Origin of the sequence: Chitinophaga sp. (assembly GCF_035538455.1) — a bacterium.
Taxonomy (GTDB): domain Bacteria; phylum Bacteroidota; class Bacteroidia; order Chitinophagales; family Chitinophagaceae; genus Chitinophaga.
Genome location: NZ_DATLKJ010000164.1, coordinates 1 through 44,694, shown reverse-complemented (window position 1 = coordinate 44,694; position 44,694 = coordinate 1). Strand labels below are relative to the sequence as shown.

37 protein-coding genes are annotated in these 44,694 nt (G+C 48.4%); 15 read left to right on the top strand and 22 right to left on the bottom strand.

All coding sequences use genetic code 11. The features are described 5' to 3' along the window. Positions 1-52: 52 nt before the first annotated feature. Positions 53-1,597 (bottom strand): alpha-N-arabinofuranosidase, encoded by a 1,545-nt coding sequence (locus VM802_RS20035; RefSeq protein ID WP_325533842.1) that lies wholly within the window; start codon positions 1,595-1,597, stop codon positions 53-55. A gap of 139 nt (positions 1,598-1,736) precedes the next feature. On the opposite strand from VM802_RS20035, the gene pepE reads away from it, so the two are divergent. Both pepE and VM802_RS20025 read left to right on the top strand, forming a co-directional pair. Continuing rightward, the gene (pepE, locus tag VM802_RS20030) at positions 1,737-2,444 is read left to right on the top strand and encodes a dipeptidase PepE (RefSeq protein ID WP_325533840.1); all 708 of its coding nucleotides are present in this window, start codon (positions 1,737-1,739) and stop codon (positions 2,442-2,444) included. A 41-nt stretch (positions 2,445-2,485) separates the two neighbouring features. Then, positions 2,486-3,073 carry a TetR/AcrR family transcriptional regulator gene (locus VM802_RS20025; protein WP_325533838.1) on the top strand — a complete coding sequence of 196 codons (588 nt, stop codon included), beginning with the start codon at positions 2,486-2,488 and terminating at the stop codon, positions 3,071-3,073. 137 nt (positions 3,074-3,210) lie between these two features. On the opposite strand, the gene VM802_RS20020 is transcribed toward VM802_RS20025, so the two are convergent. From VM802_RS20020 to VM802_RS20010, 3 genes are read right to left on the bottom strand one after another with little or no spacing between them, the layout of a single operon-like run. Next, entirely contained in the window at positions 3,211-4,542 is a 1,332-nt protein-coding gene (locus VM802_RS20020; RefSeq protein ID WP_325533836.1) for a DEAD/DEAH box helicase, read from the bottom strand. A gap of 48 nt (positions 4,543-4,590) precedes the next feature. Further along, positions 4,591-4,785, bottom strand: a complete 195-nt coding sequence (locus VM802_RS20015; protein WP_325533834.1) for a DUF8506 family protein — start codon at positions 4,783-4,785, stop codon at positions 4,591-4,593. Beyond that, on the bottom strand, positions 4,778-5,359 hold the full coding sequence (locus VM802_RS20010) for an ATPase (protein WP_325533832.1): 582 nt from the start codon (positions 5,357-5,359) through the stop codon (positions 4,778-4,780). Before VM802_RS20010 ends, VM802_RS20015 begins: the two co-directional genes overlap by 8 nt. Positions 5,360-5,506: 147 nt before the next feature. Between VM802_RS20010 and VM802_RS20005 the strand changes: the two genes are divergently transcribed. Continuing rightward, positions 5,507-6,466 (top strand): DUF6268 family outer membrane beta-barrel protein, encoded by a 960-nt coding sequence (locus tag VM802_RS20005; RefSeq protein ID WP_325533830.1) that lies wholly within the window; start codon positions 5,507-5,509, stop codon positions 6,464-6,466. A 112-nt stretch (positions 6,467-6,578) separates the two neighbouring features. Here VM802_RS20005 and VM802_RS20000 read toward each other — a convergent pair whose 3' ends face one another. After that, positions 6,579-8,930 carry a TonB-dependent siderophore receptor gene (locus VM802_RS20000; protein ID WP_325533828.1) on the bottom strand — a complete coding sequence of 784 codons (2,352 nt, stop codon included), beginning with the start codon at positions 8,928-8,930 and terminating at the stop codon, positions 6,579-6,581. A 365-nt stretch (positions 8,931-9,295) separates the two neighbouring features. Here VM802_RS20000 and VM802_RS19995 point away from each other — a divergent pair, with 365 nt between their 5' ends. Further along, positions 9,296-10,312, top strand: a complete 1,017-nt coding sequence (locus tag VM802_RS19995; RefSeq protein ID WP_325533826.1) for a serine hydrolase domain-containing protein — start codon at positions 9,296-9,298, stop codon at positions 10,310-10,312. 167 nt (positions 10,313-10,479) lie between these two features. Here the strand turns inward: VM802_RS19995 and VM802_RS19990 are convergent, their stop codons facing one another. The 4 genes from VM802_RS19990 to VM802_RS19975 form a co-directional block, all read right to left on the bottom strand. Next, complete coding sequence (locus VM802_RS19990; RefSeq protein ID WP_325533824.1) at positions 10,480-11,532, bottom strand: SO2930 family diheme c-type cytochrome; 1,053 nt, start codon at positions 11,530-11,532, stop codon at positions 10,480-10,482. A 138-nt stretch (positions 11,533-11,670) separates the two neighbouring features. After that, positions 11,671-12,960: a parallel beta-helix domain-containing protein gene (locus VM802_RS19985; protein WP_325533822.1), complete on the bottom strand. Its 1,290-nt coding sequence runs from the start codon at positions 12,958-12,960 to the stop codon at positions 11,671-11,673. A gap of 21 nt (positions 12,961-12,981) precedes the next feature. Then, the gene (locus VM802_RS19980) at positions 12,982-15,729 is read right to left on the bottom strand and encodes a TonB-dependent receptor (protein WP_325533820.1); all 2,748 of its coding nucleotides are present in this window, start codon (positions 15,727-15,729) and stop codon (positions 12,982-12,984) included. Positions 15,730-15,874: 145 nt separating this feature from the next. After that, positions 15,875-16,768, bottom strand: a complete 894-nt coding sequence (locus VM802_RS19975; protein ID WP_325533818.1) for a LytTR family DNA-binding domain-containing protein — start codon at positions 16,766-16,768, stop codon at positions 15,875-15,877. Between the two features lie 167 nt (positions 16,769-16,935). Between VM802_RS19975 and VM802_RS19970 the strand changes: the two genes are divergently transcribed. Continuing rightward, entirely contained in the window at positions 16,936-17,313 is a 378-nt protein-coding gene (locus VM802_RS19970) for a hypothetical protein (protein ID WP_325533816.1), read from the top strand. 5 nt (positions 17,314-17,318) lie between these two features. On the opposite strand, the gene VM802_RS19965 is transcribed toward VM802_RS19970, so the two are convergent. After that, complete coding sequence (locus tag VM802_RS19965; protein ID WP_325533814.1) at positions 17,319-17,810, bottom strand: hypothetical protein; 492 nt, start codon at positions 17,808-17,810, stop codon at positions 17,319-17,321. A 225-nt stretch (positions 17,811-18,035) separates the two neighbouring features. On the opposite strand from VM802_RS19965, the gene VM802_RS19960 reads away from it, so the two are divergent. Together VM802_RS19960 and VM802_RS19955 are read left to right on the top strand one after the other, a co-directional pair. Further along, positions 18,036-19,178 (top strand): radical SAM protein, encoded by a 1,143-nt coding sequence (locus VM802_RS19960; protein WP_325533812.1) that lies wholly within the window; start codon positions 18,036-18,038, stop codon positions 19,176-19,178. After that, the gene (locus tag VM802_RS19955) at positions 19,150-20,187 is read left to right on the top strand and encodes a Gfo/Idh/MocA family protein (protein ID WP_325533810.1); all 1,038 of its coding nucleotides are present in this window, start codon (positions 19,150-19,152) and stop codon (positions 20,185-20,187) included. Before VM802_RS19960 ends, VM802_RS19955 begins: the two co-directional genes overlap by 29 nt. Here VM802_RS19955 and VM802_RS19950 read toward each other — a convergent pair. From VM802_RS19950 to VM802_RS19930, 5 genes are all read right to left on the bottom strand, one after another. Continuing rightward, positions 20,184-21,443 (bottom strand): SecDF P1 head subdomain-containing protein, encoded by a 1,260-nt coding sequence (locus VM802_RS19950; RefSeq protein ID WP_325533808.1) that lies wholly within the window; start codon positions 21,441-21,443, stop codon positions 20,184-20,186. The genes VM802_RS19955 and VM802_RS19950 overlap by 4 nt on opposite strands. Positions 21,444-21,533: 90 nt before the next feature. Continuing rightward, positions 21,534-22,877 (bottom strand): putative outer membrane beta-barrel protein, encoded by a 1,344-nt coding sequence (locus VM802_RS19945; RefSeq protein ID WP_325533806.1) that lies wholly within the window; start codon positions 22,875-22,877, stop codon positions 21,534-21,536. After that, positions 22,864-23,862, bottom strand: a complete 999-nt coding sequence (locus VM802_RS19940) for a FecR family protein (protein WP_325533804.1) — start codon at positions 23,860-23,862, stop codon at positions 22,864-22,866. Before VM802_RS19940 ends, VM802_RS19945 begins: the two co-directional genes overlap by 14 nt. A gap of 27 nt (positions 23,863-23,889) precedes the next feature. Beyond that, on the bottom strand, positions 23,890-24,444 hold the full coding sequence (locus VM802_RS19935) for an RNA polymerase sigma-70 factor (protein ID WP_325533802.1): 555 nt from the start codon (positions 24,442-24,444) through the stop codon (positions 23,890-23,892). Between the two features lie 244 nt (positions 24,445-24,688). Then, positions 24,689-26,014 (bottom strand): DUF3472 domain-containing protein, encoded by a 1,326-nt coding sequence (locus tag VM802_RS19930; protein WP_325533800.1) that lies wholly within the window; start codon positions 26,012-26,014, stop codon positions 24,689-24,691. Between the two features lie 386 nt (positions 26,015-26,400). Here VM802_RS19930 and VM802_RS19925 point away from each other — a divergent pair, with 386 nt between their 5' ends. The 5 genes from VM802_RS19925 (at position 26,401) to VM802_RS19905 (ending at position 28,880) form a co-directional block, all read left to right on the top strand. Beyond that, positions 26,401-26,529, top strand: coding sequence for a hypothetical protein (locus VM802_RS19925; RefSeq protein WP_325533798.1), 129 nt, complete (start codon positions 26,401-26,403; stop codon positions 26,527-26,529). Positions 26,530-26,533: 4 nt separating this feature from the next. Further along, the gene (locus tag VM802_RS19920) at positions 26,534-26,920 is read left to right on the top strand and encodes a BrxA/BrxB family bacilliredoxin (RefSeq protein WP_325533796.1); all 387 of its coding nucleotides are present in this window, start codon (positions 26,534-26,536) and stop codon (positions 26,918-26,920) included. Positions 26,921-27,120: 200 nt separating this feature from the next. Further along, positions 27,121-27,648: an RNA polymerase sigma factor gene (locus VM802_RS19915; RefSeq protein ID WP_325533794.1), complete on the top strand. Its 528-nt coding sequence runs from the start codon at positions 27,121-27,123 to the stop codon at positions 27,646-27,648. 3 nt (positions 27,649-27,651) lie between these two features. Next, positions 27,652-28,293 (top strand): hypothetical protein, encoded by a 642-nt coding sequence (locus VM802_RS19910; RefSeq protein WP_325533792.1) that lies wholly within the window; start codon positions 27,652-27,654, stop codon positions 28,291-28,293. Positions 28,294-28,475: 182 nt separating this feature from the next. Next, on the top strand, positions 28,476-28,880 hold the full coding sequence (locus tag VM802_RS19905; protein ID WP_325533790.1) for an NUDIX hydrolase: 405 nt from the start codon (positions 28,476-28,478) through the stop codon (positions 28,878-28,880). Here VM802_RS19905 and VM802_RS19900 read toward each other — a convergent pair. Next, positions 28,877-30,481, bottom strand: a complete 1,605-nt coding sequence (locus VM802_RS19900; protein WP_325533788.1) for a GMC family oxidoreductase — start codon at positions 30,479-30,481, stop codon at positions 28,877-28,879. The genes VM802_RS19905 and VM802_RS19900 overlap by 4 nt on opposite strands. Before the next feature lie 193 nt (positions 30,482-30,674). Here VM802_RS19900 and VM802_RS19895 point away from each other — a divergent pair, with 193 nt between their 5' ends. Beyond that, positions 30,675-33,842, top strand: coding sequence for a TonB-dependent receptor (locus tag VM802_RS19895; RefSeq protein ID WP_325533786.1), 3,168 nt, complete (start codon positions 30,675-30,677; stop codon positions 33,840-33,842). Positions 33,843-34,110: 268 nt separating this feature from the next. Beyond that, positions 34,111-36,372 (top strand): CocE/NonD family hydrolase, encoded by a 2,262-nt coding sequence (locus tag VM802_RS19890; protein WP_325533784.1) that lies wholly within the window; start codon positions 34,111-34,113, stop codon positions 36,370-36,372. Positions 36,373-36,453: 81 nt separating this feature from the next. Here VM802_RS19890 and VM802_RS19885 read toward each other — a convergent pair whose 3' ends face one another. Next, the gene (locus tag VM802_RS19885; protein ID WP_325533782.1) at positions 36,454-37,404 is read right to left on the bottom strand and encodes a 3-keto-disaccharide hydrolase; all 951 of its coding nucleotides are present in this window, start codon (positions 37,402-37,404) and stop codon (positions 36,454-36,456) included. A gap of 243 nt (positions 37,405-37,647) precedes the next feature. Between VM802_RS19885 and lpdA the strand changes: the two genes are divergently transcribed. After that, on the top strand, positions 37,648-39,051 hold the full coding sequence (lpdA, locus tag VM802_RS19880) for a dihydrolipoyl dehydrogenase (protein WP_325533780.1): 1,404 nt from the start codon (positions 37,648-37,650) through the stop codon (positions 39,049-39,051). 83 nt (positions 39,052-39,134) lie between these two features. Here the strand turns inward: lpdA and VM802_RS19875 are convergent, their stop codons facing one another. From VM802_RS19875 to VM802_RS19855, 5 genes are all read right to left on the bottom strand, one after another. After that, positions 39,135-39,785 (bottom strand): methionine biosynthesis protein MetW, encoded by a 651-nt coding sequence (locus VM802_RS19875; protein ID WP_325533778.1) that lies wholly within the window; start codon positions 39,783-39,785, stop codon positions 39,135-39,137. Positions 39,786-39,831: 46 nt separating this feature from the next. Beyond that, entirely contained in the window at positions 39,832-40,605 is a 774-nt protein-coding gene (locus VM802_RS19870; RefSeq protein WP_325533776.1) for a PepSY domain-containing protein, read from the bottom strand. A gap of 137 nt (positions 40,606-40,742) precedes the next feature. Further along, positions 40,743-41,783, bottom strand: a complete 1,041-nt coding sequence (locus tag VM802_RS19865) for a flavin reductase family protein (RefSeq protein WP_325533774.1) — start codon at positions 41,781-41,783, stop codon at positions 40,743-40,745. A gap of 86 nt (positions 41,784-41,869) precedes the next feature. After that, positions 41,870-42,457 carry a helix-turn-helix domain-containing protein gene (locus tag VM802_RS19860; RefSeq protein WP_325533772.1) on the bottom strand — a complete coding sequence of 196 codons (588 nt, stop codon included), beginning with the start codon at positions 42,455-42,457 and terminating at the stop codon, positions 41,870-41,872. Positions 42,458-42,547: 90 nt separating this feature from the next. Beyond that, the gene (locus VM802_RS19855) at positions 42,548-44,497 is read right to left on the bottom strand and encodes a KUP/HAK/KT family potassium transporter (RefSeq protein ID WP_325533770.1); all 1,950 of its coding nucleotides are present in this window, start codon (positions 44,495-44,497) and stop codon (positions 42,548-42,550) included. Positions 44,498-44,694 lie beyond the last annotated feature (197 nt).

Sequence of the window (44,694 nt, the reverse complement as noted above, 5' to 3'; positions counted from 1 at the left end):
AGATCCTTAAATATCGTGATTATTGCCATATAGACAAAATTGAAATGAGTGATTATTGCAACTCCAGGACTACTACCGAAAATGGTGGGAGCTTCAATGTAATACTATTGTTCTTCAGCGAATACTCCCTGAATACGGCCGGTTTTATTTTGTCTGGCGAGGTGAAGGTATTACAGTCCTGTAAACGGGACGAGGTGAGGATACGGCCTGTTATATGACGATAGCCGGTTTCACCGGTTTGCAGCGTTATTTCCTGCGCCGCCGTGGCATGGATGTTAGCCAGGGAGATATGGGTAAGTCCGCTTTTATCCCTGGAAGCAGACACAGAAACGGCAGGCAGCTTTTCCTTCTCCAGCGTATAATCGTTACAGTGAATATCTATGGGTATCAGGGTTGCATCCTGGTGCACGTTGTACATCTCCATCACATGATAGGTAGGTGTCAGCAGCAGCTGGCTGCCTTTGGTAAGGACCACTGCCTGCAACACATTTACAGTCTGCGCGAGGTTGGCCATACGTACACGGTCTGCATGGTTATTGAAAATGTTCAGCGTAGCTGCGGCTATCATAGCATCGCGCATGGTGTTCTGCTGGTAAAGGAAACCAGGATTAGTACCCGTTTCCACATTATACCATCCTCCCCACTCATCTACAACCAGGGCTACACGTTTCCGGGGATCATACTTATCCATAATAGCAGCATGCCTGCTCACCAGCGTGTCCATCAGGAGAGCGCTCCTCATCGTCTGAAAATACTGCCGCTCTGTAAAGTCCACCGCATCGCTTTTCTGATTCCAGTTTATCACAGCATAGTGATGCAGCGCCACCCCTTCCAGGAGATGCTGCGGAATGTTCTTCATGAGCATTTCTGTCCAGTTGTAATCGCCGGAATTAGCGCCGGAAGCAATCCGGAAGAGATGATCATTCCCCCAATCGGCATGCATAAAGGTGGCATACTTACGGTAGAGGTCCACATAATACTCCGGACGCATGTTGCCGCCGCAGCCCCAGGCTTCGTTCCCTACGCCCCAGTAGCGCACTTTCCAGGGCGCTTTGCGGCCGTTCTGTTCACGCAGTTTCGACATCGGGCTGATGCCATCGAAATTAACATACTGCACCCAGTCCGACAGCTCCTGCACAGTGCCGCTACCCACGTTACCCGCCAGGTAAGGCATTGCCCCCAGCTCCTCGCACATGTCAAGAAAATCATGCGTCCCGAAGCTGTTATTCTCCGTTACATTTCCCCACCAGGTATTTACAATAGTCGGGCGTCTATCTTTCGGACCTATGCCGTCTTTCCAGTGATACGTGTCGGCAAAACATCCGCCAGGCCACCGCAACACCGGTACCTTCAGCCTCCGCAACGCATCAATAATGTCTTTTCTTACCCCCTTCGTATTGGGAATACGGGAACTGTCACCCACATAAAAACCATCATAGATACATCGCCCGAGGTGCTCTGCAAAATGTCCATAGATATTACGGCTGATCACCGGCGCGGATGGGTTGTTACGCAATGTAACAGTGTTCTGTGCTGCGGCCACAACGGTAAGCAGCAGGCATAGCATTAGCTGGCTGATAAAACGGATCTGATTCATAACAGGAATAATATTTCGTGCAACTAAGAAACAAAATAATTGTCAACAATACAATTATTATTTATAAATGATGCCAAAATAAAAATGCAGACGTCTATTAATCAATTAAATTTGTGCGCACCAAAAAATAAATATCATCATGAAACATGTTGTTCTGGCCAGCACTTCCACCCTGTATGGAGATACTTATCTGGCGTACCTGCAGCCCGTAATGAAGCACCTGTTTGCAGGCATACGCGAAATAGTTTTCATCCCCTATGCAAGGCCGGGCGGTATCTCCCATGATGATTACACCGCAAAAGCCGCAGCAGCCTTTGCTCCGCTGGGCATTACCGTACGCGGGCTGCACACTTTTGATGATCCCGCTGCAGCCATACGCAATGCGGAAGGATTCTTCACCGGCGGCGGCAACACCTTCCTGCTGGTGAAAGTATTATTGGAAAACAGTTTGATGAGTGTGCTGAAGGAAACCGTGGAAAGTGGCCGGCCTTACATGGGCTGCAGCGCCGGCAGCAATATCGGCGGTATATCCATGCAAACGACCAATGACATGCCGATTGTTTATCCCCCCGGATTCCAGACAATGGGACTGGTACCGTTTAACCTCAACCCTCATTACCTCGATCCTGTTCCTGACCTTCCCCATATGGGAGAAACCAGGGAAACGCGCATCCGTGAATTCCATACACAGCATACCACGCCTGTAGTAGGCCTGCGTGAAGGCAGCTGGATACACCTCAAAGGGGAAAACATAACGCTGGAAGGCCCGCTGACAGCCCGCATCTTCGAAGCCGGCAAGGAACCTTACGAAATACCCGCCGGCAGCAGCCTGGCACAGCTCGGCTAAAAAATTATTAAACGAACAGATATTCGTTTATATTTACGTATATGCGTTTAAGAGATGAACTAAAGGAGGCGGCTATCCGGGAGAAAGCCATTGAAATGATCGTTCACGAAGGCTTCGATGGACTTAGCATGCATAAGCTGGCGAAAGCAGCGAACATTTCTGTTTCCACCATCTACATCTATTTTAAAAACAGGGAAGACCTGCTGAATCAGCTGTATATCTTTGTGGCCGATCTCTTTGCGAGAGAGACATTAAAGGGTTTTGATCCGGAGATGGACCTGGAAGAAGGCCTGTGGCTGCAATGGAAAAACCGTTACCGCTACATACGTCAGTATCCCCTGCACTACCATTTCTCAGAGCAGTTCCGCAACTCCCCCCTGATACACCAGCAGGAGATAACGGAAGACCGCTTCCGCAGCGCCATGAACAAATTTGTGAAGCACGCCGTACAGAAAAAACAACTGGCGGATCTCCCCCCGGAAGTATTCTGGGCGCTGGCTTACGGCCCGTTCTATATACTCGTAAAATTTCATCTCGACAATACCACTATGTCGGGCAAACCCTTTTCAATGGGCGAGCAGAAGATGCGGCAAACATTTGAGCGCGTGATGCAATCCCTGAAGATGTAGGGATTTATTTAAGTAGCTATGTAGCTATTTAAAATGCAGCGAAGATCTGCCATTGTTTTGATAACAGTTAATCTTCGCTGCATTTTAAATAACTACATAACCAAATAGTTACATAACTAATAACTAATAACTAATTACTACTTCGCTATATCTATTTTTACTTTCTTGTTCTTGATACGCTGATCCTTGATGGCATGCAGCACATGACTTGCCTTCGATTTTACCACAGCCACGAATGAGAAGAAATCCTTCACTTCTATCAACCCGATATCTTCCTTCTTGAGCATTCCTCTGTTGGTGAGGAAACCCACAATATCCACCTTGTTCACTTTATCCTTCTTGCCCGCGGCAATGAAGAGGGTAGTCCATTTGGGCTTATCCGGCAGTTCAGCGGTAGCTGGCAGTGTGATGGTCTCTGTTTCCTCTGCGTTCACATAAGGCATCAGTTTCTCATCCGGCGCTATAATAATGATAGCTGTACCGCTGGCTTCCATCCTGGCAGTACGGCCATTGCGGTGCGTCCAGCTGTCTTCTGTATGCGGCAGGTGGTAATGCACGATGTACCGGATATTGGGAATGTCCAGCCCGCGTGCAGCCAGGTCTGTGGTAACCAGCACATTCACGGTCCCGTTACGGAACTTACAGAGCGCGTTATCACGCTGTTGCTGTTCCATAGCGCCATGATAGAAGGTATTGAGAATACCCTTTTCGGAAATCAGCTTGCTGGTGCGTTCCACGGCTTCACGGTGGTTACAGAACACAATAGTGGAGCGGTTACCCAGGAAACAGATCAGCCGGAACAAGGTATCGATCTTATCAGCTTCCGGAGACAATACCTGTTTTATAGCCAGTCTGGGTGCAATAACGCCGTCTTCCGGGAGGAAGTTAAGGCGCGCCGGGTTGTCCAGCTTCACGAAATCCGGTATCTCTACCGCTTCAGTAGCGGAAGTAAGGATATGTTTCTTTACCGCCGGTAACGACTCAACAATAAATGACACTTCTTCCTGGAAACCCAGTTCCAGCGTTTTATCAAATTCGTCCAGTATCAGTGTTTCAATGGCAGCGGTAGTAATGTTGCCTCTTCGTATATGATCGCCAATACGGCCGGGTGTGCCCACAATCACGGCTGGCGCCTGTATCAGGTTGTTTTCTTCCGTCTCACGCAGGTGGCCGCCATAACAGGCGGTGATCTTGTAGCCGGTGCCCATCTGTTTGAATACCTTCTCGATCTGCAAAGCCAGCTCACGCGACGGCACCACAATCATAGCCTGGGTACTTTTACTGGCAGGGTCCAGCAGCTCCAGCACAGGGAGCAGGAAGGCCAGCGTTTTACCGGAACCGGTAGCCGACAGCAGGATCACATCATTATGTTGCTTATTGGCATCCAGCGACGCCTGCTGCATTTCATTGAGTGTATCGATCTTCAGGGAGGAAAGAATATTTCCTAATGAGTACTTTCTTTTTTGCATCTGACCGCAAAAGTACGAAAATAAAATTTGGGGCTGGCGGAAGGGATATTAATCGGGGGAGCTTTCATTCATAGTCCTGAGGAGATCTTTGGCAGGTACAGTTTTAACATTACCATACATGTCACCTACAACAAGACCTTTGCCTTTTGCCGCGCGTTCCTCAGCAAGCTTACGAAAAGCCATACGCATTCCGCGTAAAACCTTTTCAGACAACTCTTTTATCTCTTTTTCCTTACTATCCATTGTAGTTACTTTGTTCTGAGATTACACCCCAAATATCGGGATTTAAAATTAATTTTTCATCATTCATTGCGCCACTGGCAATCACTTCAGGAATTCCATTCATATTGTCAACAACAGTCCATGCATCACATAAAGGAATATATATTTTTATTAGGTTAGGAAGTCCGCGATAATATCTGCGTTTGATGACTTCCGGTGGAATATTATGACCACCTTCCGCAACCCGGTCCGCAACCCTCTTTTTAGCAAAATCAGGAGAACTCAACCAAAAGAACAGCAATGTAACTTTATATCCATCCTCCTTCACCTTTTTGATCAACGATGCATAACTACGTGTTGATAACGTTGTTTCAAATGCGAAATCTACCTGCTCATCAATAAGATGATGGATACGCTGCAACATCATTCTTCCGGCTTCCACTGCCACACTTTCCGGATAAAATGGCGATAACCCCGCAGCAATGTTATCAGCATTCACAAACTCCCGGCAGTTCAGTATTTCAGGCAAAACGATGTAACTGGCGGTGGTTTTACCTGCCCCATTACAACCAGCTATGATATATAAATCTGGCATCTCTAAATTTAAGCAGAATTACCTTCCCCTTTCCTCTCTCAAAAAAAAATTCCATCAGAAAATAGGGTAAATGATAACAAGCGTGTCATTATCGAAACAATTTCAAAACACTGTATGCTGAGAATTTCATTTTGCCAACGGAAAACCATGTCAAACAAAAAACCTGCAACGAAACGGCGCCTTCTTCTGATCTCATTTACCTTATTGATGGCCAACAGCGCCAAAGCCCAACTGGGTGCAGCTTCGCTCAAAGGCCCGGGAATAGCTGTGAGTGCAGATTATCTGCCGGCCGTTCATTATATCAGGCCGGAAGACAGCGTTAAAACCGCCGCCACCAGCGTCCGCAAACGATACAATATCGGCGTGGGCTTCCTGCTCTCTTCCAGGATAGATACAGCTACCAAAAAAGTGCGCACCTGGAACTTAAATGCGTCTGCCTCTTACATGGAGTTTTCCAACAAGGATTATGAGAAAACCATCTTCCCGGAAAAACTGCTGGGTACACAAATAGGCCTGCAACATTACAGAACCCTGCGCGGACGCTGGAGTCTTTTCGTTGCCGTATCTGCCGGACTTTACAGCGATATGGAGAAGATTGACTACGACGATATTTTCCTCAATGGCGGTGTGCTCTTCATCAAACAAAAGAACGCTCATTTTTCATACGGTTTCGGCGTTGCATTGACCAATACATTCGGTGCCCCCATGATACTTCCTGCATTCATGATGCAATGGAAGAGCGGCAACCGCTTTAAAGTGGATATCAACATTCCTGAGAAGCTGTCTATATCCACCGCCCTAAGCCGGGCAGACGAACTGGCACTCGCACTGCGACTCAACGGTGCCGCCTATGATGTCGAAAAATCACCGGTTAAAAATGAAAGGCTGCTCGGATACCGCGAAGTCACTATCGGACTCGAAAACACCTGGCATGTTACAAAAAATCTGGACTTCACTGCTGCCGGTGGTTCTGTGCTGCTAGGCTCTGTCGACTTCCGGGAGAAAAGTTCATCCTTATTCAATTACGGAAATATATTTAAAGACAGGCCTGAACACAGACTTGCCACCGGGCTGTATCTCAGTGCCGGGTTGAGAATGAAATTCTGATCTTATGCTGATGCTTTTGCTGATACTGCTGATAAGAAAACTAAAACAGAAAACCCGCCAGGAGAAATTCTCCTGACGGGTCTTTTAATGCATATCAGACAATCTTCTGCTATCAGAATTTGTAGGAAACTGTTCCTACAAACTGGGTAGGCGGAATAGGATTGATGCTGTAGTTTTCGTGCACGTAATAGTTGTACGTATTTGTTATGTTAGACACTTTTGCAAGCACAGCGAAACGCTTGAAACTATATCCTGCGCTCAGGTCGAGGGTAGAGAACCCGGGAACGGAAATGAGCCTGTCTTTTGGTGTGATATTGCCTTTACTATCGGTAGTATTGTTCCATCCTGCATAACGCTGACCGAGGTAGTAGAAACTGGCGCCGAATTTCAGTCCTTTCAGCTTTGACTGCTGAATGGTATAGAAGGCACTGGCATTGGCAGTATGATTAGGATTACCAACCAGTCTTTCACCTGCTACAGAAGCATTCTTACCAGGTGTTTTTTCAATCGTCATGCTATTGTAGCTGTAACCAGCAATAACATCCAGACCTGGCAACGGATGACCGGCAATATCCAGTTCCACGCCCTGGCTGAGGGTTTCACCAATCAGCGCTTTAATGGTAGTGTTGTTGTTCGGTGTTACGCCGTCAGCCATGTAAGGAGCTGTCTGTGCGTAGTTGTTGTTGCGGATACGGTAAGCAGTAACATTTACAGACAATTGTCCTTTGAAGAAATCGTTCTTCACGCCCACTTCATACTGATTGATGATGGAGGGAGGCAGCGGGTTGCTGAAAACATCAAAGCCGGTATTCGGTGTAAAGGAATTGGAGTAGCTCGCAAAGATCGCTGTAGTGGGAATCGGCTTGTACACGATACCCAGACGAGGTGAAAATGCGTTATCGTATTTAGCAGGACTTGCTGTTTGGGTACCATTCAGGAAATTGTACACCACAGGCGCTTCGTTCTGCAGGTAAGAGAAACGGATGCCAGCCAGTACTTTCAGCTTCTCAGAGATGCTGATGAGATCCTGCACATAAATACCGAAACGGTTGATAGGTGTGTTGGTCCTGGTTTTCAGGGTATCTCCCACCGGCATATCTGTACGATATGGCAGCCTGTTTGGATCATACACATTGATAATATCGTAAATACCGGTTGTTTTGTTGATGGAAGGAACGCCGTAAGCATATACACCTGTCAGGTACCTGTCTGCATCTACCCCAGCCAGTACGGTATGCTCTACGCTACCCGTGCTGAATTTGCCGGTCAGGTCAATCTGTGCAGCATAATAGTCTTCATTGTTGGCATTCTTACCCAGCGGGCGGGCCCAGGTGCTGTCAGCCTTTGCCTGTATCCTTTCAACAGCGTAATAGTCACGCTGATATTTGGAGTATGCTACGGTACCACTCAGCGCCCAGTTAACATTGAACTTATGCTTGATGGTAGCGGATGCTGTACTCTGCTGCGTGTGGGCATACTGCCATGGTGCACCGTAGAATGTATTGCGGGGCACCTTTATAAGTGCGGTATCAGCGATCGAGCCGGTACCAAAATCAGGTGTGAAGTCATGTTTCAGGTAATCTCCCTGTACAAGCAGCTCTGTACGGTCGCTCAGTTTGAAGAGCAGGGATGGATTCACATAATAACGTTTAGAATGTACCTTATCGCGGTAGCTGTCAGCGGTTTCAAAACTACCGTTCACCCTGTAGGCTACTTTGGAAGAAATAGGGCCATATACGTCGAAGGCTGGCTTCAGCAGTCCGTAGCTGCCAGCTCTGAGGTTTATTTCCCCGCCGAAGTTGAATTTAGGTTGTTTGGTAACCATGTTCATCACAGCACCGGGAGCAACGTTACCATAAAGGATAGCGGTGCTGCCTTTCAGGATCTCCACCCGCTCAAGGCCGCTCATCTCTGTGATAGCGTTCGGGTTTACACGCACGCCGTTTTTAAACATATTATTGGTAGAGAAAGAATAACCACGGGAGTTGAATGATTCCTGTGTACCCGCACGCATGGAAGCCATGTACACGCCGTTCACGTTCTTCACCACGTCGCTCATACGCTGCGCCTGCTGATCTTCCAGCACTTCGCGCCCGATGATGGATACGCTCTGTGGGAGATCCATTACCGGCACCGGCAGTTTACCGATAGATACCGGCTTTTTATTGATAGTTCTTACACCACCCACCACAACTTCGTTCAGCTGGCTGGAAGTAGCCTGCAACGCGAAGCTCAGGTCTGTTGTCTTGTCCGCTTCTACATGAACGGTTTTACTGATTGTCTGTGTGCCGGTATAGGATATAACCATTGTATATGCTCCCGGCTTTACGTTCTTCAGGATAAAAAGGCCGTCTTCATTGGTCAGCGTGCCCTTTTTAGTATCCTTTAATCCTATCGTAACAAAGGCCGCAGGTTCACCATCTGCCGTATTCACTTTGCCCTTAATTACTCCATTCTGTGCCACAGCTGCCAGATTTGCTAAAACCAGACAGATAATCAGGTATAAATGTTTCAATGTTCTATAATTTTCCGCAAAGAAACACCGGTTCACTTCGCCGGTTAGCTCGCATCGGGAAATTTATTTGCGAGATCGGAAATTTTTCCGCCGGGAATGAGGCCACTTTCCCATCAGACACACGGTGGTAGCGGAAAATAGCCGTTTATGCAATCGGGAAAATCTATTTTCCCGTTTTTGATCGTTTCCGGACACAACCGTGTGCCAGGACGGACATATATATTATTTACTATATAATAAATCCCTCTTTTTCAGGTAATTTACTATCCGGCACCCAGATAGCTGTACCTTTAATCTAATAATTATCCAGCTTTATGAAATATATGTCCTCGTTGATTTTACTGATATTGATTATTTCGGCAGATCCGCTATCTGCCCAAAAAAAGCCCTTCACCGATAGCATCTCCACGCTGATGGCCCGCACCAATGTACCGCTGCTGGGTCTTGGGATTATCGAATCGGGAAAAATCAAGAGCGTCCGGCTATATGGCGCCCTCAACGGGCAGACGCCTCCACCGCTCAACACCCTGTTTAACGTAGCGTCGCTAACCAAGCCCATCACCGCTATGGTGGCGCTGAAGCTGGCCAACAGCGGCAACCTGGACCTCGATGAGCCACTCTATCATTACTGGATAGACCCTGATATTAAAGATGATCCACGGCACCTCAGACTCACAACCCGCATCATACTCAGTCACCGGACAGGATTTCCCAACTGGCGCGATAAACAGCTGGCCTTCCGCTTTGATCCCGGCACCGGCTATGGCTACTCCGGTGAAGGCTTTGAATACCTCCGCAGAGCGCTGGAAGCGAAGTTTAAAACCACCCTGCAACACCTGGCCGACTCACTGATATTCAAGCCGTTGAACATGCAGCATACACAGTACGCCTGGGATTCCCGCCTCGACACATCCCTGTTTGCCCAGCCCTGTGATTCCAATGGCAATCGCATCTACAATGCTATGCACCTGGAACCTAATGCGGCCGACTGGCTGGTCACTACCCTGGAAGACTATACGAAATTCGGCGTGTACATGCTGCAAGGCGGTGGACTCTCTCCCCTGCTCTTCAGCGCCATGACCACGCCTGTCTCCGCCATAACACCCGGCGGAAATGAAGCCATGGGACTTGGCTGGGGGATTCTCTCCAACCTCCCGAACAGAGAATATATATTGATGCACACCGGGCATGACCCCGGCGTTTCTACCCTGATATTTCTTTTACCCCAATCGCAACGCGGAGTAATTATTCTTACAAACGCCGACAATGGCATGAAAGCAATGATACCTATTCTCCGCGCCCAACTGGAGATGCCGGATCTGGGGAAATAGCGTAAGTTTCTCGCAGAGGAGCAAAGGAGCAGAGAGCGCAAAGGATTTTTTTAAGTTAGCAAAGAACTTTTTAGTAGTCCGTAAATATTGTTGGGTACCACTAATGGTCTTATTTAACTTAAAAAAAACCTTTGCGCTCTCTGCTCCTTTGCTCCTCTGCGAGAAACTTATTTCAATCCGCTTATCCACTGGCGGATTAGCGCCACACCTTCTTTGTGGATCACCGTCCTCGCCAGTTCCGGCATAGCCGTACCAGGTTCTGTGCTGTTCATGCGGTAAGCAAGTATGGAATGCGCAGGATCACCGGGAATAATGTCATAATCCAGACCGCCGGCGCCGCCACCTGCAGAAACGGGCGACTTACGGATACCGATATGATCAGGATTGGTCTGCTCATATTCCAGGAACAGGCCCGTATTGAAAGCATCGCCGCCTTTGGTGTGGCAATGGGCGCAGTTTACATCCAGGTAAGCCCGTGCGCGCTCGCTAACAGTAAAGGCTACACTGTCTTTCCAGTTGGGAAGCCGCGGTACACTGTCTATAGCCGGCATGCCGGTCAGTATCCCGCTGGTGGCCCACTCCAACAGCTGATTACCGCTATGCCCCTCACGGGTGAAGTTAAGATTGCGCGCCTTAGGGCCAATAGGCGTAAGTACGCTGTTATTGATATGACAGCGTTTACAGTCGTTGGTATTAGGCACCTGGTACACAGTGGAGATCTGCTGCCCGTCGTCATCGAGCAGCGTGATGGGCACTTTCTTGCCCAGTATCCACTTCACGGCATCGGTCTGATCATCTTTCCAGAGATAGTTCATCACTTTCCACTGCCCGTCTGCCGGATCTTTAAACAGCAGCCGGGTTTCAATCATCACCTTTTGATGCTGTGGATTCGTATAGGCAAAATTCTTTACAATGAAAGTGCTGTCAGGAAAGTTCATTGGCCCGCTGGCCGCATAAGTAATTATGCCGCCCGCCGGTAATACAATGAACCTGTCCTTAACAGCATAATCCGTAAATAATGGTGTAGACAATTCATAACCGGTCACGCCCTTGCGTGGATGCAACTCTTTCAGTATACCTGTAAAGAAGCCGTAGTCTGACAATTTCTCTTTAAACTGAAACGCGGCCGCAGCAATATTCTTCGCGGGCTGCTGGTGGCAGCCCTGCATCACAGCGATAAAAAATATCAACGTCACCAAAAAAAACAAAGGCTTCCTCATAACTTAAAATTGGTTCTTTCCATGAAGTGGAATTTGTTTATGTGGTTATTTATTTATGTAGTTATTTCTTTGCGCGAAGGGTTGAAAATAACTACATAAATAAATAACCACATAAACAAATTCCACTTCCTGTAGTCATCATTTACACGTAAAAGGTGTCATATCCGTATTCGGCTGCCAGTCTTTAGTACCCAGCCGCAATGCATCTGCATTTACAAAAAGATTGACGCCTGTCTGTTGTATACAGAGGGAATCAGGATTTGCGGCGGTGCCTTTTGTCAGGATATTGGTAGTGATACCATCATAGATGATATATGGCAGTCTCATTTTCTTACGGGAGGTATCCTGCGCATTCAGCTGTTGTTCAATAGCCGCCAGCACCTTACCGGTATGGTGCTCAAAAAGTGCCGGAGGAAAGGACGCGCCCACCTCCAGCACATTGTCGTGAATGTGGACATTACGGGGTATGGGGAAATAGTTATCGTTCATTTTTGCGGCAGCACCGGCATCAATAAAAAATCCCGATACGATGGAGATAGCATTGGAGTTATTATTGATGATCTTATTATTATAGATCTCCACATCAGATGCGGCAAGAATCACCACGCCACTACCCGGCGCAGCATTACCCACACCCCAGGTATTGCCGAAACTGCCTGATTTCGCAAAATTCCTTTCGTTGTTATCATGCAGGTAATTATTATACGCTTTCACATGCCCGCCACGCTGGGAAAGGTCTGGCAAGTCGAACACCAGGAATCCCGCCGTGTTACCGTAGAATTCATTATCGTATACCTCGGCATGGGAGGTATTCTCAATCTCACACCCAGCCACATTCTTGTAGGCTTTACACTTCCGGACGATGGCACTGTCCGACTGGCCTACATAGATACCGGCGTCTGAAGCCCCCTGCGCATAACAATTCTCCACCAATACGTTCTTACACAGTACAGGATAAATGGCATATCCGCCGCTGGTGGAATCAGCTACTGTCCATACGGCGTGCAGGTTGGTAACCACCACCTGCTGGCTCTTATTGATCTTGATCAGATCTCCCTTTGAGTCGCGCAAAGTCATACCGTCTATGGTGAAGCCCTTTACATCCGTAACACGGATACCCTCCCCACCCTGGCTTTGCGCCGAAAAGTCGAGAATGGTCTTATCCGGACCAGCCCCCTGTATGCGGATATGTTTCACCTGTGCGATACTGAGGTTATCAAACTTATAAGTTCCCGCCTTCAGCTCAATCCGGCTGCTATCTGTCATGGAGAGAAAAGCCTCTGCGATCTTCGTTTCATCGCCGGGGCCAAAACTCAGCTGATGAATATAGCCGTCGCCTTGCTGCTGCTGTCCTGAATTACAGGCTGCCAGCATACTGCCCAGCCCTATAAGCCAGTAATAAAAATGATGCCTGCTGAATAATTGCATATAATGGTTTTTTATGGATGATCAGAATACGTTGTAAGCAAAGGTGATATAATACAAACCGCCGATGGCGGGACTTCCGAAGCCTGTTCTGTAGTACTTGTTGGTAATATTGGTAGCGCCCAGCTTGATGGTTGAATGTGCCTGCAACAACCTGTAGCTGAATTGCGCATCAATCACGGCAGCTGCGGGTACAGTGCCGCTGGCAAAGCCTATCTGATAATAATAACCCGGCCGGTACCGGAATGTTGTGTTAAATGAATATCGCTCTTTTTTCCCAAAACCCGTATTGCCAAAATCGATGTTGAATTTATAGTTCGGCGTATTGAAATTATTCACCTGGCTGTTGTTCTTGTTCTGCAGAAAATCAGAAGAGAAGTTCACCTTCGCCAGGAAATGATGCGACATGTCCACGCTGACACTGGCGGCGTAGCCATAGGTATTCACCTTCTCCGCCCCGTTATAGGCAATGTTGTAGGACACGTAAGTGCGGTGGTCTTTAAACGCGGCAGGATCATCCGTTCCGGGCGTATTGGCCACATTCACATAGCCGATGAAATTCTTCCAGGTAGAGTAATATCCCAACACATCTATCAGTACACACTTTGCGATGAGGGAGGAATATCCCAGCTCAAAAGCATCTACAGACTGCGGCCGGATGTCGTTCAGCTTAAACTGTTGCAGGTCCGCCGGGTTATTACTCTGCTGGTATTTTGTAACGCTGCTGAGCAGGTAAGCAGGATACTTCTCAAACTGATACACACCGTTCAGCAGCCTCGCTGAACCGCCGGAAGCAAAACTGTTGTAGTCTATCAGCTGGCTTTGCAGCGATTGTATGTTAGACGGAAAGCTGTATGCATTCTGATAAGAGAAACGGATAAAGCTCTCCTTGTTCACCTCTCCTACCGCAGATACACGCGTAGTGATACGCGGTTTTTCGAAGAGCGTATTCTTATCATAGCGGAAAGCCGCACTAAGACTTAGTTTATCTTGTATCACTTTTTTAGTGAGATGGATATAGGCGCTGTATTCCGCCACATCAACAGGACCGTCATTATCCGGGAATAGCGTGCCTTTTGAGTCGAGGCGGTAAAGCCGGTAGTTAAGCCCCGCTATCACTTCTGCAACTTTTATAAGATGTGTGAAGTTGTACTGCGCTTCTGCGTTATACAACTTGCTCCTGTCCTGAAACAGCGTGCCCCCTTTAGAGGTAGGCAATGAAGCAATACTGTCTTTCAGGCGATTGAACAAGCTGCCGCCGGCATCAGGCATGCCCTGGTTGGCTGCCTTTCGCGCCATCACAGATGCATCTTCATAACTCTTCCCTTCAGCCATCGCCTGCAGAAGCATACCCGTGTACGCAGGATACCAGCCTTCGCCGGTAGCTGCGTTATAACTGGGCTTCCAGGCTTCATTGATCAGCTGCGCTGTTGGGCCGGCAATAACCGTATTACCGGAATTCTCACGCGTGGTATAAGCACGTACAAACCAGTGGTCAGCTTTCAACTCAGCGCGGTATTGCCCCAATCTGAAATTGGTGAGGGCATACCTGGTATCATTGCTGTATACGGCATTACCCTGGCCAAACGTACCAGATACAATAGCCGTGAGACGGGGTGTAATCTTATACCGCAGCTCCGCATTGGCCTTGAACATCTTTGCATCGCTGCTGAGGTAACCGTATTCTGCGTAGCCGCTCCTGGCCACATAGTTGCTGCCTTTCGCAAGCAAAGGATCTATGAGCGGAGCCAGGTCAGGATTCTGCTCTTTGGCTCCCATCAGGAACGGGTTAATATCAATGGACGTTTTACTGCCGTAGATATTCACACCGTTGTAGTTCGGATCGGTGAGCGGGCCACCCAGGCTATTGGTATTGGTGGTATCTGTGGCCACCCAGTCTTTGGCCTGGGTATACTGTACATTGATCTTGAAGGCGAAACGGTCGTTCACTTTCTTTCCCCAGCGCACCGTCCAGTCGTAGTAAGGTGACGGCCCCAGGGGATCATTCGATACGCCCTTGCTGATATGATTCACTCCCTGTGTTATCTGCGCGCTGAGTCCCTGGTATTTAAAAGGGTCCTTACTTGTCATGACCATGGTGCCATTTAGGCCGCGCGAACCATACAGCGCCGAAGAGGCGCCGGATAATAATTCAAGATTATCCACATCCAGCTCGGTAAGCCCAATAGCTACGCCCAGCGGAAAGTTGAGACCTGGAGCCTGGTTATCCATACCGTCCACCACCTGCGTGAAGTTAGTATTGCCGCTGGTATTGAATCCACGGGTGGTGATAGTGGTGAAGGTGAGGCTGGATGTGGTAACATCCACCCCTTTCAGGCCCTGCAGCATCCCGAAGTAGCTGGGCTGCGGCGAGTTCACAATATCCCGCGTACTGATCCTTTCAATAGTGACCGGCGACTCTATCTTCTTTTGTACGCTGCGGCTGGCCGATACCACCACCTCCTTTCCCAGGATGGATGCAGGCAACAACTGTACACGCTGAACTCCGGCTGCCGTCACCGTCAGCTCCTTCGTTTCAAAACCAACACACGAAAAGATCAGTGTAACAGGATAGGCATGCTTCGTCGAAAAGCGGAAGCTGCCCTGGTCATTGGTATAGTCGCCATTAGGTCCGTCCTTCATCGTAACGGAAACGGCAGGCACCACTTCACCAGTAACACTGTTGCGCACATTTCCTGAAAGGATGGTCTGCGCCTGCGAGCAATATGCAGTCAATACTATCATTGCTACCAACGTTATAAATTTTGGCATCGGCGGGTGGAATTTAGACAGGTTGATAAAAGCCTCATTACCTTAAGTTAAGGCAATGCGCTGCAACGATATTAGCAAAAAGCAGCCGATGGAAATGTCTACAGTATTGACTTTGGGGTGAATTTGCCTGCTGGCGGGGTGAATATCAGGAGGCCGGGGCGAAATGCTCCTTAAAAACATCGAGGTACGAGCCGGATACGGGTACTGTCAGATCCTCCATGCCATCGAGCTGCAGTTGGTGTCCTTTAGAAGTCTTCCTGAAAAACACCACTTTACTCATATTTACAAGGTACGACCGGTGAGCCCGCACAAAACCATGACCGGATAATTCCCCTTCCAGTTTCTTCAGGGAAGTACGGATCAGTTCCTTCTGGGTAACGCCTGCCGCCATATAAAAAACATGCACATAATTATCCTCCGCTTTCATGAGCAACAACTTTCCAGGATGCACAGATAGCACAGTCCGGTTGTTTTCATCACAGATAGGCAGACATACCTCTGCTTGTGCCTGTACTACAGGTATGGCTGGCGCAGTGTTCTCCAGCGTTCTGAGCCGCTCTATCTTTTCGCGGGTATAAAACCAGAGCAGCGCAATAAAATATGGCAGGGGCATAATTAGTGCTGTGTAACGCAGCGTATTGATAAATTCAGACCAGGTAAAGAAGAATATGTCTGTCAGCATCACATCCGCAATGGTAACAGTGGCCGCTACCAATATCAACTCTCCCAGGAACCAGAACAGGTAAGTGGCGTTGGTGAGTTTCAGCCGCTGCCGCAGCTTCGCCAGCCCAAACTGGGACACACCCAGGGCAATCATACCACAGCAGGTAAAAGTCCCGAAAAGCCTCTCCAGCGACAACTGCTCCCCTTCATACCATTTATTGATATTGAAAGGCAGGAATATATACATAAACAGGAAACAGAAAATGGAACAAAAGGCAATCAGTGCTATCCTGTTGCGCACAGAATCCAGCAGTGTGAATCTCGGTTGCCCCGCAAAAAATCCGGGGCTGAATGGCAAAGTGGATGAGCTTTTCATACCGGTAACATTTTCTATTTTCAATATAACGAAAAAAGCTGCATGGATGGAAAGTGGTCAGGAAATTTTATATTAGCAATATGGAGATGATCGATACCACTGAAATTTTTCAGCCGCCCCTTTTCATCAGGATTTTCTGTCGCGTCTCTTGTGTTGTTATGTTGTCAATGATCATCCTGTTGGCATTCACGGTGAAGGAAAACCCGCAAACATTGTGGATTCTTCCCGTGTTACTGCTTTTATCCTGGTCCATGTACGCCTACAGTAAACTACAACTCCTTATTTCCAAGGACGCCATTATCTTCAGGGGAGGCCTTAACCCTCATCATATTCAATGGCAGGACATCACTAAAATAGATATGTACGGCGCCGGAAAGTACGATACCCCCATTATTAATATCTATTATAAAAACCGAAAGCTGGAAATTGCCCGGAGCACTTACCTGCATAACCAGTTTAACAAAATCATTGGTTTGCTGGAAATGAAGGTAAGCGATGATCTTTTTACGGCCAGATATATCATGACCCGGAAGAAACTATCCTGAGTTTCCTATAATGGTTTGCCCCGTTGTTCCTTCTTTTTCTCAAAAGCCTCATCATCCAGCACCGTAAATCCTTTAGGCGCCTTCCCCACCGGCCCCGTATAAATACCCACAAACGGTTTACTATATACCCTTCTTGTAACAGGATCGGTCATACGAAAATATTGAGGATACCACCCTTTTACTATTTTCTCTCCCGCAGTCTTCTTTTGTTGCTCCTTTTCACGGTTGTGCAAGATCTTCTCTGCTGTTATCTGTTGCACAGCTGCCTCCGAAAAGAAATAAACCTTCCTTCCCCGAAGCGCACCGCCGCTATTGCCTTTAAATACGCCTGCATGATGCCACTCCGTTGCAAACCGCTCCAGTTCCTTTGCACTCACCTTCATACCCAGCTGCTTTGACAGACGCGCCGCCACTTCACCGGCTTTCAGCAATCCACGCGCTTCTGCATCCTGGTAGTTTTCCGATTTCCCCTCCCGCAGGTAGTCATTCATTTTCATACAGGCAAGTTAAGCTGTTTACCGCTTGCCGTTCAAAAAAAATTTGTCCCCGCATAAGGGTATCATTAAGCTGCCGTGTTCTATCTGGAAAATTGCACCATGCAATACGAAGAAGAACAAATGTTCCAGTTGCTCGCAAAGCTGCTGGCGAACCTGATTATACCTGTACTGTGCGTGATTGCACTGGGCATTTTATTACTGATCATTTTCCTTTAAACGAATGTTATGTATACTACTACTGATTACATTGCCAGAGGCTCACGCTTTGTGCGCAATCAGCTGCGGCCATCCGGAAAAGTACTGTCAACATTAATGATATATGCTACAGACCTGTGTAACTCACGCTGCAAGCATTGCCTGATATGGGCCAAACGACCTGTCGTACACCTGCCGATGGAAAAGATCATCGAGATCATGCAGAGCGATTGTATCAGTAAATCCACCACCATCGGACTGGAAGGCGGTGAATTCCTGCTCCACCCGCAGGCATTTGAAATACTCGCCTGGTTTCATGAACATCATCCCAACTTCGACCTCCTCTCTAACTGCCTGCAACCGGAAAAGGTGATCAAAGCAGTACGCGAGTTCCCCCCGAAACGATTATTCCTCTCCCTGGACGGCACCCGCGAAACCTATAAACACATGCGCGGTAAAGATGGCTACGATAAAGTGCTCAGCGTGATCAGCGCCCTCCATGAGGAATGTGAGATCTCCGTGATGTTCACACTTTCTCCCTACAACAGCTTCGACGATCTCGCACACGTAATGGACGTCTGCAATAGCTATAATATAGACCTCCGCGTAGGTATCTATAATAACATCTCCTACTTTGATACAGTAGATCAGGCGCATGCCCCCGGATCGGATGGCAGCGGGAATAATCAAAACAATGCCGCAACAACTTCTGCCGCCTCCGCCGGGTTTGATATTCCACCAGAGATCATCGAGCGCCTCGGCGATTTCGATGAAAACCTCGACTTCCTCCTGTTATATAAATACTGGCAGCGTGGGGAACTGAAACTGCCCTGCTATTCTATCTTCGATAGCGTGGTAGTACTGCCCAATGGTGATGTACCCATCTGCCAGAACCTCGATGTGAAGCTAGGCAACGTGTACCAGAAAAGCCTGGACGACATATTCAACAGTTCAGTCACTATCGCTGCGCAAAAGAAGTTTTGTAAAGATTGTAACGGATGTTGGATTAACTTCCACCGCAAATACGATGTTACCCTGTTCAGACAGGCGGAGCAACTGGCAGGATCTGCCGTCACCTCCCGCATACTGGGTAAATATCAGTGGAACAATCAACACGACAGCTTCAAAAAAATAATATCTGCCCATGATAGCTTACCTGGCAAGCAAGTTTAAAAACAGACGTAGAAAACAGGTACTGCAACACTTAACGCAAAACAGCAATGGGGGCTGTTTTGCGTTTATTGGCATTGGCCAGCACAGTATGGAAAACCTGTATCCTGCGTTACTCAGTACAGGCGTTCCCGTCAAATATCTCTACTCCCGTGACCTGCAGCTCGCACAACAAGCTGCCCGCCTGTTCCCCGGCAGCACGGGAGTTGCAGACCTTCATCATCTGCTGGACGACAAGGAGGTGAAAGGCGTTTTTATCTGTATTAAAAATGAACACCAGTTACCACTCGTCATCAGGTTTTTGGATGCAGGTAAATATGTATTCGTGGAAAAGCCCGCCGTTACTGATTACGCAGGCCTTGAAACGCTACTGTCACATCCCCTTGCAGACCGTTGTATGATCGCTTTCAACAAACGTTTCAATCCATTGAACCGGGAATTAGAGAAAGAAATCAGCAGGTCATACAGTTATCATGCAAAATATCTTACCGGCCCTTACCCTGAAGGAGATGCCGTGATGGAACTCTTCTGTCACCCGGTTGACAACGTGCTGCAATTCTTCGGACCACCAAAAGATTATTGCCTTCAACATAAAAAAGTAAACGGCGGTATCAGCATCCAGCTGATGATGCAACACGAACAGGCAAACGGCACACTGGAACTCTCCACCTGCTATTCGTGGAACATGTTCAAAGATCAGCTGCACTGCATAAATCAACGGAGAAGTATAGAGATTGATTATCCGGGATCTTTCCTGGTAAGTCCGCTGGGATACAGGGTAGGCGGCATTCCGATGGAGAAGCTGTTCAGGAAACAACGGCCTGTATTTATGCAGCAACCGGCAGCGGTACCCGTAGCTACCAACAACAGCATCTGGCAGCACGGCTACCTGCAGGAAGTTACTTACTTTGTTGAAACAGTAAACCGCGGAGGGCTGCCGGAACAGGCTACACCGGCAACTTTACAAACGAGCTTCGCATTGCTGGACTCGATCAGACGCAGTATATCCTAATGACCGATCCCCTTGAACGTCATCTGCACCGGATAGGGATACCCCAGCATACGTTGCATATTATAGGCATCAGCAACGGAAGGAAGCCCGGCAATAATCATACTGCCTTCGGCAATTACGCCGCGGATAATCGCCGCTTTGATCAGGCGGTCATCTGATACGATGGCCAGCAGATCGCCATTGTGCGCAGTCGTATATGCCTTCAGTCCTTCACGGCCGCTGTCTTTCAGGATAATCTGCACACCCGGTTGTCCGTTTCCTTCGTCGAGGTACTGACCACAGTAGGCCAGCTCATTACTGTTGACCGCCACCAATGTGGTGTCCAACAGATACAGTTCATGGATGTCATCATTTACAGCAGTATACCAGCGTGTCTGACGAGGCACGGCGACCTGTTTCAGCAACGCCTTCACCACAGCGCTGTCGCGGGCGAAGAACGACGCCACATAGGTAACTGCCTGTATCGTTACCGGAGGCCAGGATAATACTTTCTGCGTATCCTTTGCTTTTAGCTGCTTTATAACAGGCTGCACCTCAGCGTAGCCGCCAAGAAAACGGACATCTGTTTTCCAGGTCAGCGCTTTTACAATGGCAGCAGTGTCCGGATCGCCGCGAAGCAACAGGGAAACGGTATTACCCACAACGAGGATATTGGCAGATGATATCCCCCTTTTATATATTCCTTTGAGACGGTCCGACAACGTCGTTACCATGGTTTCTCTGAAAGCGTCATTATCTTTGAATGCAGGATCATCCACCTGGAACGAAAAGCGTGTATACGTAGCCGTGGTAGCGGATGATATTTTTGCCGATTGAAGGATCTTTGTCCACTTGCCGGTTAGTTGCGGAGAAAGCGCCTGCCCTTTGAAAGAAGCCATCAGTGCATGCACGGCGGTTTTACCTTCAACAACATAAATCAGGTTATTCACAGTGCTGCCCCGGCGCTCAGTTGCAAGGGTGAACAAGCGGCTGCTGTCCGTTTTCTCCAGCAGCTTCTCTTTTTTATCCCCGCCGGAGATCCGCTCCGCTACTTTATCCAGCGTCCACTGCTGCTTCCCTTTTTCCCACGAGGAGATAATGAGCTCCCTGTTTGCGGTGGCATCATCCGGCTGGAAACGTTGCATATAAATCGATCCGCCTTCTTCTGTCCTCTCATCCGTTTTCCGCCAGCCTTCACCGGCAGGAAATGGTACGCTGACGTCCTCCGACTGCGCATAAACAGTGGGGGATATACCCACAAAAAATAGCGCCAGCATGGTGATGCAGCGTTTAACTACAGGAAAACAAACTATAAATGACAGAAGATTTTTATTACCGATGATCATAACCGCGAATATATATACAAATCACCGGAACCTGTATATAAGGCCCACATGCAGATCCACCCATACTTTCCGGTTGGTCATAGCGCTGTCGGTGTATTTATCGCTGATCGTGTAGATGGGATTCACCAGGTGGAAGTCTGATGGTTTACTGTTCTCTCCCGGACGCAATACCGATTCCAGCGGCACCCTTCGCCCGTTGTAGTAGTAATCCGTCTTCATGAAACTCGCAGCAGGACCAAATTGCAGCCGCCAGTGTTTGCCGAAATCCTTTTCAGCCAGGAGATTTATCTTCGTTACAGTACCTTTTAGAGTAACAACACGGGTGGGTACAAAGGTATCTATCGGCATTACATTTTTGAAATCCTTAGAGAGGTTACCGGTAGTGGCAGACAAATGTATGCCCCACTTCTCCGAAAGCTTCAGCGATGTGCCCAGGCCATAATAAAAACCGGCAGTACTGAAGTTAGTACGCCAGCCAACCACCGCATACAACCAGGTAATACCCACATTCACCACCGGATTTGCATAAAATGTTTCATCAATGGAAACGCCTGCCGCCGCATACAAACGGGGCATCCCGAAACCTATGTGCAGACCGCGTTTACCTCCGCCCCCGTTACCATTGCTACTGCTACTGCCGTTTACGGCGAGTGGCACAGGAGGCACCTGTAACGCAACCTTCGGTGAAGGCAGCGTAATACCCTTCAGGGCTTCCAGGCTCGCATATCCGGGTGCTGGTGATGACGGCCGTTCTTCCGGTATTGTCGGTGCGGTTGTATTAACCAACCGGGAAGTGCCGGCAACCGGCTGTTGCGTCTGCCCTGTGGGAGCATCCTTTACAGGTATACGTTTCTCCGGGGCCTTCCCGGCAACAGCTCCAGGCACACCAGGCGCCGTTGTACCTTTACGTGTAACCGGCGGCGTTATAAGTTGCTTGTTTGCCGCTCCGCGCTGACGCGGCGGTACTTTCCCTGCTGTAACAGACAATGCTGCCGGCGCGGTAGATACAGCTGCCGTTGCATTGGCGGCAACAACAGGCTCATTATGTATAATAATATGGTTCCCGTAAATCTTATAGTGCAGCTGGTAGCGGTCACCCAGCCATGTCAGTAGTTCGTTTAGCCCTAACCGTGATTTCGGCGGCAATACTTTTGTCTGTGGACTAACCTTCCTGGCATTGAAGGAGAACACCAGTCCTGTTTGTCGCGCTACCATAGCTCCCAGCGAATCCAGACGTATAGCACCGGTCGGAAGGCTCAGCTGCCTGGCTGGTACCTGGGGTTGTTGTTGTGCCGCTGAAGGATACAACGTGACCAGCATAATAAAAGATACGACTGCTACCGCTGCAGTTCTAGCTACATTCATTCCCGAAAAAATATACTGTGTTTTGTTCAATCCTGTATTGAATACCAAGTGACGCCGCAATTACCTCCAGCACATACTGCAGGGGTTGTTCCTCAAACTGGGTGTTGAGCCGGCATTGTGCCAGCAATGGGTTTTCCAGCACCACGTGTACGTTGTAGGCTTTTTCCAGTTCTTGCTTTACTTCTCCCAGTGACATATTGTAGAAATACAGGCTCCTGGTAGCATAGCTGTAACTGTTACGGTTCACGGTATCCAGCAATCGCAGCTTCTGGTCTGCGATGGTGTAGATACCTGTCTTTCCGGCATTCACGATAATGCTGGCGGTATCTTTATACATTTTCACCGCTCCGCTGCTAACCGCTACAGTTACGGAAGCTGAATCCTCTTTTACATTAAATGCAGTGCCCAGCACCACTATCCTGACACCTCCCGCAAGTACGGTGAATGGCTGACCCGTCTGCGTTTTCACGGAAAAGTACCCTTCCCCCTGTAACAATACCTCTCTGCTGCTGGCGGCAAAGCTGTGGCTTACAGACAAGCGGCTGTTCTTTGCCAGGGTTACAACAGAGGCATCCGGCAGCGTGTCGTTCAGTACCGCTTTACCAGAGCTGATCACTTTGCTGTAGGCTGGTGTCGTCGCAGTTTTATGGGGTACCAGCAGCCAGGCCAGCAGGGCTGCACCCAGCAACACCAATACGGTGGCTGCAATCCTCATGGGCGTAAACAGCGTTCTGCGTATAGGCAATGGCGTTATCTCCAGGTGTCCCTGTAGCTGCTGCCACTCCGCAGCGCTGTCAGGAGGCCTCCAGGCGGTAACGGGATGCGCTTCATCCCACAGGCGGGCCGCGGTTTCAAAGGTCACATTACTCTCCGCCGACAATTCCCTCCATGCATCCACAGCAAAGGCCTCCTCCGGAGAGGCTTCCCCTGCCAGATACCTGCCGATCAACGACAAGTCTACTTGTATTTCAGGATGTTGGTTCACTTGTAGAATTATTACATAATGAATGGTTTATAATATAATCCCGGTTATAATGGCCATAATCACCAGGTAATCACCCAGTTTCTCTCTGAATATCTTCAATGCTTTACCAATCTGTGCTTCTACTGTCTTAACGGAAATTTCCAGTTCAGCTGCAATTTCGGCATATTTCTTCCCTTCCATCCTGCTTTTGATGAAAATAATCCGGCATTGCGTGGGAAGGCTTTCAAGGACTCCCTGTATACGTCCCGACAACTCCGCTGTCAACACTTTGTCCTTAGTGTTATTCACAACCGGCGTCATATCTGCTGCTGCGTATTGCGTATGATGCTCCCGCGTTTTGGTATTACGTATATGATTCAGGCAAAGATTATGCGTTGATTTATAGAGATAACTCCCAATGGCTTCTTCCATAAGCAAAACATCGCGCTTCTCCCACAGTTTGATAAATACCGATTGTACCACATCACTGGCGGCGTCATTATCTTTTAGCATAGTAAAGGCATAACGGTGCAGCTTTACATGGTACACATGAAAGAGCTGCCCGAACAACGTCAGCTGGTCTTTATCTTTATGGCCTTCCAATGAGTGCGGTATAATCCTCTTTTGAAAATTTTCCCAAAGGTATATTTATATAACACATGAAAAAAAAGATACCCCTATCTGAAGTGATTTTTTTATTTAGGTATTTAGGGATGTAGTTATTTAGGTATTTAAAATGCAGCGGAGGTAGTGTTTGGTCAATATAAAAAATAAACAAAACATATTCTCCGCTGCATTTTAAATAGCAACATCCCTAAATCCCTAAATAACTAAATCCCTAAATAAATCAGGGTAGTGTATTAATATTTATGTTTGGCGTCTGCCCGGTGGCAGTGCGGGTGAAGCTGGTGTTGTAGTTTACATAGTCGGCAAAGAAGCCACAATTGCGGAGATAGAAAGCGCCGGTAGTGGCGTCGACGCCGCCGGCATAGTCTCTGCGCTGGTCGTTGGTGGCAGTGGCATCAGCAGTGAAGCGGCCCGCTGTCAGCTCCTTCCATACGCCGGCTGTAGTCCTGATCCACTGATTGTTGAACAGTACGCGACGGCCCTTGAATCCCTGCGTATCGTCGAAATTTTCCAGGAACGAGTACAAACCGGTAAGCCAGGTATTGGTATTGGGGCGGTTCCAGGTAGCGATGAAACGCCAGGAAGATGATTCAGGCGTATAGATCCATGCGGAATAATTCGTAGAGCCGTTGGTGTTATCCGGTGTCACGCGGGTGAGGAACTTATAAGTAGTACCGGCCTTCCAGTTGAAAACCAGGTAGCTCTGGCCACCGGTACCTTCTCCGCCGAAACTGTTGTCTGTCACGTTAGGTCCTTTCCTCACCAGGGTTGTTTTGCCTACAGAAGGGTCCCACACAGAGAAGAGCACTCTCCTTTCTGTAGCGCTATTCACCTGTATACCGAAATATCCTTCAGAGAAGCCGTTGCTCATAAAATAAGAACCAAGCTTGTCTTCTCCCACTGGTACAGTCACTTCATTGTAGAACCACTCTGCTGTGTTCCCTGAAGGAATACTGTAGCCCATATGTACGGAAGGGCCGCGCCTCGACCAATAATAATTGGCAGCATCATTGGCATACACCACATTGCTGGCAGTAGCCGTACCACTGATTACCACATGCGATACATCACCGAAGTAAGAACCGGTTTTACTGACACCTTGCAGGTCTACCTTCACATAGCCTGCGCTGCTGATGTTTACGGAGCCAATGGAATAATCCGTGGAATTTTTGCCGCTGATGGTTTTGGTGAAAGATGTACCGTTCACAGTTACTTTGATGGTGCTGCTGCCGGAGGGCACCTTGGCGCGGATAGATACATTCAGCTGGCCGGTAAGCCCCAATCTGAAATAAGCGCTGGTAGTGCTTCCGGAGTTGGTCCAGCTGCTGAGACCATTATCGGTGATCACTTCTGTGCCACCGGGAGCAAGGGTGGTTACATAGGCGTTGCCTGCCAGTGCCACATCGTAGCTGGAAGCAGGCGGAACATTCGCCTTTGTGGCGGATGCATCCCCCCGCTGTAAGAGGTTGTTGTCTTTAAGATTTTTACTACATGCAAAAAGGAAGGTAGCAGCTAGTAGCGCTGTACCGAGAATTCGGGTGCTCATGTTCATAGTAATTAGATTTTGAAGGTTAAGATGTATACGCGAACAGGATCTTCACGCACATGGGTTTAACGTGCAGCGTTTTCATGTTCACTGTTGGTGCTCAAAATTGTTACTATAACAAGATAAGAAAAATATTTATATGGTTCGCTGGAAGCTGGAGCGCAGGCATCAAGTCCGCCTGTCATTCGATTGTCCTTTGATTCTCTTAGAGGGTAAAAACGTACTTATAGGTATAGCATCCCCCAGTCAAAGCCCTGTTAAAGGCGTACAAGCTCCTCCGCAAATGTTAATCATTGATCTGTCATAAACATTTTCAACGCGGTGTTGTTATGAACGATACCGGTAATTTTACACCCAATCATCATGTATTAATAACAATCAATCTTATGAAAAACCTACAAACCAAACTCCGCAGGGCGATACGTGCCCAGCCGCCAGCACAGGCTCTTTATTTCAAATATCTTTTATCACCCTCCAAAAATTACTACAATGCCTTACTCTCCATTATTGATTAAACCAATGAAGGATGAACTGACCGAAGTCGGATTCAAGGATCTGGTTACTGCTGAAGAAGTAGAAAAAGTCATGAACAATACATCCGGTACCACGTTGATAGCTATCAACTCAGTATGTGGTTGCGCCGCTGGAATGGCACGACCCGGAGCTAGGTTAGCCCTAGACAATGAAAAGAAACCCACCAACCTGGTAGCTGTTTTTGCAGGTCAGGATCTGGAAGCCACGGCAAGAATGCGGGCTTATTTTGCTGATGTACCACCTTCTTCCCCATCATTTGCCTTCTTTAAAGACGGGGAACTGGTATACTTCATTCCCAGACACAGGATCGAAGGACGCGATGCCCAAGCCGTGGCAGCAGATTTGAAAGCATGTTTTGATGAATTCTGCTAATTATTAAAAACCGGGGGATGTTTTCAGTCCCCGGTTTTTAACTATCCCCTACCCGCGAAAACCTATCCTCCAACCAATTCATTACCCCTACCGGAAGTCTCCCCTTCACCGGAAAGGATTATCTTACATACAGGCGCATATAAAAACTTTCCCAGAACTGTGATTTTCCTGCTCCCCGTGCGAATAATAAAGAAAAACAAGTGCAACCAGTACTTTATAACATGAGCGCACAAGAGAATCCGGAAATATTCCTGTCTGTCATCGAGGCAAACAAAGGTATTATCTACAAGGTAGCCCACTCCTACTGTAATCATGCAGAGGACCGGCAAGACCTTGTACAGGAAATCATCCTGCAGCTATGGCGGTCTTTCGGCAACTACAACAACGAGTACAGGTATTCCACCTGGATATACCGTATAGCACTGAATACCGCCATCTCTTTCTACCGCCGCGAAAGCCGCAGGAAACAGGTATCCGGACCTCTGCCCGACAGTATCATCAGCCTGGCAGACAACCCTTTTTCCGGCAGGCAGGAAGACCTCGGACTACTGCAACAATTCATATCCTCACTCAAAGACCTGGACAAAGCCCTCATGCTACTGTATCTTGAAGAGAAATCCTACAAAGAGATAGCAGAGATCACCGGCATATCAGAAAGTAATGCAGGCACCAGGATCGCAAGAATCAAACAATTACTCAAACAAAAATTCACCGCATTAAAACATTGACATATGGAAGACGCAGCTATCATCAATCTCTGGAAAGACTACAGCAGGAAGCTGGATGAAAGCCTGTCGCTGAACAGGAAGAATACAGAAGATATCATACACATGAAAGTAAAGTCAATGCTCAACTCCATGCAGCCACTGAAAGTATTTGCCATCGTAGTAGGTATCCTATGGGTATGCTTCGTGGACTCACTGATCATCGGACTGTTTCATGCAGCCAGTATTTTCTTTCTGGCATCAGCCATCATACAGGTACTGCTCACCAAACTCGCTATCGGCATCTATCTCTATCAGCTCATCCTGATACAACAGGTAGATATCAGTCAGCCGGTACTGGCTACGCAGAATAAACTGGCCCGCTTGCAAAGCACTACCCTGTGGGTAACACGTATTCTCTTTCTGCAACTACCCGTATGGACCACCTTCTTCTGGACCAAAAATATGTTTACCGGCGAAAGCATCGCCTTCAACACCCTCCCTGTAACTGTTACACTGCTGTTCACACTGGCCGCCATCTGGCTCTTTGCCAATATCCGATATGAAAACAGGCATACGAAATGGTTTAAACTGATGTTCGATGGTAAGGAATGGACACCGGTAATGAAATCCATGGAACTACTGGATGAGATGAAAGAGTACAAGTAAACTATTTTGTTTCTCGCAAAGTAACAAAGAGAGCAAAGAAGCAAAGATTTTTTAAGATTGTTTAAGCGTATCTGATAATAGTACGGGCTATGGAGCAGTTCTTTGCTAACTTAAAAATATCCTTTGCTTCTTTGCTCTCTTTGTTACTTTGCGAGAAAGAATTTCCGCTGTAACTTGCGCCCATGAATTATATAGATTGTGTAGGACTGATCGTTGTAAAAGACCGGAAACTATTGCTGGCATTCAGTAACAACAAACAGGCATGGTATCTTCCCGGAGGCAAGGCGGATGCAGGCGAAACGCCGGTAGCCGCGTTGCAGCGTGAGTTAATGGAAGAACTGAATATCTCACCGGCAGCTGATACCCTCCACTGGTATTATTACATCGAAGCTCCCGCATTTGGAGAAAAGAATATCCTGATGAAACAGCATTGCTTTATGCATGACCTGCAGCTAACACCACAACCTTCCGCGGAGATTGGCGCTATCCGTTATTTCAGCAGGGACGCTTACCAGCAGGAGGAACACCAGGTGAAAGGAGTGCTGCTGGCCTTCGACAAGCTACTGCAGGATGGGCTGGTGGACTAATAATCTTTCAATATAAGATCAGCCGCTTTCTCTCCTATCATGATTACCGTGGCATTGGTGTTACCTGAAACAATCGCCGGCATAACAGAAGCGTCCACCACACGGAGTCCTGCAATACCTTTCACCTGTAAGGCGTCATTCACTACAGCCATTTCATCCGGCCCCATTTTACAGGTACCTACGGGATGATATAACGTCTCCAGGCTTTTTCTAATATGCACACGCAGCAACTCATCTGTGTAGGGAGCCGCCGGGAACTGCAACTCTCCGCGGCTGTAACGCTTCATAGGCGCTGATACGGCAATCTCTAATGCCTTTCTTAATCCTTTCAATAACACCTCCATATCATCGGGGTGCGACAACAAGTTAGGTTGTATCACCGGTGGCATACCGGGGTCAGCACTGCGAAGACTTATATAACCACGGCTCTGCGGCCTTATCAGGATTGTCAGTATTCCATACCCGCTTGCTCTGGGGAATGTGCGGATGTTATAAATATCTGTAGAGTAATCCGGTGCTACACCGAAGGCTGCCAGGTGCAGCTGTATGTCTGGTCTGTTAAGCGAAGGATCTGTTTTCAGGAAAGCGTTGGCTTCAAGCGGACTATTACCCAGCGGTCCTTTCTTCCAGAACAGATGTTGCAGAAACGCTTTGCCGGCATTGAGAGGATGCAGCACTGCATTACCGGTAGGCACAGTGGTAAGACCACTTACACCACTCCATACATGGTCCTGAAGATTCCTTCCCACCCCTGGCAGATGCCGTGTTACAGGAATACCTGTTTTTGTTAGTTCAGCAGTATCCCCGATGCCAGAGAGCATGAGCAACTGTGGCGACTGTATAGTACCGGCGCATAGCAATATTTCTTTATTACAGTACCAACGTATTGTTTTACCGGCAGCATCTGCCACCTCCACGCCTGTTGCCCGGCTGTCCTCTATCAGTATACGTTTTACCTGGCAGCGTGTCTGCACATGCAGGTTACTCCTGTTCATGACTGGTTTCAGAAAAGCCGTTGCCACACTATGACGCCGGTTGTTATGGATAGTGAATTGCAACATCGAAGCGCCGCATTGTTGTGCGCCGTTGTAGTCTTCATTGCGCGGAATACCATTTAGCTCACATGCTTCGATGAAAGCATCACCCAGCGGAGTAGGCTGTTGTGAGAAGCATACCCTCAACGGACCGTCATTGCCATGATAAGGCCCGCTCAATGAAGCATGGCATTCCGATCGTTTAAAGTAAGGCAATACCTCTGCATAGCTCCAGCCTTTGTTACCCAACGCAGCCCATCCATCATAATCAGCGCTGTTACCACGCACATAGGCCATTGCATTGGTGCTGCTGCAACCGCCCAAAGTTTTGCCCCTGGGAATATAGATACGACGATTGTCCACAGCGGATTGTGGTTCTGTATAAAAAGACCAGTCGTATTTAGTATGATTTAACATAGAGTACGCGCCAGGTATATGCACCAGCGGAGAAGCGTCTGGCGGCCCGGCTTCCAGCAGCAGTACGTTTATATGTGATGATGCAGAAAGCCTGTTGGCCAGTACGCATCCTGCCGAGCCGGCGCCTATGATGATGAAGTCATACGTCATATCCTGAATTTAACTAAATCCGTTGTTAAACTTCCCTTGTCACAGATTTTTTGGGGATGAATGATTTTATAGTATCTTTTGAGGATATTTTAGAACCTGTGATTTTACCCCCTAGCATTTTATCACCAATATCATAAAGATGTATCAACCAAATCGAACCAGATCTCTATTGATCCTGCTTGTGTCCCTGCTTATGATGAAAGCCCAGGCACAGGTAACTACCGCTACGCTGAGCGGTATTGTAAGAAGCGAATCCGGCCAGGCATTACCCGGTGCCACCGTGAGGGTTACCTTCGATGATGCAGGTATCAATAAAGGTCTTGTCACCAAATCCGATGGAAGTTTCCTGGTGCCCAACCTGCGTGTGGGCGGCCCGTACACCGTAACCGTTTCTTTCACCGGCTATGCCACCAAAACGGAATCCAACATTTTCCTCAATCTAGGCCAGAACACCGCGCTGGACCTTCGCCTGTCGGAATCCGTAGGCAAGCTGAATGAAGTAGTGGTAAGCGGACGCTCTACTATTTTCAACAACCAGCGTACCGGTGCTTCCACCAACATCAGCGCCACACAGATACGCCAGCTGCCTACCATTTCCCGGTCGGTGGATGATTACCTGCGCCTCACGCCTTCCGCGTCGCCTACGATCAACGGCATTTCCTTTGTAGGCCGCAACGGGCAATACAACAACTATTCGATGGATGGCGCCGTATTCAACAACCCGTTCGGACTGGATGCCCCCACTCCCGGCGGACAAACCAACTCCCAGCCTATCTCTCTCGAAGCCATCGACCAGGTGCAGATCAACATCGCACCCTATGATGTAACACAGTCAGGCTTTACAGGGGCAGGCGTCAACACCGTTACCAAAAGTGGCAGCAACAAATTCTCCGGCACCGTATATGGATTCTACCGCAACGATGCCCTCTCCGGAAGTAAAATTGACGGGCAGAAAGTGGCTATCCCCACGCTGAAACACTTGCAGGCAGGCTTCTCTCTGGGTGGCGCCATCAAAAAGAATAAGCTGTTTTACTTCATCAACTTTGAAACAGAACAGCGTGAAGATCAGGCCAGCGCCTATGTTGCCAGGAATACCAGCAATGCCGGCGGTGTAACCACCTCGCGCGTACTGGAAGATGATCTCAAGAACGTAAGCCAGGCACTGGAACAGCGCTTTGTCTACCATACCGGCCCATATCAAGGCTTTTCATTACAACGCCGCAACTACAAGTGGCTCGCCAAACTGGACTGGGTGATCAGCAACCAGCATACGCTGTCATTCACGTATAATGGCATGGATGCCAGCCAGGAAAAAACCGCGCACCCCAACGCCATCAACCGTCGTGGTCCCGACGCGATTACATTGCAGTTCCGGAACTCCGGCTACCAGATGGTGAACAAACTCCACTCTTTCGGACTTGAGTTGAAGTCTGATTTCAACGAAACTTATGCCAATAAGTTCCGTGCCGTGTTCACAACGTTCAGGGATAAACGAAATCCGTTCTCCGCTCCGTTCCCTGTACTCAACATTACCAAATACAATGTACCATACATTGTTGCCGGATATGAGCCGTTTTCTATCAACAACCGGCTGAACCAGGATGCGTTGCAGCTGACAGACAACTTCAATATCATTCTTCCGGGTCACACACTTACTATCGGCGCTTCCTACGAACAGTTTAAGTTCGGGAACTCCTTTAACCTCACGGGCTTTGGCTTCAATGTATTTTCCGGAGTCGATATCAATACCTTCCTGACCAATGTAGCCGCAGGCACTTACGATGCGAACGTTACCTATGCCCGCAACCGTGCTAAAGCTGATCAGTGGACCTGGTACTATCTCACCGTGGGGCAGGCGTCCGCTTACCTGCAGGACGAATGGAGCATCGGCAGCAAGCTGAAAGTAACCTATGGCGTACGTTTCGACAAAGCGCTGTACTTCCCGTCCAAAGCCAGCTACAATAGTCCGGTTGTAAATCCTGATGGTACACTCAGCGGCAGCTATACCACCGGCTCTCCCACCGTACCCAATAAAGATGACCTGGTTTTGTATGATGAAAATGGCAACCGTGTGAAGAACGGCCCCGGTCAGGAGATCGACAACTCCCGCACGCCCAGCGGCAAGATACTTGTATCGCCACGCCTCGGCTTTAACTGGGATATCAAAGGCGACAAGACCGCCCAGCTGCGCGGAGGTACCGGATTATTCACCGGCCGTTTCCCGTTTGTATGGGTGGGTAATGCCATTGGTAATCCATTCACCGGTTATTACAACGTTACCGCACGAGACTTCAAATGGCCGCAGATCTGGCGTTCCAACATCGGTATCGACTACAAGCTGCACACCGGTACTATCCTCACAGCCGACGTAGCCTATTCAAAAGATGTGAATGCCATGATGGTACGCGATTACGGATTGGGCACGCCTACCGGTCAGCTCAACTCCGGTACCGGCGATACCCGCAGCATATATCAGCAGGCAGATAAAGGCAACACCGGCACTTATGTGTTCACCAATGCACGGGTAGGTTATTCCTTCAATACTTCCGTGCAGGCACAGCAGAACTTCCGCAAAGGCTATTTCGTAATGTTTGGCTATAACTACCTGATCGCAAAAGACGGAAGCTCCATCTCCGCAGAGATCTCCGGTGATGCCTTCGACCGCAATCCCATACTGGGCAACGCCAACAAGGCCGTGGAATCTACCTCTCTGTATGGGAATACACACCGCTTCACCATTGCCGGCATCAAGAAATTTGATTACGGCAAAGGAAGGTATGCCACCACCATTTCTGTTTTCGGCAGCTGGACCAGCGGCAACCGCTTCTCCTATGTATATGGCGGCGACGTGAATAACGATGGCTCTCCTGCCAACGACCTGATGTACATACCAACCGCCACAGAGATACGCAACATGAACTTTGCACCGCTTACCGATGCTTCCGGCAACGTACAGGACGCAGCAGCACAAAGCGCCGCTTTCGAAGCATTCATCCAGCAGGATAAATACCTCAACAGTCACCGCGGACAATATTCCGGCAAGTACGAAGGCGCCACGCCCTGGTTCAGCCAGATAGATATGCGCATACTGCAGGATTTTAATATCCGCTCAAAGAACAAGACCAGCACCGTACAGTTCAGCCTCGATATCGTCAATCTCGGCAACCTGATTAGCAGCAAATGGGGCTTGCGCAAATATGCCAGCACCTCCGGTTACTACCAGCCTGTTACCTTTGCCGGCAAAGACGCCAATGGCAAAGCCATATACCAGTTTGATCCTTCACAAAGACAGACTTTTATTACCAGTCCTGACCTCCCCTCCAGGTGGCAGCTACAATTGGGTATACGTTACATATTCTAACGATAGCGGATCACTGTCTGAAGGGTGATTTTTTTTGATTCGTTTGATTCTTCTGATGAACGAAGATTAATGAGTTTGATGTTGTTTTTTTGATTAATTTGATAAGGATTATGTGAGAAATATGCCTCTTTGGAAATCATAAGAAATCCTGCTACATCATCAATCAAAACACAAAATCGCTTAAAACCATATTCGTAACAATCTTCGTTCATCAGAAGAATCAAACGAATCAAACGAATCAAAAAAATCACACTTCAGTTATCTGCTTATGGGACTCAAACAAATCATCAGAACCATCCTGTTCGTCACTTGTTGCAACCTGCCTGCTGCCGCCCAGCAGTTTTACTTTCCGGCAGCGCAATACACCACGGAACAGACATTAGATAAGAATATTTCCCGGCTGGCCGGGGAGCTGATAGAGCAGTACAAAAAAAACGGCGATGCCTCGCTCTACTTTAATAATCTCTACCATTACCAGCTGGCTGCAGGGCACTACCCACAGGTAGGAGCAGCCATTGACTCCCTCCGGAATATTCCTGACGGGAAAGACAGTGTCAGCATGAAAGGCGCAGGCTTTGCATTCCGGACCTTTACCGCAGCATCTGCTACAGCGGCTTCCCGTGACATTGACTTTGCAGACGCCTATAAACGCACATTCAGCTCACAATACAACCAGCTGCCCACACAGCTTACCAGCAAAGTACCGTCGTGGTTCAATGAAGATGTGACGGCCTTGCGCAAACAACTGGATGACTGTCTGCAACAACAAACGGGAAAAGACCTGATCAGCTCCGCTGATGCCGCACGCCTGTGCAAAGCCTATGCGTCCTGGAAAGTGTTCAGCAAGATACTACCGCTCGCCAAACGCGCACTGGCAGAGCAGGACGACAGTCAATACATCATCGAAGACAGCCTCCTGGTTCCCACTCATGACGGCGCCCGTGTATCCGTTACCGTTATCAGAAAGAAAAATATGACGGCCCCGCTGCCCGCTGTGCTGCTGTTTAATATTTACACCGGTTACTATGATAAGTTAAAAGCAAAAGAAGCCGCAATCAACGGTTACGTAGGCGTTGTGGCTAACACACGCGGTAAAAAACAGAGTGAAAGCGTCATCGAACCATTTGAGCACGACGGCGCTGATGCCCATGATGTGATCGACTGGATCAGCAAGCAGCCATGGAGCAATGGTAAGGTTGGCATGGTTGGCGGCAGCTATGTGGGATTCAGCCAGTGGGCCGCCGCAAATCATCTGCACCCCGCATTAAAGACCATCGTGCCACAGGTGGCTGTGGGCATCGGTATTGATTACCCCGCGCACAACAACGTGTTCATGAGCTATATGCTGCGATGGATTCATTACGTTACCAACTCAAGACAAACAGATGAAGCCGACTTCGCCAATGGTGCACACTGGGATTCCACATTCAAGAAGTGGTATGCCAGCGGCAGGCCATTCCGCGCACTCGACACTATAGAAGGCAGGCCCAGTAACATCTTCCAGCGCTGGCTGCAACACCCTTCCCACGATGCCTATTGGCAGCAAATGGTGCCTTATAAAGAAGGCTTCGCCAATATCAATATCCCGGTACTTACTACCACCGGTTATTACGACGATGATCAGCGCGGCGCCCTGTACTATTTCCAGGAACATTACCGCTATAATAAAAACCCGCAGCATTACCTGGTGATAGGCCCCTACGATCATCCGGGAGGCCAGAGCATCGCTGCCGGTAAACTGGCGGGCTATAAAGTGGATAGTGTCGCACGCATTGACATTACCACACTGGTATACCAGTGGTTTGACCATATTCTCAAAGGAGGGTCCAAACCTGCCCTGCTGAAAGATAAAGTGAACTATGAAGTGATGGGCGCCAACGAATGGAGACACGCTCCTTCCCTGCAGGCGATGAACAACGATACGATCACGCTTTATCTTACCAATACGAGGAGCAGTCAGCATTACAACCTGAGTACTACCAAACCCGCAGGCAGTGAGTTCCTTCGCCAGGAAGTAGACTTCAAAGACCGCAGCGATACCCTCAATGCAGATGACCCTGGCATTGTTAGCAGCTCACTCGATGTAAAGGACGGTCTGTCCTTTATCTCCAAACCATTTGAAAAGACAGTTGCCTTCAATGGTTCCTTCACCGCCGACCTGGAAGCCATGATCAACAAGAAGGATATGGACTTACAGATAGGCGTATACGAATTACTGCCTGACGGTAAATACTTCCGGATTGCAGGCTACATCGGGCGCGCCAGCTATAGCAAAGACCGCAGCAAGAGAATACTGCTGCAGCCAGGTAAACAGGAAAAAATAGCCATTTCCAATTCCTACTTCACCAGCAGGCAGGTCAGCAAAGGCAGCAGCATCATAGTGGTAATCGGCGTGGTAAAAACACCTAACTGGCAGATCAACTACGGAACAGGGAAAGACGTAAGTGCTGAAGATATAAACGATGCAGGCGTACCGCTGGAGATCAAATGGTCTACTAACAGTTGTATTAAACTAGGGGTAAAAAATTAAGTTTCCCGGATAAAATAAGAATCCCTGGAATAATGTACTGTCGTACATTTCCAGGGATTTTTATTTTGATGAATAAATAATCTATTTCGCAGGCGTGATCACAATTTTCCTGAACTCTACCGGGCCATGATCGCCTTGTATGTAAATAGGACCGGGTTCGCCTTCTTTGCTGTCTAACGCACCGCCGGTGATGCCGGGTATTTCCTGGTTGCTGATCACAGTTTTGCCGTTAACGACTACCGTTACCATGCGACCGATGAGTGTTATGTCGTACGATTGCCATTTATCGGGGCCTAACGCTGCTATCTCACTTGGTGGCAGGAATCCGTAAATACCGCTGAACAGTACGCTGGATGGATGTGTATCTTTGTCGCTGTCTTCTATCTGCACTTCATAACGTCCTCTCAGATAAATGCCGCTGTTACTACCTTTGTTGTAGCGGAATTCAGCGTGCAGTTTAAAATCAGAGAAAGTCTGCTCAGAGATCAGGTTGGCGCCGGAATGCGGGCTGGTTAAAACGCCGTTCTTTACCTCCCACTGGTTGGTGTTGCCTACGGCTTTCCAACCATTCAGATCCTTACCGTTGAAGAGGTTAACCGGCTTGCCCCAAACCGGAGCGGCAGTACGTTTCAGGTAAGGCGCTTTTACGCCTGTCCAGTTATATTTTTTGCCTTCGCTGGTTACAATGGTTCCTTTTAAACCAGCATCAGTCACCTCTCCTTCTATTACGAAATCCTGGTCGCCACCTTCCCATTGCGGTGGTATGGTGAACGAGAATTTACCGTTATCGAAATTCACTTTGGCTACCGGACGCGCGCTGCCGGAAGCACCCACAAAATAGCCTACCAGCGTACGGTTGCCGGACAGCTTCACTTCCAGCCAGGAAGGAGCAGTTTTGCCCGTTTCGTCAATGGTAATGTCCCAGCGTCCTATCAACGCTTTGAAGTCGGCCGGTTTCTCTGCAGCTACGGACATGTTCCCACCGGATGCCATTACCGGTACAGCAACCCCAGGCACTAATAAGCAACTCATGCAAAATGCAAGGAAATTTCTACGCATACAATCTGATTGATTTTCCTGATAAATTAACTACCTGCCACTGAAGTTGATATGGTTCCGCAGAAACAGGAAATAACAAGATACTCTTTATTTGTTTTTATTCAAATGAAAATACAATAACGGTCATCCTTCCCGCTCTTCATAAATAAATATACCGATTGGTATATTTTAATTATCTTTGATCCGCTCTTTGTGTGGAGCATCAAAACAATTGTTATGGAACAGCAATACGATATTGTAGTAATCGGCTCCGGGCCTGGCGGTTATGTGGCAGCGATCCGGGCTTCTCAACTGGGCTATCGCACCGCCATTGTAGAGAAATACAGCACATTGGGCGGCACCTGTACCAATGTAGGCTGTATACCTGCCAAAGCACTGCTGGACAGCTCCGAGCATTACCACCAGGCGCAGGATCAGTTTAAGACGCATGGTATCAACATTACCGGCCTGCAACTGGATTTTGCACAGTTCATTGGCCGCAAGGCGGATGTAGTGAAGCAGAATACTTCCGGACTCGTATACCTGATGAAGAAAAACAAAATAGATGTGCATCATGGCACCGGTGGCTTTGTGGACGCCACACATCTTAAAGTGACTGCAGCAGATAAAGAGACCGTGCTGACATCAAAGTACTTCATCATTGCCACCGGCTCCAAACCCTCTTCCATAGCAGGAGTAAACATCGACAAACAACGCATTATCACCTCCACAGAGAGTTTGTCGCTGCCGGCACAGCCACAGTCTATGGTCATCATTGGAGGCGGCGTGATCGGAGTAGAGCTGGCCTCTGTATATGCACGCATCGGTACTGCTGTGACGATCATTGAATACACCGATTCTCTGATCCCTGCCATGGACCGGGAGCTTGGCAAGGCGCTGTACAAATCGTTAGGTAAACTTAATATCAAAATGCTGCTGGGCAGCAAGGTGCAATCAGCCACCAATAATGGTGAATCAGCTACTGTGAAGTTCCTGGACCAGGAAGGCAAAGAGCAAACGATCACAGCAGATTATTGCCTGGTGGCTGTAGGCAGAAGGGCTTATACAGATGGCCTCAACCTGCAGGCTGTAGGCATTGTACCAGAAAAGAACGGTAAGGTGAAAGTGAACAGCAGCTTCCAGACCTCCGTACCCAATATCTACGCGATCGGGGATGTTATTGAAGGGCCAATGCTGGCACACAAAGCAGAAGATGAAGGTACGTTGGCTGCCGAAGCGATCCATGGCGGCAAACCGCACATCAACTATGACCTGGTTCCGGGTGTCGTGTATACGTGGCCGGAAGTAGCCGCAGCAGGCTTTACGGAAGAACAGCTGAAGGCGCGGGGTATTGCATACAAAACCGGTAAGTTCCCATACCTCGCCAGCGCACGTGCCAGGGCTTCCATGGATACCGACGGGTTTGTGAAAGTGTTGGTATCTCCTCAATATGGCGAAATACTCGGGGTACATATCATCGGGCCGCGCGCCGCGGACGTGATTGCCATTGCCGTTACCGCGATGGAAAACGAACTGACAGTGGAAGAGATGTTCCGCATGTGCTATGCACACCCCACTTATTCAGAAGCGCTGAAAGATGCATTCCTCATGGCTTCCGGGCAGGGAGCTGTTAATATTTAGAGATTTAGAGATTTAGGGATTTAGATTTAGAGATTTAGGGATTTAGGGATTTAGGGATTTAGAAATTCCAAAATCCCTAAATATTAACAGCTCTTTTCTAGTAAACACACCGGCAGATTCTGAAAGAGATTAGGATGCCGGCGGACCAGGAATTTCTTCAGCGGATTACCTGCAAGGTGGCCCGCGCACGATACAATGCGCAGTCCGCCGGTTCTGGCAACCAGCTGCTCAAAATCGCGGATGGAGAGCTGATGGATATGCCCGGTGTCATACCAGTTGTAGCCAAAGAGCATGTGCTTCGGCATACTTCCATCCAACAGGAGCTGTAGCCTGTTACGATAAAAGGCGAAGTTAGGAAAAGAGATGATGATCTTTTTTGAGATGCGCTTCATTTCACGCAGCAGCACTTCCGGGTACATCACCATTTGTATAGATACACTACAGATGGAAATATCGAACTGATCATCGGCAAATGGCAACGGTTCATCGATACGGCCTGTTCTCACGTCCAGGCCTTTTCCCTGGCACACGGCCACTCCGGAAGGCGACAACTCAATGCCGGCCGCTCTGCAACCCCTTTCTTTTACCAGCAGATCCAGCAGGGTGCCATCTCCACAACCCAGGTCCACAATGCTGCTGCCGGTATCCGCAAAGGAGAGGATCACGTCAAATTCCTTTCTCTTACCCGCAGTGCCGGGCTCATAGTTGTAATTTCGGTTATCGTTCTTTGCCATATGTGGTCGGATTTCCGGAATATCCGGGAATATTTTTTCTCGGTACTTACAATGCCGCCGGTCTTGCTGCACGCTTCATCCGCTTGCTCTTCCTAAACAAGCCTGAGCTGATCCAATACAACACAAAGCCCGACATCACCGTCACCAGCCCGAATATGGAGAATATGCGCAGCAGCAGGTTGCCAATATTATCTCTCGAAGAATAATCCATGGTGTGCAACATCCACAGAAAATCAAACACTCTCCATTTGCTGTTACGGAACTTCTGCACCGTGCCCAGGTTGGCGGACACATACACGGTTGTACCAGAGGGATGCGCAAAGGTTACAGCGTAGGCCGGCAACGCGCTCTCACGGTATTCATGATGCCCACCGGTAGCTGTAAGATACGTTACAGATTTTATTTCCGGCTCGCCGTTGAAACGCTGCTTTGCAACAGCTATCGCTTCTTCTTTTGTGAGTGGCCCTCTCAACGCTCCTGTTAACGCATTGGCAAGATAAATATTATTCGCATGCTGATGATGCCCCACTCCTTTCAGTTGATACACCGGTTTGTCAAGTATCTGTATCAATTGTACCGCTGCGAAAGAATCTACGCCATGCGCCAACCTGATATTGTTCATCGCCACCGTGGGAGACACCAGCTGAAATGAGCCGGGTACGGGCTGTTCAGGCTTCTTCTGAAAATCACCGTGTACATCGTCCATATTGCTCCAGCTGAAATACAATCCGCCGATCGTCCACAATAGAAATTGAATCCCCAGGATAACACCCATATAGCGGTGTGTTTTCCTGATATAATAGTGTTTGCTCTTAGCCATGAAAAGATGGTTGATGGAAAATATAGTACGATTCCAGCCCGCGCCATTATTTCAAATGCTACGTACAGTTGGCACAGGCGGTCAGTATGGCGTAAAAATAAAGGTAATTTCCAGCGTAACTGTTATATAATTTCGGGTTATTCCATTTCCAGCGTCACATCGCCCGTGAGCGGATATCCCTGGCAAAGCAGTACCCAGCCCTGGTCCACATCGGTTTTCCGGAGGGCATAGTTATGCTGCATCATCACCCTCCCGGAAATGAGCCGGGCTGCACAGGAACCACAGGTACCGGTTTTACAGGAATAAGGCAGGGGTATCTTATCTGTCAGCGCGGCATCGAGGATAGTTTGTCCGGGGTGCACTTCCAACAGATTGGATTGTTCTCGGAAATGCAGCAGTACTTCCTGCTGTTCTTCGGGAAGTGTTACCGTTGTTGCTTCCTCATCCGGCGCGAACCATTCGAGATAAATATTATCGTTTGCAATGCCCATTCCATCCAGCATTTCATGGTGCATCTTCATCAGTTCTGCCGGGCCACAGATAAAATAATGCGTGCCGTCATGCAGTTCGGGCACCGCTGCTTTGATCAGTTTCTTTGCAATGAGTTTATTTACACGGCCACGTATCATGCCTGTCATATCTTCTTCTGGTGCGGGTTTCGACATCGCATAGTGCACTTGTGTACGGTGGCTGTGCTGCGCAGTCCATGCGGAAATTTGCTCCCGGAAAATGATTTCTGTTCCGCTTGAATAGATCAGCGTTACTGCGGCATCCTGGAAACGGTCTGTGAAAGCGCGCGCAATAGAGAATAGCGGGGTAATACCACTCCCTCCTGCCAGTAACACCAGGTGCTTTGCATCGGTAATGTGATCCGGCAGCATGAAAGTGCCATACGGGCCACTTACTTGCCACTCCTTAATACCGGCTGCGTTGTCTGCAATGTAATTGCTCATCAGACCGTCTTGCACACGCTTTACGGTGATAGCGGGCGGATCGCCGGGTATAGAGCTGAGTGAATAGGATCTTGTAACGGGTTCCCCACCGATGCGCAGCGTGATGTTTACGAACTGGCCGGGGCTGTATGTTATGGGTGTTCCATTGGTATGAAAAACAACGGTTACTGTATCACTGGTTTCGCGGAGCACCGCTGCGGTGCTCCAGGTATAAGTGTCTGCCATGCTGTATGTTCCTGTACTTTTCCTGCAAAGCTATACCGGCAACCGGTTCCGGGTGTTATACTATTTACGGTGAATTGTATATAATTTCAGGAGGAAGGATGCTGCTTTGCGGCTACCGACAACTTCCCCTGGCGCACGGTTTTATAGTGCGATGTATTAAGCCCCGTATTGGATTTGAATTGCTTAGACAAATGAGCGGCGCTGCTGAATCCTAACCTGAAGGCAATATCCGCCAGGGAGGCATCCGTATATACCAGCAACTCTTTCGTTTTCTCCATCCGGTAGGCCATGATATATTTTTCCAGCGTAATACCTTCCATCTCAGAAAAAATATTACTGATAACATTATAATTCCGGTTAAATTTCTTCACCACCATATCCGAAAAACGGAAATCCTGCGGAAAATCATAATCGCCGGAATACACCTCTTCCACCATCCGTTTCAACTCCCGCACCAGTGAGGTTCTCCTGTCTTCCAGTAACGTAAATCCCAGTGGCAGCAGTTTCTCTTTCACGGCATCCAGGCTGGGTGCTGTCAGTGCAGACACGGTGGTTACTTCTCCCAACGTGATCCCTGTAACGGGAATCTCCAGCTCGTGAAATACGTCCCTGATGGCCTGTATACACCTGTCGCAAACCATTCCCCTGATATATATCTTGTAATCACTTAACATAAACATGGATTTATGTAAAATTGAAGCAACAGGTGCGGATGTGCGTTATACAATTGTTTCAAAGTTTTATATAATCAGGCGCAACGCACCCTAGTGCTCCCGCAGCAGTGGCGTATAGGCCACGGGCGTTACCACCACCGGATATTTCTCCACGGTTACGTTGCTGGGGTCCAGACCAAAGTTGACCCATTCTTTAACGCTGATGTATTTCAGATTGAAGTAACTTTTCATCAGGAAATTCTTCACAAAGGGCATATCGTTCTCGAAGGAGAGGAACGAATCCGTGAGCAGGAATTTATAGTCTCCGATCCTGCTTTCCTGGTAACATTGCTCATGACGTCCTGAAACATCCACCTCTCCTGATTTTACGAGGTCATTCACCACCTGCCGGAAGTAATAATCAATCCTGGGCTCAATCCTGAAACCGAGATTGAACTCGATGAAATAAATATCGTTTTTAACGATCGTATCTACACGGTAATGCATGGAATAAGGCTCATCCAGTACGTTCACATGTACAAACCAGTAGATGTCGGCCCGCTTGGGTGAACGCGACAGAATAGAATCGATCGCTGTTTTCTCTACCCTGCGCGGCGAACCGGAACTGGTGAGATACACGAGGTTGGTAGCGTACTTCGTGATGTTGTTATCAGTACTCAGCTGCTTCAGCAGCTCTACATATCCATCCACTGTTACAATCTTCTTCAGCGAAGTAGTAATTCTTCTGCCGGATCTCCATACCACCATCACGATAAAGAGGCAGGAGCCTATCAGCAGCGTGATCCAGCCGCCTTCTTTCACCTTCTGCAGGTTAGCAGTCAGGAAAGCAGATTCTATCGCCAGGAAAAGGCCCGTGATCAATACGATGGCCGGTACGGGAAATCTTTTTGTATACAGGTAGAAGTTAATCAGTATTGTGCTCATGATCATAGTGAGCGTAACGCTGAGACCAAATGCAGCCTCCATCCTGGTGGATTCGCGGAAATAAAGCACCATACCGATACAGCCGGCCATGAGGAACCAGTTGATGAACGGTATATAGATCTGTCCCTTGATGTTACCGGGAAAGACTACACGGTGTCTTGGCCAGAGATCAAGACGGATCGCTTCGTTGATCAGGGTGAAGCAGCCGCTGATGAGCGCCTGGCTGGCGATAATAGTAGCCATCGTGGCGGTGATCAGCGTCGGGAGATAAATGGCGTCCGGAACGATATGATAGAAAGGGCTCACCGTGCCGATCTCTTCTCCAACGTGTTGCAGCAGCCAGGCGGTTTGTCCGGCGTAAGCAAGTATCAGCATCACTTTTATATAGATCCAGCTCACGCGGATGTTGTTCCTGCCGCAATGTCCCATATCACTGTACAGCGCTTCTGCTCCCGTGGTACAGAGAAAGATACTGCCCAGCAGCCAGAAGCCGCCGGGCGCCTGCGACAACATCACATAAGCATACCAGGGGTTCAACGCCTTCAGCACAGCAAAATTGTGGCTCATCGCCATTAGTCCCAATACGCCGATGAAAGTAAACCATACCAGCATTACGGGGCCAAAGATCTTCCCGATCTTGTCTGTACCAAACTGCTGGAAGATGAAAAGCAGGATCAGTATACAAACCACAATCGGCACCGTATTGATGTGCGGCGATATTTTCTGCATCCCTTCCACCGCAGAAGCGACGGAGATGGGAGGTGTGATAATACCGTCTGCAATCAGGAAGGCGCCACCGGCCATAGCAGGTATCACGATCCATTTGCCAAAAAGCCGGCGGATAAGGGCATACAGCGAGAAGATGCCGCCCTCACCTTTATTGTCGGCCTGCAAAGTAATGATCACATATTTGAGGGTAGTCTGAAAGAACAAGGTCCAGAAGATGGCCGACAGTGCACCCAGCGCCACGTCTTCCGTTATCACCCTGTTATGGAACACCGCATTCAGCGTATACAGCGGCGAGGTACCTATATCGCCGAATACAATACCGATGGCAATCAGTACGCCTGCCGGTGTAGCATGCTTATGAAATGCGGTGGTTGATGTTGATTGCATAGAATCTGTTATGTTAAGCGGGTACAAATTACCTTTTATTTTTCCACTGCAATCGTTCTTCAGAACAGAATCAATGATTTTTTATCAGTATTGTCCGACTAAAATAAGTGAATAAAGCATAAAAAAAGGGGGCAAGCCCCCCAATAGTTTCTATGTTTGGGTTACCACACCTTAAACGTAAAAACTTGGATAAAGAT

What these genes read in the sequence shown, in the direction of transcription:
- VM802_RS20010 (WP_325533832.1), bottom strand. Translation starts at nt 5,359, where the DNA reads ATGCCAGATTTATATATCATAGCTGGTTGTAATGGGGCAGGTAAAACC.
- VM802_RS19950 (WP_325533808.1), bottom strand. Translation starts at nt 21,443, where the DNA reads ATGCTGGCGCTATTTTTTGTGGGTATATCCCCCACTGTTTATGCGCAG.
- VM802_RS19885 (WP_325533782.1), bottom strand. Translation starts at nt 37,404, where the DNA reads ATGAGTTGCTTATTAGTGCCTGGGGTTGCTGTACCGGTAATGGCATCC.
- VM802_RS19865 (WP_325533774.1), bottom strand. Translation starts at nt 41,783, where the DNA reads ATGGCAGACACTTATACCTGGAGCACCGCAGCGGTGCTCCGCGAAACC.
- VM802_RS19900 (WP_325533788.1), bottom strand. Translation starts at nt 30,481, where the DNA reads ATGACGTATGACTTCATCATCATAGGCGCCGGCTCGGCAGGATGCGTA.
- VM802_RS19870 (WP_325533776.1), bottom strand. Translation starts at nt 40,605, where the DNA reads ATGGCTAAGAGCAAACACTATTATATCAGGAAAACACACCGCTATATG.
- VM802_RS20025 (WP_325533838.1), top strand. Translation starts at nt 2,486, where the DNA reads ATGCGTTTAAGAGATGAACTAAAGGAGGCGGCTATCCGGGAGAAAGCC.
- VM802_RS19965 (WP_325533814.1), bottom strand. Translation starts at nt 17,810, where the DNA reads ATGAAAATGAATGACTACCTGCGGGAGGGGAAATCGGAAAACTACCAG.
- VM802_RS19910 (WP_325533792.1), top strand. Translation starts at nt 27,652, where the DNA reads ATGGAAGACGCAGCTATCATCAATCTCTGGAAAGACTACAGCAGGAAG.
- VM802_RS19970 (WP_325533816.1), top strand. Translation starts at nt 16,936, where the DNA reads ATGATCATCCTGTTGGCATTCACGGTGAAGGAAAACCCGCAAACATTG.
- VM802_RS19990 (WP_325533824.1), bottom strand. Translation starts at nt 11,532, where the DNA reads ATGAGGAAGCCTTTGTTTTTTTTGGTGACGTTGATATTTTTTATCGCT.
- VM802_RS19905 (WP_325533790.1), top strand. Translation starts at nt 28,476, where the DNA reads ATGAATTATATAGATTGTGTAGGACTGATCGTTGTAAAAGACCGGAAA.
- VM802_RS20015 (WP_325533834.1), bottom strand. Translation starts at nt 4,785, where the DNA reads ATGGATAGTAAGGAAAAAGAGATAAAAGAGTTGTCTGAAAAGGTTTTA.
- VM802_RS19985 (WP_325533822.1), bottom strand. Translation starts at nt 12,960, where the DNA reads ATGCAATTATTCAGCAGGCATCATTTTTATTACTGGCTTATAGGGCTG.
- VM802_RS19860 (WP_325533772.1), bottom strand. Translation starts at nt 42,457, where the DNA reads ATGTTAAGTGATTACAAGATATATATCAGGGGAATGGTTTGCGACAGG.
- VM802_RS19855 (WP_325533770.1), bottom strand. Translation starts at nt 44,497, where the DNA reads ATGCAATCAACATCAACCACCGCATTTCATAAGCATGCTACACCGGCA.
- VM802_RS19875 (WP_325533778.1), bottom strand. Translation starts at nt 39,785, where the DNA reads ATGGCAAAGAACGATAACCGAAATTACAACTATGAGCCCGGCACTGCG.
- VM802_RS20035 (WP_325533842.1), bottom strand. Translation starts at nt 1,597, where the DNA reads ATGAATCAGATCCGTTTTATCAGCCAGCTAATGCTATGCCTGCTGCTT.
- VM802_RS19930 (WP_325533800.1), bottom strand. Translation starts at nt 26,014, where the DNA reads ATGAGCACCCGAATTCTCGGTACAGCGCTACTAGCTGCTACCTTCCTT.
- pepE (WP_325533840.1), top strand. Translation starts at nt 1,737, where the DNA reads ATGAAACATGTTGTTCTGGCCAGCACTTCCACCCTGTATGGAGATACT.
- VM802_RS20005 (WP_325533830.1), top strand. Translation starts at nt 5,507, where the DNA reads ATGTCAAACAAAAAACCTGCAACGAAACGGCGCCTTCTTCTGATCTCA.
- VM802_RS19980 (WP_325533820.1), bottom strand. Translation starts at nt 15,729, where the DNA reads ATGCCAAAATTTATAACGTTGGTAGCAATGATAGTATTGACTGCATAT.
- VM802_RS20020 (WP_325533836.1), bottom strand. Translation starts at nt 4,542, where the DNA reads ATGCAAAAAAGAAAGTACTCATTAGGAAATATTCTTTCCTCCCTGAAG.
- VM802_RS19945 (WP_325533806.1), bottom strand. Translation starts at nt 22,877, where the DNA reads ATGAATGTAGCTAGAACTGCAGCGGTAGCAGTCGTATCTTTTATTATG.
- VM802_RS19925 (WP_325533798.1), top strand. Translation starts at nt 26,401, where the DNA reads ATGAAAAACCTACAAACCAAACTCCGCAGGGCGATACGTGCCCAGCCG.
- VM802_RS19890 (WP_325533784.1), top strand. Translation starts at nt 34,111, where the DNA reads ATGGGACTCAAACAAATCATCAGAACCATCCTGTTCGTCACTTGTTGC.
- VM802_RS19960 (WP_325533812.1), top strand. Translation starts at nt 18,036, where the DNA reads ATGTATACTACTACTGATTACATTGCCAGAGGCTCACGCTTTGTGCGC.
- VM802_RS19955 (WP_325533810.1), top strand. Translation starts at nt 19,150, where the DNA reads ATGATAGCTTACCTGGCAAGCAAGTTTAAAAACAGACGTAGAAAACAG.
- VM802_RS19975 (WP_325533818.1), bottom strand. Translation starts at nt 16,768, where the DNA reads ATGAAAAGCTCATCCACTTTGCCATTCAGCCCCGGATTTTTTGCGGGG.
- lpdA (WP_325533780.1), top strand. Translation starts at nt 37,648, where the DNA reads ATGGAACAGCAATACGATATTGTAGTAATCGGCTCCGGGCCTGGCGGT.
- VM802_RS19895 (WP_325533786.1), top strand. Translation starts at nt 30,675, where the DNA reads ATGATGAAAGCCCAGGCACAGGTAACTACCGCTACGCTGAGCGGTATT.
- VM802_RS19995 (WP_325533826.1), top strand. Translation starts at nt 9,296, where the DNA reads ATGAAATATATGTCCTCGTTGATTTTACTGATATTGATTATTTCGGCA.
- VM802_RS19920 (WP_325533796.1), top strand. Translation starts at nt 26,534, where the DNA reads ATGAAGGATGAACTGACCGAAGTCGGATTCAAGGATCTGGTTACTGCT.